Raw genomic sequence first — 55,332 nt, 5'->3', positions numbered from 1 at the left:
CCATTGACTTGCTTGTCATTCTCGATTGTAAAAATTCAGTCGGGGGACGGAAAAATGCCAGTACAATTTGGTAAACGAGCCAGCACCGCGTGTGTCGGTGGCGTGGTACTTCTTCTCGCCTCAAGCATTTTCCTTGGTGGCGCCGACGGCCCGATGGCGACATCAATGTGCGTACTCGGACTGCTGCTGCTGGCGGCGGTCGCCGCCTGGCTCAATCTTTCGGTACCGATGGAAACCTTGTTTCTGGGCGGTCTGCTCGGCGTTGCAGCCCTCTCCGGGCTGGCAGGCAATTGGGACATGGCACGTACGGAATGGCTGCAGCTGTGCGGCGCCGTGGCTATCTGGACGGCGGGGAGGACGCTGGGAACAGAACGTTACCTCGTCAAACTGTCCTGGTATGCCCTCATGGGCACGTTGATGGCGATAGGCTTGTTGGCGATCCTGGCATACGGGCTGGACGTCAGCGGCGGGTTGGGTGTCAGCCGTATGAAGTTCACTTTCGGCTCGCCCAACAGCTTTGCAGCCCTCATGGCGGTCGGGGCCATCCTCAGCGTTGGCCACATCAGCTATAAACTTACTCAGCACACGTCTCAGGAGATTTCACTGGTGTCTCGTTTCGGGCAACTGCCTGGCAAGACGATCCTGTCCATGTCCGCACTGGTGGTGTGCGGAGGCTGCGTGATGTTGTCCCTGTCTCGAGCAGGTTTCGTCCTGATGGTCCTCGCCTGCTTGTTTGTCGCGCTCGTTTCAATCCTTTCGGCACCAGATTTCAGACGCTACTGGAAGCGGCTCATCGTCGGCCACCCTTTCGCGAGCGCCGCGGGACTGTTGGCCGCCTGTTTCATGGTGGCACTGCTGCTCGGCGCAGAAACCCAGTTTGGGGCGCGGGCTTCCGATCTGCATGTTGACGCGATGGATCGCTGGGCAGCTTTTGGCGAATATTGGAGTGTCTGGCAGCAAAAGCCGCTCATCGGCCACGGCCTGGGCAGCTTCAATCACGTCAATGAGCGCCTGACGAACCTGGAGAATGCCCCATACCTGGTAACACTCGGAGCCGCACATAATGTTGGCCTGCAATGGCTGATTCAAACAGGACTCGTCGGCACCGCACTCATGGCTGCAATCTGGCTCGCCATGCATTTTCAGATCATCCGTGCACTGCGGAAACGTGCCGAAGGCGCGAACTTCGGTTTTATCGTTGCAGTGCTTGCTGTCTCCGTTTACTTCAGCATTCACAGCATGATCGACTTCCCGCTGGAACTGCCTGGCATTATGTGGATCTATAGTTTTGTCCTGGGGCTGGCTTGTGGCGTTGCCGCTTCAGAGATACGCAAATCTGAAGCAGAGCGGGTCCAGACGCAGAACCAGACCTGATCGCAAATGCTTCAGCTTTACAGAAGGTAAGGGGCGAAGTCTTGTCAGCATCATTTATTGCCGTCGCCAATCTCAAGGGCGGGGTAGGCAAATCAACGACAACTCTCATGCTCGCCGACGGCATGTCGTACTATTTCGGCGCCAATGTGCTTGTCGTCGATTTTGACCCTCAGGCGAACTCCAGCCAGATGATGCTCTCTGAGCGAGGCGTTCAGATGGCGTTCGACCAGGACAAGGGCGTCAACCAGCTGATGGATCAGTTTGCCGGCGGCCGACCACCAAACCTCGCCGACCTGATCCTGCCAAATGCGGTGAGCCTCGTTGAGCTGCGCAAGGACGAGGACAGGGATGACAGACGGGGCTGGATATCGACACTGCCGGCCCATCCAAGCCTTCGTTTCACAGAAATGGAGGTCGAAGAGCGTCTTTATTCGTCCGGTATGAAGCCGAGCCAATTGGCGTCCCGGCTGCGTGATCATCTGGCCGAAGCGCTGGAACCGGTCGAGAGCCTTTACGACCTGATCCTGATCGACACGCCGCCCTATCTCTCACCGCTTGCACGCTCTGCATTGATGCTCGCCGATTACTTTGTCACGCCAACCTTGGCCGACCCTGTTTCCATCTGGGGCACTAAGCAGTTTTCCGACTGGATTTCGGCCAATGTGTGCACGGACATCGCAGCCAAAAACTATGTGGTCGTGACGCGGTTCAAGAATACGAAATATGGGCGAGCCGCCGAGCAGGAACTGCGCGAGATCTACCTCGCCGACCGAAAGTTTGGCCCGACAATTCCTGAGTCTGTGCAGGTTCTGCAGGCGATGGACCGGGCTGACGTCGATAGCTACAACACAATGCGGGGCAAGTACGGCAGCCTTCGCAATGATGTGAAGCGGCTGTCGGAAAGTTTTGCGGCCTTCCTAGCCACCAGTAATGGCGCCAAGATGCCGGAACTGATCCGCAGCTAGCGGCCGGACACCCGGTCAGGCCGCATCATTACTGCGGGCGGGCAGGATTGCGACACTCACACTATGCAGTGACGAAATCGTCCACTCGCGCAAGGCCACGAAGGCAAGCCCCATATAGGCTGCGCAACCCGCGACCGCCGTTGCTATGATCAGCAATGGCACCGGCTGGCCCACCATGATCCGCGACACCGCATATACAGCCACCAGCGCCAGCAATGACAGGATTACTCCTGGCAAGACCGATTTCGCAACATTGACGTAGGACAGGCCCGTCATCTTCGCCAGCTTCCGCAGGAGCAGGCCGATATAGAGCACGGTCGACGGTAGCAGCGAGAAGGTCACCGCAACTGTGCCGAACTGAACAGTCGCCAGCAAGGCCGCCATCATCACAGTGATCTCCACCACGCGCGCCCGGAACAGGAACTTTGCCTGACCAACAGCAGCGAGTTGAGCTGTGCAAACAAGGTCGACCGTATGCATGATCTTGATCCAGCACATGATCTGCAGGACTGGCACCATCGGCATCCATTGCTCACCCAGCAGGAGCAAAGTCACCGGCTGTGCCAGAATACTCAGCGCGCCGAGAACCAGGATCATGATACTGACGGTGACAGCTACCAGCCGCGTCCAGAGTTCTGGCGGCAGGCGCTCTTCGCGAGACATCCGGCCAACGGCTTGCCAAGTCAGAACACGGAAGGTCTGTGCGAACAGGTCGAAAGCGGCGGTTGCCGTCCGGGCGCCCATTCTGAACAGGCCAACGGCGGTCGCACTCAGGAAGCCGCCCAGAACGATCGCAGCGCCATAGGCCGACACGAACGACATCGCTGTGGCGCCATACAGGCCGACCGAGAAGTCGATGATTGAACGGGCATGCTCACGATTAAGCGCGGGTACGGGAATTGAGCGAACCCTGAGGGTCAGCATCGCCGTCATAACGCATGCGGCACAATACCGGTTTGCGATAAGCGCCCAGACGCCACCACCGGTCAGCAACAGGAAGACGCCAAGCGCGAACCCGCAGACCTCGGATGTCAGCAGTGACGCATAGTAGTATTTTACGCTGCCCTTCCTGAGCAACACAGCCTCCTGCCAGCTCGCCAGCATCGCCAGCACGGGCATCAGCGCCGTTGCGGCAATCAGGGCGGCGAGAAGCTCGCCCCAACCCGCCAGGTTCACGACGCCCGCAACCAGCAGGATCGTGACGGCAAAGAAGACGGAAAACAGGATCTGCAGCCCAAACGCGGTGTGCCGCGTCGCATCGAAGTTCGGCTCTTTCAGAACATAATTGTAAATGCCGGAATACATCTGCATCACGGCAAAGTTCATCAGGATCGAAGCCAGGACGAAGACACCGAAAAGCTCAACTGTCAGGAAATGACCCGCGAGCAGCAGCAGGATCAGCGACATCGATTGCGAGACGGCGCGCACGACCACGCCGACGATCGCAAGCACGCCAACCTGACGCCGCGAATTATCCTGCGACTCGTCGCTCATATAGTCCCCAAAATTCCCAGCTGCGTCATTCCCCCACCGACGACAGCAAGTTTCATTCCCATTCCTAGCTGAAGACTGGTCGCAGTAAAATCATGACTGAGCATGTTCGGTAAAAAAGGCGCCAAGACGCTCTGCGCCGACCGCCCTGCCCGGCAACCACTATTGCGGCATGAACCAGTGCTCGCTTTAAACTCGCCGCCTGTCACTTCCGGAGCGTGCCGAAATGGCTCAGGCCGGCGGGGCTACTCGACGACGGCACACATGAAAAGCGTATGCGGGTTTAGCGGTGAGCTTAATTTCATGCCGATTCCGACAGCACATCGAACGTCGATCCCGATTTGTGGTGCGACTATTGCACCACCTCTGCAGCCTGAAGCATGGCCAAACGGGATTCGCAAAGTCTGTATTCGTGCGGATGATTGGCCTGGTCTGATGGCGGGATAAAAAGAGGGGACAAGGCAAGTTGGGCCCGATCCACCTGAGTGGGTCGGACATACGAAACAGTTCGGTGTCGTTGATCACCGATGCATGCGAAACCCGACAGAAGTCGACGCGGCATGTGTGACCAATCAGCAAACCCAACTCGCATTATCCTCAAAACAACAGGATCAGGCAGCAGGGCATGCGCTTTGCCAGAAGCAATTTGCAGTACCTGCCAGCCGGGGCCCGTCGAGAGATGGAGCCAAAAGGGGGACGTTAGCTATGATTGCGCTATTGGTAGCGGATGAAGGACAACCTGCGCGGCTGCGCACGGTGTGTCGAAAACTGGACACGAAGATTCCGGCAGAAGCCTGCTTCGAAATTCTGTTCGCAAGGCAGCGGAATTCCTACTGGCTGGACAGCAGTGCGCACAATACCAGGCAAGGACGCTATTCCTTCATGGGAGACGCGAACGGTCCGCTTTCGGAAGTCGTCAGCTACAACGTGACAACTGGCCATGTGCGAGCCTACTCCGAAACCGGCGCCTCTATCACCCAGGACAATATCTTCGACTTCCTGACCCGGCGCATGGCAGCGATCGAGTTTGCTGATCAATGCCCAGCACCGATTCCTTTCAAAGGCGGCTATGTCGGGTATCTCGGCTTTGAATCGAAGGACGAACCCGGCGCGGAGAATACGAAGTCATCATCGCAACCCGATGCGCAGTTTATCTTTGCTGACAGGCTCGTCGCCTTCGACCATCAAACAGGATCGGCCTGGATGGTTTGTGTCGTTGAGCCCGGAATGGAAGACGGTGCAAAAGCCTGGTTTGATTCAGTTGAGGCTTCTCTCAACAATAGCTACCTGGTCGCCAAGCCGAATTTCAGAGCCCTGGACGCAAGCCAGGCCGCAGCCGCTCAGAAGTGGACGCCCCAGCAGTCAGTGGCCGACATGATCGGCGCATTCGAGACAACACGCGACACGTTAGAGCGCGGGTCTCTGAAGGACGTCTGTATTGCAAGCCAGTGGACAACACCATTCCAGGGTCCCGCCCTGGGCGTGTATCAAAGTCTTCGAAAAAGCAACGCGGCGCCGTTTGGCGCTTTCCTGAAATTCCAGGAACTGAAAATCCTGTGCTGCTCGCCAGAGCGGATGGCGAGCATATCGAAAGATCGAAAAGTTCGCTGCGAACCGATGAAAGGGCAAGCGCCGCGCGGCGCATTGCCTGTCCATGATGAAGACATGAAACTGAAGCTAAGCAGCAATCAGCAGCTGCGCGCACGCAACCTGAAAGTTGCAGAGCTTGTCGGTAGCGATCTTCGCAACGTATGCCGCATGGGATCCATCAGAGCCGAAGCGCTGTGCGCCATCGAAAGCCTGGAGACGGGCCATCACATGGTCAGCAGGGTCTCGGCCGTCTTGAAGAAAGACGAGAATGCAGTGTCTGGCGTCAGAACCCTGTTTCCTGCAGGCTCAGTCATTGGCGCGCCAAGACCGGATGCTTCGAAAGCGATCGATTCCATAGAAGCCGGAGCGCGCGGTATTTTCGCTGGCTCGATCGGTTATTTCTCCCTGGATGGCTCTGCCGACTTCAATGTCGCCATGCGCACTGTCACCATCAATAATGGCCAGGCATCGACGGGGACGGCCGATTCCATCGTTGCGCTCGAAAATCCGGCGGCAGAGATCAAGGATATCATGTTTCGCGATGCAGCATTCCGAGACGAAATACTGGGCGGGACGCCGCTCGAATTCGAAACCGTTATCGCCGATGAACCCGTCAGTGTGTCGGCAGACTGAATGGGCACGAAGCACGTCAGGCGTTGAACGAAGACCTTCCTTAAAGGCACGGGATAGCCTGGTTAACGGCTCGAGCCCATAAAAAAGCGCCCGGAACGTAGTGTCCGGGCGCAACTTGTTTTGTCGGAACTAGTTTTTCAGTTCTGATATCAGACCGTCAATGTCACCATTGTTGCTGTCGAGAATGGCTTCGAACTGTGCGCGTTGCTCAATCGCGAACCAGACGTCCTGAACCTGGATGTCGACCACGCTCCAGTCGCCGTCTTCAATCACCCGCCAGCTAATCGTCTGCGGCATCTCACCTTCTGGCGTCACCTGCGTCGAAACGATGGCATCCCTATCGCCGCGTTCCGCAACATCAGTGACCTTCACCTCGCCGCCTGAAAACCCGCCGAGATGGGTCTTCAGCTGATTTTTGGCGTAAATTTCAAACGCCGCAACATAGTCGGCCTTTTGAGTATCCGTGAGGTCAGCCCAGGTGTTTCCGAGTGCAAATTGCGCCACCCGGTCCAGTGCGACCAGTTGCAAAATGCTGTCCGCTTCGGCGTCCGAGACCTCCTGGTCTTGAAGAGCATCGATTGTGCGGGCGCTCGCCTCATCAACGACTTTGACAGCGCCTGAATTATCTTCAGCCGCAAACGCTGCAGGTGCAACAACGCCGAGCGACATCGCGCCTGCCATCAGCGTGGCCGTAAGCTTTGCGATCGTCGATTTTTTCACTTCAGTCATTCTGTCTGTTCCTTGTGATTGACTGCCCAGCCTCCAAGAGCTGCAGGCTCAGGAGACGTTCTGACTCCCTCCGCCTGTCTGGCATGCGAATATACAAACGCAGGTCAATCGTAATAGTTGCAACGGCGACGACGAATATACCGAGGGACCGGCGCGGATGCGCTGACCTACTGAATGGTCAAATCTGATCTAGCGCCCCGCTTTTGCCTGCGCCCGGGACACAATGTAGTCCCTGATGGCCAGCGCCTCGTCGTCACTGAGGACGTCCGCGAAGCTCACCATTCCGCGTGGTTCGAGGATGCCTTCGCGCACCACAGCAAGCCAGGAGGCCTCACGGTCGAGCGCCACCGAATAGTCGAGGCTGACGACAACCGTGCCACCGGCATGGCAGTTGGAACAGAAACGGCCGTAAAGGGCCCCGCCCAAAGCAACCTTTTCCGGGTCTGTCTCATAGACTGGCGGATCAAGCACCCTGGACGGGTCGCTCTCCGGTGGTAGCTCAGCGTCTCCATCCAGCTTGAAAACCAGGAGGCGGCTACGGTTAGGGACGACCCCATAAAGCAGCCCAAGCACGCCGCCCCAGCCGGCCATCACGGCAACGTATTGTTCGTCGTCCAGTTCGTACGTAATCGGCGCCGCAATCGCGCCCGTCTGAATCGGGTAAGACCATAGCTGATCCCCCGTACGGGCGTCATAGGCTCTGAATTCGCTGGTCGAGGTTCCCTGAAAGACGAGACCGCCTCCGGTCGAAAGCAGACCGCCATTCCAAAGGACCGGGTAATCCACCCGCCACCGTTCCTCCTGGGCGACCGGATCCCATGCGACAAGCGCACCTGTACCGATCTTGCGATCCTTCACGGGCTGGTAGCTATCTTCAGCCGGCGTGTCGGCCGTCTCGCCGTCCACTACAACTCTGGTGAAAGTGTTTGCTTCATCGCTGGAGAGCGCCTCGGTGGTGACATTCGGCCCGACGGCGTTGTTCCACCCCAGAGGTGCCCGCGTCCATACGTCAGGGCTGGAATATGGCTGCGGAACATTCTGTGCCGGAATATACACCAGCCCTTCTTCCGGGCTGAAAGCCATTGGATGCCAATTGTGTCCGCCAAGCGCGCCTGGCGCAACGAAAGCCCGTCCCGAACGATAGCGGGCGCTGGGGTTTTCAATGGGGCGGCCCGTTTCAGGATCGATCCCCTTTGCCCAGTTCACCATCGTATAATTGTCAGCGGAGATGAACTCGCCTGTCTCGCGGTCCAGAACATAGAAAAATCCGTTCTTGGGCGCCTGCATCAGGACTTTCCGGCGCTCGCCATCGATCTCCAGGTCAGCCAGCATGATGTGCTGAGTGGCCGTGAAGTCCCAGGTTTCACCCGGTGTTGTCTGGAAGTGCCATACATATTCGCCCGTCTTCGCTTCGACTGCGACGATGGAGGAAAGGTAGAGATTGTCTCCGCCGCCGGGAGACCGGTACTGCTGGTTCCAGGGCGCGCCATTGCCAACCCCGAAGTAAAGCAGGCCGAGCGCGGGGTCATAGGCCATGGAGTCCCAGACTGTGCCCCCGCCTCCAAACTCCCACCAGTCACCGGTCCAGGTTTCAGTCGCTTTCTGGAGATATTCAGCTTGCTCACCATTCGCAGGGTTGTCCGGCACGGTATAGAACCGCCAGGCGAGCTCCCCGGTCTCAACGTCATGGGCAGAAACGTACCCGCGCACGGCGCCCATATCAGCGCCGCCATTGCCTATGATGACCAGCCCCTCAACAATTCGGGGCGCGCCGGTGATCGTGTACGGCCCGTCTGCGTCGATTGTGTCAACCGTCCAGACCGGTTCGCCTGTCTCTCGGTCGAGTGCGATGAGCCGTCCATCGAGAGAGCCGAAGTATAGCTTGTCGCCCCATGCCGCCATGCCGCGATTAACGACATCACAGCAGGGCTTCACGCCTGTGGCACCCGGCACATCAGGATCGTAATCCCAGAGCAATTCACCCGTGCGGGCGTCGTACGCCTTGACCTTGCTCCATGCCGTCGTGGTGTAGAGTTTGCCATCGATGACAAGGGGCGTGGCTTCCTGCCCGCGCGCGGTATCAAGGTCAGCATACCAGGCCAGTCCGAGGCTTGTCACAGTTTCCCTGTTGATGCTGTCGAGCGGACTGTAGCGCTGCTCATCATAGGTGCGGCCATGGCTCATCCAGGCGGAGTTGAAGTCTGCCGCATGTTCGAGAACAGCCTGGCTGATGTCACCGCGCTCGAACGCGCTTTGAGCGTTAACCGCAGCTTCTTCGCTGATGTTCGGCTCATTTGTGCCCGCCGGATCGCAGGCTGCGATCGCGACCATTGCAGCCAAGCAAAATGCAAAGCGAGTTTTCATTGATCTGCCCCAGTCTGTTTACCATCGCACCAATTGCTAAGAGCAAAATTGACCCGTTCGGACCATGACGTCAACATCATCCAATCGCTGAACCCGCAGCCCGCTTATCGCCCGGGCGACCGCTTCAGCGGGACTGAGTTTCGCAAACATCCACGGCCAGCCCTACACTGGTACCTCAGCAGAAAGAATAGATCGCAAGTATCAATCCGGCGCCCGTTCTCAACCGATCACGGAGCGAGCGCAGCACACTTCCGCAGACACTTTGCAAGGCACTTCTTCTGAATCTAGACTGCTTAAGCGCGCGATTCTATCGCACCAATTGCGAACGAGGCCGATCAGTGAGCACCAATTCTCAAGCTGACCCAGCTGGCAAACCAGCAAGAATTGCGGTGTGGGACCTGGCAATCCGGCTTTGGCACTGGCTGATCGCCGCGCTCATTCCGGCCATGTGGTATACCGCCGAAGAGCACATGTTCGGCCTGCACCGAACGCTTGGTATCGTGCTTGTTGGCCTTCTCGCTTTCCGTCTTGTCTGGGGCGTTATTGGCAGCAGGACGGCCCGGTTCACGGCTCTGATCCGCGCGCCGGCAGCTATTGCGGGTTATGCCATCTATCTCCTGCGGCCCGGCTATCGCCCAGGCGTGGGCCACAACCCTCTGGGCGCGCTCAGCGTTATCGCGCTTATGCTAGCGCTTGTCGCCCAAACGATATCCGGACTCTTCGCTGTCGATACGGATGGCCTGAACTCGGGACCGCTTTCTCGCTTTGTCAGCTTCGGCTTCGGCCGAGACGCTGCCGATTTCCATGAAGCGAGTTTCAATATTTTGCTGGCGCTTATCGCACTCCATCTGGCTGCGATTGCCTTCTACCTGCTGGCAAAGAAGACCAATCTGATAAGCCCGATGGTCACCGGCAAGGCGCGTGTAGACGGTGAGCCCAATACCTCACCCTCAGTGGTTTCATGGCTGGTCGCAGTCGCCATCGCAGGCGCGGTCGGCGCTTACCTGCTCCAGCTTTGACGCGCCGGGCAAGCGGGCCCACTATCCGCGCTGGATGAACTCCAGCGTATGGCCATCAGCATCATGGACAATCCCGATACGAACCGGTGACCCCTCAGCGACCGGCGTCGCCTCGCGCTCAACCTCCAGGCCGGCATCCCTGAACGCCTCAACCAGAGATACCGCGTCGCTAGTATAGAAGACAACACGGCCGGTCTTCAGTGGCCCATCGCTCTCAACAAGGCTTTGGTAAAGAACGATCTTCGTGCCGTCTGCATCAGCCGTGGCAAGGATCGCTTCCTCATAGGTGTCGGTGGATGTGGTCCGCACCACTGTCATTCCAAGGGCGCTTTTATAGAGCTCGACCGAAGCATTCAGGTCAGACACGCCGAGCACCGTCGCCGCCACTTTTTCGACCTTTGGGCCAGCCTCCTCGTGATGGTCCGCGAAAGCGGGCGCCCCCATCACGAAAGGCAGGACGCAAGCGACTAATGACGCACTAGTCTTCTTCACGAAATTTCTCATGGCACGCCTTGCAGGCCCCTCCCGTCTTGCCGAAAGCCGCCTGCACGACACTGGCCTCGCCGCCCTTGGCGGCTTCCAGATCGTTCAGCGCATCTTCGAATTGTTCGATATGGGCCTGAAACTCTTCAGGCTCTTCCCAGATGTTGGCTTTCGCTTCCATCTCGATTCCGAGATCCGGCCCCGTCCCCTCAGGGAACCAGGAATGCATATCGCGCCCATAACGGACGACAGAATCAATCGAGAAGTCGACCGTCGTGCTATTGGGCCGCCCGGCCCGCACTTCGTCATTAATGGCCTTGAAGGCCGCGCCCATATCCTGAAAACCCGCCTGACGCTGCTCGACCTGGCGCACCAGCGCCGGATCCGCCGTCGCGGCTGCGTCGCTGGAGGCGGTATCGCCGCCCTCTCCGCCACACGCCGAAACCATTCCAAGCACGCCAGCGATGAGCGCGGTGTATCCAACAAATTTCATATCTGCCTTACCTGATAAGAGTTGTTTGAGCTGACTAGGTCAGAATTTGGGAAATAGGGCTCGACGTGGCCATTGATCCGTCACCCCAGGTCTCGACAGCGACGCCCGTGACCTGTTGCATGGTCAGACCGGCCCGTGTGATCGGGTCCCCGTTTGCCGCAATGAGTTCGCCCGTCTTCACACGGCCACCCGCTTTACCGGCCGTCATCATGGGGATGCCCTGCACGGCGTGGATCTTGGCCCATGACGTGTCTGAGTGAGCGAACACCAGACAGTTATCGAGCAAGGTTCCATCCGCTTCCGGGATGGAGTCCAGTGTTTTCACAAAGGTCGCAAAAGCCTGCATGTTCTCAACGACGAACTTGCTGGTTTCGACCTGGATGCCCTCATCGGGGTCTGTGAACTCTTCATGCGTATAGAGGTGATGGCTCGACGCCTCTCCAGGCCGGTGCAGGCTGGAGGCGGAGTTCGAGAAGACCATATTGAAATTGCGCGTCTGATCACAAGCGAGTGACAGCGCCATCAACCGCGCCATCAGGTCGTGGTTCTTGTGGACATTCGAAAGGTTATAGTTGGATTCCGTCTCACCCGGATTGTCTGGCATCTGACACGCTGCCGGGATCACCGGCTCTTCAGTTTCCAGCTCCAACTGCTGCTCAACCTCGCGAACAGAGGTGAAGTACTGGTCGAGCCTGTGGCGGTCTTCCTTGCCAAGCTTGGACTCCAGATCCTTGCGCTGCTCTTCGACAGCAGACAGAACCGAAATCCGGCTCAGCGTCTTCGGGTCGGCCACAAACTCGCCATCCGTCTTTGTCGTCAGGCCACCCGCAAACACGCGCTCGTAAACAGCCAGTGGCGAGGTTTCCGGCGTATTGCGAACCTGCGCCGAGCGGTAACTATAAGCATCTGACGTATTGCCCGTCGCGGTCATGTCGAGCGTCTTGAAACGCGTGCGTCCTCCCAGCTTGTCGGCAATCAGCGTTTCGAAAGTCGGCCCCTCCATCTTCCCGAAATCCTGCGGCGCAATCCCCGACCGCAAGGAGAACGTTCCGCTCACGTGAACATGATTTGGCTTGCCATCCAGAATGGCGTCGAAGCCTGTCAGGAAATTGATATGCTGCTTGACCTCATCAAGCGGCATGGATTCTGACATCATCTTCAGCGTGCCGTCTTCCAGCTTTTCCGGCGTCCAGACACCCGGCGTAACGCCCAGCCCCCAGAACCAGGTTCCGAAGCGAAGCGGCGGCTTGTAGGCGCTCGATGCACCGACCGCGAGCGCGGACGGCACCATTGCTTCCAGCCAGGGCAGACCCACAGCTAGAGCACTGCCCCGGAACGCGCCCCTCAAGAGCGCTCGGCGCGAAAGCGGATTGCGGCGACCAATTGTCATGATCTTTTCTCCGTTTGAGACATTGTGCTGGCGCGCTCCTGATCGACGTCAGTTTCGACGCGCGGTTCGGCGACAGCGTAAAATTCGGGACTGAGCGCGATTTCGCGCAGCAGTGGCTTGATTTCGTATCCAGCCTTTTCGAAGCGTGAGCTGAGCCGGTTAACCCACGCGGTGTCCTGCGGGCGAGCCGCACGACCGGTCGCATATTTCTGCATCTTTTCGACGAGGCATGCCGTGGTCGCGGGATGCTCGCTGAGCACCTCGCCCAGACCGTCGACATTTTCAAATTCCGTTCCGTCGATAGCGCCGCTGACATCGATCACCTCGCCATTCTCGGTCATGCGAAGTCGGCCGGCGCCGTCAAAATTCTCCATCGCAAGACCGATCGGGTCGATGAACTCATGACAGCTTTTGCAGGCGTCATCGGTGCGATGCTGGGTCAGGCGGGCCTTGGCGGTCTTGAACTCCGGATTGTCAGTCTCTTGAACGACCGTGAAGTTCACCGCGGCAGGCGCCGGCGCCACCGACTGACAAAGCAGCTGTTCGCGGACCGCAATGCCTCGCAGCGTCGCGGAGCTGCGACCGGGGTGAGAATGCAACGCGGTGAACCCGATATGAGACAGAAGTCCGCCGCGCGGGTCATCGTCCTCAAACGTCACCTTTTCCCAGCCATCGACTGAACGAACCGGCAGTTGGTAAATCATGCCAAGTGGGCGCGTGACGAATGTTTCCTTGGCCGTAAAAAGGTCAGTGTAAGGTGCTTCACGCTCCAGCAGATGATAGTCGATAAACCTCAATACCTGCTCGCGGGCATCGTCGGCAACGGCCCGGTTGTAGGCGCGGTAGATCAGCTTGTCTTTTTCAAGCGTGTCGAAGCCATCCAGATGCATAAAGTCTTCAAAGAAGGAATTCACGCCTTCATGCGCGCGGTCAGAAGCGATCATTCGATCAACCTGCGCCTTCAGGCCCTTGCGGGTGTCCAGTTCGCCCTCAGTGGCTGCGCGAAGCAATTCTTCGTCCGGCGCAGAATTCCAGAGAAAATAGCTGAGCCGTGCGGCTTTGGCATGACCTGTCAGTTCAAGATTTCCAGACTTGTCCTCTTTCACCGAGTCGATGATGAACAGGAACTCTGGAGACGATAGCATGCCTTCGATCGCCAGACCGACGGCGTCGTGGAAATTGTCGAGCTTGTCGAATGCGGCTTTCGTAACAGCGGTCCAGTCCTCGACGTCACGATCACTCAGTTCGCGGCGGAAGAGCTTTTCACCGTACACCTCGACGATCTGCGTCGCGCAAGCCTCGTCGAACACATCGGCCGAGGCCGTGTCGCATGTCATCAGACCAGACCAATGGTCTTCAGAAACGACCTGCTCAGCCACCCGGCCCGCAAGGGCGTAATATTGCTCGTACCCCGACGAGCTGATTGACGCGACACTTGAACCGACAGCGGCCAGGCCATCAATGCGCACATCGGGCTCGAACCGACCGACGACAGCGATCTCAGGCGAGAACACATCAACGATCGTGTTGTGGTATTGCTGTCCGGTCATCCGGCGCATCTGCGGTGGCGGCGCGTCAAAACCGTCTGCGCCCATAGAAGTGCCGCCCGATAGGACAAGAGGCGCGGCAAAGTAAGCGCCCGCGCCAATAGCAAGGACGCCAGCGGCAATGGCTGCGATACGAATAGGTGACATACCTTAAAGGTCTTCCGTTTCTTGTTCGTCGTCTTCAACACCGTCTTCGGCAACGTCAGAGCCAAGACCCTTGCCTTCGAGCGGGCGTAATTCAGCGCCTTCAATTTCAATGACTTCGGCGTCGACGCCGTAATAGTCGGTCGTGTCCATCACGTAGAATTCCAGGTCTTCTTCCGGCGGATGGATCAGGAAGGCAGGCACAGCCTCGATTTTCATCGCTGTAGATATACCGGTGCACTTTCCGGTTTCGGGATCCCTGATCCCGTCCGCATGGCTCTCGAGCGCGCGCCAGGCTGAGGCGCAGGTATAGCCATTTGCCACCTGGAAAGCCCCGGACTTGTCGTGGAAATTGTGCCAGTAGGCATGATTGATGTCGTAATACCCGGCCAGGTCGCCAGAGGCGCTACCATCCTCATTCAGCTGAAGGTGAATGCGGGACTGCTTGATGTAATACTCTGCCGCCCGGCCCGTGAATCCGAACTTGAGGCGCAGGTCGAACGGCTCTGTGATCAGCTCCCCATCGACAATCTTGCCGGTGGTCGTGTTGTGCCAGAGCTTGTTTGACGTCACCGTGAGACTGGCATAGCCGATCCCGTGTTTTTCAGAATCGTAGGGCGTTGGCTCGTGACTGGAGTAGACGCCCACCTCGACATAGTCGTCATTCTGAAGGTCATCGACGTCGGTGATTTCCATAACGGTCGTCACTTCGCCATCGCGATACGCGCCGACATGGTAGTCTTCGAAAGCACCGCCTGCGAATTCCGCCGTGCGGCGATAGGAATCGATACAGCCCATGATACGCCAGAGCTCGTTATCGACACCCTGCACCCCGTCCGGAGATGTAAAGTCTGAGGTGCCACAACTTTCGGCGTCGTCGCCAACCGATGCGACACCATCAAGGTCTCGGCCATAAGCAATGCCGCTCTGAACCGTACGAAGCGGAGGATCGTCATACGCTTCGGGAACATTGCAGATCGATGTCCCCTGCTCCCTGTGGCGTTTCGCCGACAGCGCATAACCCATCTTGTAATAGGTGGACCGGTTTTCCGCCTTCAGCAGGAAGTCCTGCTTGGCCTTGGGCAGGTCCATGATGGCGACATCCCGCAAAGCGTAGGACAAGCCTTCCGGACAGTCCTGCGGGGTCTCGTAATTATTGTACCAGAAATAACTGAAGGCGAGACCGATCGTGCCTTTCGCTTCTGCGGTGGATTTGGTCAGCACAGCCTCGACCGGCTCGCCGGCAGACGCGGAAAGATCCGCCTCTTGCTGATTGCAAGCGGCCAACATCATCACGCAAGCGGCGACGCTCCCGAAATACAGCTTCATCATTCCTACCCTTCATCCGTCATGGCGACCCACGACGTGCAATAGCCGCCTGGATTGGCCAGCAGATTGTCGATTCCACAGACGCCGCACCCATCTCCGCCAGACTTGAAGAAGGTGCAGTTGGCGCAGGTTTTACCGGACACTTTGGACGCTTCGACATATTGCCGTCCGTCGCGTGCAGCCCTTTGCGAAGGGGTCAGATCGTTCGCGCCCGCGCAGCTCAGCGCTCCTGCACCAGACTGTCCGCAAGCGGCGACCAGCCCTGCGGACGCGCCGGCCGCAGCCAGCCCGATAATCACTCGGCGCCGATTGACCGGCTTGATTTCGTCACTTCGCATGATCTTGCCCGTTATCTCCCTACCCTTCACCCTAGACATCCAGCCGCGTCTGGTCAATGACAAACGCACCAGTTAATATGCGATCATTCTTGCGAGAGGAACAATTCAGGCAATTTACAGGGCGTCAACAGTCGGTAGATTGCCAACGGGCGTTTCTTTCGCACCAGTTGATAGCTGATTGAAACTCATGGAAAATCTCGCCGACGGCGCTTAATATAAGCCCACACACCACCTAGTGACGGCCAGTTTGGATTTGACAATGCTCACCCAAAACGCAAGCGATGCAGCCGAAAAACGAACATCGCCGAGCGACACGCGAATTCTTTTGGCGGCCAATGAGGTCTACAAGGACAACCCCGTCCTCCCGCTTCCGCTTTCATCTATTGCAGAACGGGCCAATGTCAGCCGGGCACTCATCTACTCTCATTACCCTGATCAATATGCACTGGTGTCGGCGCTGATCGCGTCGCACGTTTCGATGGTCTGGCCCGCATCGCTCGAAATATTGCGCGGCGATATTTCTTTCCACGACACGGCCGAAAAGCTGGCGGGGCTTCATTTTGAGCATTTCATCAAGCACGGACTCCTGCTCGCCAATGCGCCCCAGGACGACTTTCTGGTCGATCACCTACCATGGGAGTTTAGCGCGAAATTGCGATTCGGTCTGGTTCGACTGGCCTCAAAGGCGCGGCGCCAATACGGATTCTCGACGCGCGAGGCCATTTCCGCTGTGCTTTTGTTGGGCGTTATCCCTGAACAGGCAGCGCGCTTGGTGCGCAACCGGCAAATCAGCCCGGACGGGGGCCGCAGGGGACTGAAACGCGCCATCCGCGTCTCCACCCGCACCTTCAAATCGGAATAGCGATAGCCTTCAGGACGACCCGTACCCTTCCATCGCAGACTGGATTGTGATCGGTATACACAGACGTTCTGCCTCTTCTATCGGCAGCACGCCGCTGGAAACCAGCCCCCCTGCCCGCACAACGATAGCGGTAACGATCGACACCGCTGCAAAGGCGTCTTCCTGATCGATCTGCTTGTCGCTCACCACGGCCTCCACGTGCCGCTTTGAGGCGTGAGCGCGCATGTTCTTGCGCAGCTCGTCCACGCGGACACGCACATTGAAGTCGCGCAGCAGCTGCGGCAGCAACGGCCCACGCCGCGACACTTCGCGCAGATAATTCATCGAAGACAGCACGACTTTCGCGAGCCGGCTGCCACCACGCTCGACAGCATTCAGGCGAGAGGTCTCGAAGGCCTGCACCTCCTCGAAGGCAAGCTCCACAAGCAGATCTTCGCGCGTCGGGAAAATGTTGTGCGCTTGCGCCTCACTCATGGCCAGCTTCTTGGCGACCGCTTTCAGCGTAACGTGATGCAAACCCTCATCGAGAGTCATCTTACGCGCGCAATCCAGCATCAAACGCCTGCGCTCCTGAGCCGACATTCTGGATCTCTGGCGGCGATCTCGCCCGCCGCCTCCGCCGATCGTGACAATACCATCAGGGTCAGAAATGGAGGCAGGTTTCTCCACGCCTTCACCGCGGTGGCGCCCTTGCCAATAGCCTTTGGGCGGGCGTTCGATGTCCAACCGGTCGCAGATCTTTGCCAGGCCGTTCGGAGAGACCCCGAATTCCTCAGCAAGCACAGAGACAGGCTTCGACCAGACGAGGTCGAGCAGTTCAAGACGTTTAAGCTTGGTCGGCGCAGCCATGGTCCCTGTTTATATCTAAATGCTTTGAAAACAAGCGTCGGGAACCCCGCACCGCAATTGCATGATGTTCGCCTTCTAAGAGAATTTTGCCAACCCTCTGGTCCTTCAGTGACGAGCGCACTAGTGTTTGACCGAAGAGGCAGGGTTTTCGTCGCGTCTGAAAAGGCAAATCGGAAACTCGCCATCCCCGGCGTGAGGAGGCTGAATTCATGGCAGATATTAAAGTAAACGGCGAAACGGTCAGCGTGGATGCAGACGCGTCCACCCCGCTGCTCTGGGTTTTGCGAGAACATCTCGGCCTCACAGGAACCAAGTATGGCTGTGGCATCTCTCAGTGTGGCGCCTGCACCATCCACGTCGATGGACAGCCCGTCCGATCCTGCACCTACCCGGTCGGCGCGCTTTCTGGTGAAGAAGAAATCACCACGATTGAAGGCCTTTCAAAAGAGGGGAACCATCCGGTTCAGCAGGCCTGGGTCGAGATGGATATCCCGCAGTGCGGCTTCTGCCAGCCGGGCATGATCATGGCCGTAGCGGGTTTGCTGAACAGCAACCCGGAAGCCACCGACGAAGATATCGACCAACAAATCACCAATATCTGTCGGTGTGGGACCTTTGCGCGGGTGCGCAAGGGCATCCATCTCGCCAAGACCAAAAAAGCTTAGGCGGAGGAGAAAGACATGGCTGACACGATCAAACTCTCTCGCCGCAACTTCATCATCGGCACCGGTGCCGCCGGACTGACCATCGGTATTCTGGCCTCCTGCGCGCCGGGCAGCGACCCGTCCGATACTGACGCTGATGCGCCGCCAATGGCCGATGCCGATCCACTGCCTGAGGTCAACGCCTGGGTCCATATCAAGCCTGATGACACGGTGACCATCCGCATCGCCCGCTCTGAAATGGGTCAGGGCACGTTGACAGGCCTTGCTCAGCTCGTTGCTGAAGAGCTTGAATGCGACTGGGAAAAAGTCACGACAGAATATCCGACCCCAGGCGAAAACCTCGCTCGTGACCGGGTCTGGAAAGACTTCTCGACCGGCGGCTCTCGCGGTATCCGCGGCAGCCATGACTATGTTCGCGAAGGCGGGGCCGCCGCCCGGATGATGCTCATTCAGGCAGCCGCGACACGCTGGGATGTTCCGGTGGATGAATGCTCCGTCACCAAAGGCGTCATCACGCACGGCCCTTCAGGCGATACCCTCACCTACGGCGCCGTCGCAGAAGATGCGGGCAAGCTCACACCGCCAACCGAGATCACCCTTAAAGACCCATCCGAATGGACCATTGCCGGCCAGCCCAAACAGCGTCTCGATACCATCGACAAAACCACGGGTGCGCAAAAGTACGGGTCGGACATCCAGATGGACGGCATGCTCAACGCAGCCATCAAGCAGCCACCGAAGCGCGGCGCAACGCTCGCCTCTTTTGATGAGAGCGCGATCGCTGACATGCCCGGCGTGAAAAAAGTGGTCGAAATCGACGGTCAGTTCCCGGGCGTCGCCGTCGTGGCCGATTATTGGTGGCAGGCGAAAACCGCTCTTGATGCGCTGCCTATTGAGTGGGCGTCCGGAGAAGGCTCTGACTTCTCCAGCAGTGCCTTCGACACTGAGCTCGATGCTGCCCTCGACGCTGACGAAGCCTTCGTCGGCAACCAGGTTGGCGATGTAGAGCCCGCTTTTGAAAACGCAGCGCAGGTCATCGAAGCGCGATACAACGCCCCGCTTCAGAACCATGCTTGCATGGAGCCAATGAACGCGACCGCCGTCTGGACCGAAGAGAAATGCGAAGTCTGGTGCCCGACGCAGAACGGCGAGGCAGCGCTCGCCGCAGCCGCCGAAGCAGCCGAGCTGCCGATTGGCCAGTGCGATGTGTACAAATTGCTCTTAGGCGGCGGCTTCGGTCGACGCGGGATGAGCGACTACGTCACTCAGGTCGTGAAGATCGCCAAACAGATGCCGGGCACGCCGATCAAACTGCTCTGGACGCGTGAAGAAGACATGGAGCATGGCTTCTATCACCCCATCACGAAAGCCAAGTGCCAGGGCGCGCTTGATGCCGATGGCAATCTGACAGGTCTGAAAATCCGCCTGTCTGGCCAGTCGATTCTATCCGGTCTCATGCCGCAGGCGCTCCGCAACGGCATGGATGCCTACGTCTTCCAGGGACTACTGCCGATGGGCCAGTCAGTGGGGGCAGAAGACCAGACACTGAAGTACACCTTCCCGAATCTCCTGGTCGATCATGCCATGCGAAATCCACCCGTCAGACCCGGCTTCTGGCGCGGTGTGAACGCGAACCAGAACGCAATCTATCTCGAGTGCTTCATGGATGAGCTGGCGCATGCAGCCGGCCGCGACCCATTGGAGTTTCGCCTGGCACATACCCAGGACAGCCCCGAACTCGCTGCGGTCCTTCAGGCCGTCGCCGACAAATCTGGATGGGGCAATGATGATGGCTTGTCTCGCGGGCTCTGCGCGTTCTACTCGTTCGGCAGCTACACGGCCGCCTGCGCAGAAGTGACCGTCAGCGATGATGGCGACCTGAAAATCCACCGCATCGTCGCCGCGACGGATCCCGGACACGCCGTCAACCCGCAACAGATTGATGCGCAGGTCTCCGGCTCGTTCGTCTATGGCCTTTCGGCCGCGCTCTATGAAGAGATCACCTTCGAGGACGGCGAGGTTCAACAGAAGAACTTCAACACCTACCCATCGATGCGTATTGCAGCGATGCCGGAAGTCGAAACGATCGTCATGCCATCTGGCGGCTTCTGGGGCGGCGTCGGTGAACCGACAATCGCCGTTGCAGCGCCCGCCGTGCTGAACGCAATTTATGCGGCAACTGGCAAGCGCATTCGCCAACTACCGCTCAAGGACCAGTCGCTGAGGGACGCATGACAGAACGGGCAAGGGCCCGCGTGATCACCGGTCTGGTTGCAGGTCTGGCCCTTGCCGCCTGCTCTCAGTCGGCTGCGCCTGGCGCAGACAGTGGTGGCGCCTCAGGGTCTGATCTCAATTCTGATCTGAGCTCCGCCGCAGCCCTCGCGCTTAGCTGCACGGGCTGCCACTCAGATGCGGGCGAGGGCATCGCAGACATTGATGATTATACGAGTGACGCCATCAAAACGGCGCTTGATCGATACAAGCTGGAGGTTGACGGCACGACCGTAATGCACCGCCTGATCCGGGGGTACTCCGACGATCAGATCCAGGCCGTCAGCGATTATCTCGGCGCGGAGACATCCAAATGAGCACTCTCTTTGACCTCTCCCGCCGCCATCTTCTCGCAGGTCTCGCGGGCACGGCCGCCTTGCCTGCCCTGTCTCCGCAAGCCATCGCGCAGACCCGGGCTCGACTGGTCATCGTCGGCGGTGGGTTCGGTGGCGCGACAGCGGCCAAGTTCCTGAAGCACTTCCTTCCAGATGCGACGGTCACGCTCATCGAGCCAAATGAAACCTTCGTGGCATGCCCGTTCAGCAACCTCGTTATTGGTGGCCAGAGATCGATAAACCAGCAGACCTTCACATATGACGCACTGCGCGCCATCGGCGTTGACGTCGTCCACCAGACAGCGAGCGATATCGACACAGACGCGCACACAGTGACCCTCGCTGAGGGTGGCGGCACGGTGGGCTATGACAAACTCATCATGTCGCCTGGCGTCGACATCCGATGGGGCGCGCTTGAAGGCTATGATGAACGCGCCGCAGAAAAGATGCCCCATGCCTGGAAAGCCGGCGCGCAGACCACCCTCCTTCGCCAGCAGCTTGAAGCCATGGATGATGGCGGCCTGGTCGTCATGTCTGCCCCTCTGGCGCCGTTCCGCTGTCCGCCGGGGCCGTATGAGCGCGCCAGCTTGATCGCGCACTACCTCAAGACACAAAAGCCAGATTCCAAGCTTCTGATTCTCGATGCCAAGGACACCTTCTCAAAGAAGCCACTGTTTATGGATGCCTGGGCGAAGCTCTATCCAGATCATCTGGAATGGCGCGGCGCGGCAGACTTTGGCCGCGTCGTCTCTGTCGATCCTTCCACGATGACCGTCTCGACCGACTTTGAGGACATCACCGCCGACGTCGCCAATATCATTCCGCCACAGAAAGCAGGCGATATCGCCGACCGAGCGGGCGTGAGCGACGAGACGGGCTGGTGCCCAATCAACCCTCTGGACTTCTCATCCACCCTGCAGCCGGACATCCACGTCATCGGCGATGCCACAATCGCTGCGCCGATGCCGAAGTCGGCGTTTTCGGCCAATCTTCAGGCCAAATTCTGCGCCATGCAGATCGCCCGTCAGGTCGCCGGACTCGATGTCGAGCCCACCGTCCTTGCCAATACCTGCTACTCCTACATCGCTCCCGATCAGGCGATATCGATCACGGGCGTCTACTCCAACGCAGACGGTAAGCTGACCAGCATTGAAGGGGCGGGCGGGCTCTCCCCTGAAATCGCCGACGATAGCGTCCGCACGGCTGAAGCGGCACAAGCAGACGCCTGGTTCCAGACCATCACGCAAGAGGCATTCGGGTGAGGGTCGCCTTGTCGGTTTTGATCATGCTCGCATCATCTGCCTGCCAACCGGCAAATTCTTATCAGTTCGCAAGCGATGTACAGGTCAGCGGTGATGCCATTACAGCCCCTCTGGAGGGTAAATCTGGCGACCCGGATCGTGGCCGTGAGATATTCTCCAGCCGGGCGCTCGGCCATTGCGTCCTCTGTCATGCGATCGACGGCCTCGACGTTGATTTCCAGGGCGATGTCGGCCCGGCACTCACCAATCTTGGTGACCGTCTGACGGCTGAACAGATCCGGATGCGCATCGCAGGCGCACAGAATATTTGGCCAGAAACGGTTATGCCCTCATATTACAGGGTAGACGGGCTGAACCGCGTTGGCAGCGAATATAAGGGAAAGCCCGCCCTCAGCGCGCAACAGATCGAAGATCTCGTCGCTTATCTATCCAGCCTGAAGGCCTGAAATGGACACTGCACAGACCGATAAGTTCAATTTTTCACTCAGCCGAAGGCGCATGCTTGCGCTCGGCTCGGCAGGCCTTGTATGTGCGGCCTTTCCGCTATCGTCTGTCGCTGAAGCGGCAGATGCCGACAAGGCGATCAAAGACCTGTTTGGCGACGGCGAACTGCAAGAAGGCCGTGTGACAGTTGATCTGCCACCCATCGCCGAAAACGGTAATTCGGTTGCCATAAAGGTCACGGTCGATAGCCCGATGACCGAGACCGATTACGTCAAACGCATCGCCATACTCTCTCCGCGCAACCCAATCGCGGAAGTTGCAGAGTTTCAGCTGGGGCCGCGCGCCGGCAAAGCTGAAGTGGCGACCCGCATCCGCATGGCCGGCACGCAGACCATCCGCGCCGTCGCCGAGATGAGCGACGGCACACTCTGGATCGGTAAGGCCAGCACGGTCGTTACCCTAGCCGCCTGCATCATCGGGTAGGAGCCATCATGTCCATCCGCATATCAGCACCAGATACGGCCAGGAAGGGTGAGGTCATCGAACTCAAAGCCCTGATCCAGCATCCGATGGAAACGGGCTACCGCCGCAATAATCGCGGAGAGGTCATTGAGCGAGACATCATCAAGACATTCAAATGTACCTATGACGGCGAGACGATCTTTGAAGCGACGTTCCACCCGGGCATTGCTGCAAATCCGTTCCTGACCTTCTACACGCGCGCGACGACCTCGGGGACGCTGGAGTTTCGCTGGACCGACCAGAAAGGCGAGACCTGGTCCGAAACCCACGCTTTGACAGTCGAATGAGGCTGGCCTGGCTGGCCGTTGCGCTGGTCTTAGCCGCCTGTTCACAGGACACTCCGGCAGAGGAACCCCGCAGCACGCTCGACGCTGATGAGGTCGTGTCCGGCTACCAGTTTCTACAGGCAGACACGCAGGCTCTCCAGGACGATGATTTTGCCAATCCCGGCTTTCTCTGGGTCGACCAGGGCGAAGCGCTCTTCTCAAATGCACCGCCGCAATCAAAGGCCTGTAGCGCCTGTCACGGCGAAGAGGGTTCTGAACTAATTGGGGTCGCCGCGCATTATCCAGCCATGGACGAAAAGACAGGCTCGCTCGTAAACCTTGAAGGGCGCATAAATCTGTGCCGCACCCGTCACCAGGGTCTGGCGCCTCTGGACTATGAAAGCGAACAGCTCTTATCGCTCACCGCCTACGTCGCTCACCTATCGCATGGAGACCCCATAAAGGTTGATATCAGCGGCGGCGTCAGCGACTGGTATGAGCGCGGCGAGGACTACTTCTTCACCAAGCGGGGTCAGTACAATCTGGCCTGCAACCAATGCCACAATGATAATTGGGGAAAGCAGCTGCGCGGCGATACAATCAGTCAGGGCCATGGGACGGCCTTTCCAGGCTACCGGCTGGAATGGCAGACCTTTGGCTCTCTTCAAAGGCGTCTGCGAGATTGCGATGCAGGCGTGCGCGCCGAGCCGCTGGCGTACGGATCGGACGACTACCTCGCCGTCGAGCTCTACCTCGCCAAGCGAGCCGAAGGCCTACCCATCGAAGTTCCAGGCGTCAGACGATAATGAAACAAGACCTCTCCCTCAGCATTCGCATCAACCTTGGCCACGGCGGCCGTTTCGGTCCCGGGAAGGCCGCCCTGCTTGAGGCGATCGACGACACCGGGTCGATCTCGAAGGCCGCCAGCGCGCTCGGAATGTCCTACCCACGCGCCCTGAAGCTGATTGATGAAATGAACGGCGACTTCGCCGACCCCCTCGTGAAATCGACCCATGGCGGCACGGATCGCGGCGGCTCGGAAGTTACTGAAACGGGCCAGACCGTGCTCGCCCTTTACCATTCTGTAAACGAAACCTCTCTGGCCAGCTCCGTGTCCGCCCTCAAAAAGCTCATGGCGCTTGAGAGCGACAATTAGCACTGGCCTCGATCTAAACCGACGTTTACAACGGCTTTCATGGTGACAGCCCAGTCTCGATACCTTGAACATGCTGAAGACGTCCTCACCCAGTTTCTTGACTGGTCCGAGACGATAGGCGCAGCCCTGGTCATGATCACGGGTATTGAAGGTGGCAGCGTGAGGGATCTTGGCGCTCTCATGGCGGTGAACGCATCGGGCGACATTGCCGGATATATTTCCGGCGGCTGCATTGATGCGGATGTCGCGCTGCAGGCGCAGTCAGCGATCGCGGCAGGTGAACCGAAATCACTGCGCTATGGATCAGGCTCGCCTTTCACCGACCTGCCGCTGCCTTGCGGCGGCGCGATTGAGATTGTCATTGAGCCTAACCCGGATTCCACGGCGCTGCGTGCCTGCCGCGACCGCTTGCGGGCTCGTAAGCCGGCCACTCTCACCCTGGATGCCGCTGGCGAATTTACAGCTCGCTACCAACCAAAATTAAGAATGCGCATTGCCGGGCGTGGTGCCGATGCTTTGGCGCTGGCCCGGCTGGCGAAGGCGAGCGGCGTTGAGATCGACCTTCAGCTTCGCGATGGCGAAGACCTCGATCACGCCAAGGCATGCGGCTTCCACGATGCCATTGCACTAGACACACCGTCAGACCTTCCAGCCAATCACGACGACCCGTTCACAGCGTTTGTCCTGATGTTCCACGACAATGATTGGGAAGTGCCGCTGCTGCAGCAGGCGCTTTCGGGACCCGCTTTCTACGTCGGCGCCGTTGGCAGCATGAGGACTCAGCAGCGCCGGACCAGTGAGCTCCTGTCATCCGGAGTCCCTGAAAGCCTGGTTCGCCGTGTTCGCGGGCCCGTTGGTCTCATCGGAGGCATGCGGGACGCATCGATGCTGGCTGTGTCGACCTTCGCCGAGATCGTGGAGGCCTATCACGTCCAGAAGGCCAATGTGTTCGCCTCGACCGCCATTATCCTTCTGTCCGCAGGTCAGTCCGCCCGCTTCGAAGAGGGCGATAAGCTGATGACTGATCTGGAGGGAGCGCCGCTCATCCGTCACGCCGCGCGTCTTCTGGAAACCACTCCATGCGCGGCCCGTCTCGCCATTGTGGGGCCAGATCAGCTTGACCGGGCAGCCGAACTCAGACGTTTCGGCTGGGCAGTGATTGAGAACAAGGAAGCCAGGTCCGGTCAGGCGACGTCCCTGCGCGCTGGGATCGAGGCAGCGCAGCACATCCCCGGCGTACAATCTGCCATGATCCTGCTGGCCGACATGCCAGATGTTTCACCGCATCATCTGACCGCGCTGGCCGAAACGCATGCGTATGGAAAGAGCGCCGCCATGAGCGAATCGTCCGGTGTGTTGATGCCGCCGGCCATGTTCTCGGAAGACACGTTTTCGGCGCTCTGTGCCATTGGCGGTGACCAGGGCGCTCGGTCCGTCTTTGCATCGCTGAAGAACACCGTAACGCTGCCAATCACCCCGACTGAAGCGAGAGACATAGACACGCTGGCCGACCTGCATGACCGGATGGAGGCCAGATATGCCTGATGGCCTGACCCCGATATCCCCAGCGCCCCTGACAGATGCTTTTGGCCGGACCGTGTCGTATCTTCGCCTGTCTGTGACCGACCGATGCGACCTGCGCTGCGCGTATTGCATGGCAGAGCACATGACCTTCCTGCCGAAGAAGGACCTTCTGACGCTCGAAGAGCTTGAGACCGTGGCGGCTGCTTTCATCCGCCGCGGCGTCAGGAAAATCCGCGTGACCGGCGGCGAACCGCTTGTCCGAAAGGATATCGGTGATCTGTTCGACCGGCTCGGCACCTATCTCGGCGACGGCCTGGATGAACTGACCCTGACAACCAATGCGACGCTGCTCGAGCGCGATGCCGAACGTCTGGTCGATGCGGGCGTGCGCCGCGTCAACATATCACTCGATACGCTCGACCCGGACATGTTCCGCGAGATCACCCGCCGCGGGGACTTTGACAAGGTGATGCGAGGCATAGACGCCGCCGACAAGGCAGGCCTGAAGATCAAGATCAACACGGTCGGTCTGAAACACCAGAACGCCGCCGAGATTCCAAACATGGTCGAATGGGCTCATGATCGCGGCTTCGACATGACCTTGATTGAGGTCATGCCACTCGGCGATACAGGCGAAGACCGGGTGGACCAGTACATTCCCCTGTTCGAGATCCGCGACCGGCTGGACCAGTTCTGGACCCTTGAGGACGAAGCGGCGAGCGGGACGAGCGCTGGCCCGTCACGCTATGTTCGCATCAAGGAAACAGGCGGGAAACTTGGTTTCATTACGCCGCTCACCAACAATTTCTGCGCTGGATGCAATCGCGTACGGGTGACCTGCACCGGACGCATCTACATGTGCCTCGGACAGGACGACCACGTTGACCTGCGCAGCGCCTTGAGAGACAGCGACGATCCGCGCGCCGCCCTGGACGCGGCGCTGGACCGCGCGCTTCTGAAAAAGCCCGAAAAACACGATTTCAAAATTCGTGAACGCGCCGCATCTCCGGCCTTGCCACGCCATATGTCGGTGACAGGGGGCTGAGGATGGCAGAAATCCTCTATTTCGGGCGCCTCAGCGACGTGACGGGCACGCTGTCGGAGCATGTCAGCCTGCCGACATCGGTCCGCGATACGAGCGCCCTGCGCGCGTGGCTGGACGACCGGAAAACCCTGGACGGCGCCTTGCTCGAGCCCTCAGTCCGCCTCGCCATCAACAACGAAATTGTCGCCGATCCGCACCCTGTCGGAGACGCTGACGAAATTGCCTTCATGCCTCCGGTCGGAGGGGGATGACGATGATCAAAGTGACGGACGAGCCCATTAACGCCGCAGAAGCGCTCAAAGCCTTCGAGTCAGGCGTCGCGGGTGCAGGCGCGATTGTGAGCTTTACCGGACTCGTGCGTGACCAGGCATCGTCCGGCGATGTCGAAACGCTGCACCTGCAGGCCTACTCACCGATGACAGAAACCGGCATCGCAACAGCCCGAGAGGAGGCGCACGAACGCTGGCCGCTCATCGACAGCCACATCATCCACCGCATCGGTGACATGTTGCCCGGCGATGCCATCGTGTTCGTCGCGACTGCATCTGCTCACCGCCGCCCCGCCTTTGAGGCAGCCGACTACCTGATGGACTATCTGAAGACGGAGGCCGTCTTCTGGAAGAAGGAAACAACCCTGTCCGGCACGAAGTGGATTGAGCCCCGCGCCGAGGATTACAAGGATCGCGCCCGCTGGTCGGGCAGCTAAAGGAACACACCCATGCACGGCATCAATGAAAGCCTGAAATTCATCCCTGTACGCATCGCCGTCCTCGTCGTCAGCGACACGCGCACGCTCGAAAATGACACCTCCGGCGCAACCCTCGTTCAGCGCATCGAAGACGCAGGACATGTCCTGGCTGATCGCAAGATCCTGCGGGACGACCAAGCGTCCATCCGGTCGCAAGTCTCGGAATGGATCGCAGACCCCAACGTCGATGTTGTTATTTCAAGCGGCGGCACCGGCCTCACGGGCCGGGATGTGACGCCCGAAGCAGTCACACCTCTGTTTGAAAAAGTTATCGAAGGCTTCTCGGTCATTTTCCACCAGGTCAGCTTCCAGAGTGTCGGCCTTTCCACCTTGCAGTCCCGCGCTGTGGCCGGCCTTGCCAATGGCACCTTCATCTTTTGCCTTCCAGGTTCAACCGGCGCGGTAAAGGACGGTTGGGACAAGGTCATTTCCCTGCAACTCGATAGCCGCCACAAACCGTGCAATCTCGTTGAGATCATGCCGCGGCTCATGGAGCATATGGAGCACTCCCATTGAGCGGGCTGACCCATATCGGCCCTGACGGGCGCGCGCGCATGGTCGATGTCGGCGACAAAGCGGTCACTCAGCGCTCGGCGACTGCCCGGGGCCGCGTCGACATGGCGGCCGAAACGCTGAGTTTGGCCTTGGGCCGGGACACGAAAAAAGGTGACCCCATCGCGATCGCCGAACTAGCCGGCATTATGGCAGCCAAGAAGACGGCCGACCTCATTCCGCTTTGCCACCCTCTGCCGCTGACAAGCGTGAAAGTGGATATCGCCCCCGTGGATGGAGAAACGGCCTTGTCCGTGACCGCTCGCGCAAAAACGAGTGGCCAGACCGGCGTTGAAATGGAAGCCCTGACCGCGGTCTCTGCCGCCTGCCTCACGCTTTACGACATGTTGAAGGCCGTGGACAAAGCGATGGTGATCGGCGGGATCGAACTGGTCGAAAAGTCCGGTGGAAAATCCGGCGACTACCGAAAGGGCGAGTCTTGAACGATCTGACAAGCGTTGACGACGCGCTACGACTGCTCACCGAGCATGCGCCAGCGCCGGCTATCGAAAATGTAGAATTGGCGCAGGCGCACGGTCTTCGCCTAGCGACGGATGCGATCGCGCAAGTCTCCCGACCGCCCGCCGCCGTGTCCGCCATGGATGGATATGCCGTACGCCTCGAAGACGTCACGACCGCCGGGGCGACACTTACCGTCATCGGCGAGGCCCCCGCCGGGACCCCTTACAGCGCACATGTGGGCGCAGGCGAGGCGGTGCGTATCTTCACAGGCGGCGAAGTCCCCGAAGGTGCTGATCACATCATTATCCAGGAAGATGCCCGCCGTGATGGCGATGCTCTGATCTGCCAGGACGGCTATACAAGCCCCCAATACATCCGCGCGGCAGGTATCGACTTTGAAGCCGGCGCAACCCTGCTCACCGAAGGCACTCGCCTAGGCGCAGCCGAACTCTCACTCATTGCAGCCGGAAACCTCGCCACGCTTTCTGTATATCGTCGCCCCCGCGTTGGCATTCTCGCCAATGGAGATGAACTGCGACCTCCCGGGTCAGACCTCCAGCCGGGCGAGATCGTCAACTCAAACCCGATAGGACTGTCGGCGCTCATCGAAAGCTGGGGCGGGGAAGCCGTGGACCTTGGCGTCGCCCCTGATCGTCTCGATGCCATTTCAGACGCCATCAACCGCGCCAAAGACATCGATATCTTCTTGCCCGTTGGCGGCGCTTCTGTCGGAGACCATGATCTGATGCGCCCGGCATTCGCGGGTGCGGGCTTTCAATCCGTCTTCGAGAAAATTGCCGTCAGGCCCGGCAAACCGACCTGGTTCTCGCGCCGCGACGACGCCGTTACCCTTGGATTGCCCGGCAATCCGGCATCAGCTTTCGTCTGCGCCTGGCTTTTTCTGAAGCCACTCCTGACAGGGGAGCCGCACAGATTCACTCCGGCTCGCCTCTCTTGTGATCTAAGGTCCAACGGTCCGCGCACACACTTCATGAGAGCCGCCGCCAACATTGATGCTTCTGCTTGTGTCACTGTCAGCCCGGCATCAAGCCAGGACAGCTCACTCATCTCGCCTTTCATCAGCGGAAACGCGCTGTTGATGCGCAAACCAAATTCGCCCGCACAAATGGCGGGCGAACTCGTCGATATACTATTGATGAGGCCCATCGGCCTCTAGAGCAGCCAGATGCTTTAAGGCGCCTCATAGCCCGTCTGCGTCATCACATAGGCGATGACAGCTGTGCGATCGTCAGGGCGCTGCACGCCGGCAAAGCTCATATTGTTGCCGGGAAGGAAGTCGCGTGGGCGCGTGAGCCACTGGTCCAGCTTCTCGGGCGTCCATTCAAAGTCGGCTTCCTGAAGCGCCGTCGAATACTCGAAATCGCCAGATGTGCCGACTTCACGGCCGAATAGACCGTAAAGGTTCGGCCCCAGGACAACATCGCCGCCTTCGGTGAGCGTGTGGCAGGACTGACATTGAAAGAAAACACGCTTGCCACGGTCGAAATCCGCTGATGCATAAGGCTCTGGCAAGCCGGCAAACTCGGCACTTCCGGATGCCTCTGTCAGCTCGGCAGTTTCGGTTTCTGCGGGCGCGGACGCATCAGCATCGGACGTGTCCGTTTCGGCTGGCGGCGTCGGCGCGGCCTCTGCTGGCTCCTCGCCAGACCCGCCACACGCGGTAACCACACTCAGCCCCATGGCCAGCGCTATCGCTGCAATGCTCGTTCTCATTTTGCTTACTCCCGATTCGATGTTCGCTTGGCTGGGAACTTACTCCGCCATCGCCAATCAGCAAATGGAAACGGGCGACCCCCGCAAAAGTTCTCGTCACTGCGCAAAGCTATGACAGGTTGTGGGCGACGCAGAGCGGACGACGGTCAATGACTATACGGCCGCGGTTCAGGCCTACCCACCTTTTGGAGGGGATGTGTCATTGGCCGGAAGATCGTTGACGTCGCCAACGTCAAGGAGGGGGCTTGCTTCAATGGTTTCTGCGCCAAGTAGCGAGACCACACGCAGCAGAGCAGCAACGAGGCTCGCTTGCTCCCACTCTGCGAGTTTTGAGAATCGCGACCGGAAAGATGATTGGAGCAGGTCCGGGGCGCTTTGCAGCGTATTGTGGCCTTGCTCCGTGATATGCACCCAAACGCGCCGACGATCACTTTCGCCGCGGCGCCGTTCGATCAGCCCGCGTTCCTGTAGCTTGTCGAGCAGGATAGAAATCGTTGCCTGCTTCAGGTCGACGGCACGTGCCAGATCGCCCGTGAGCATTTCTCCGCGCGTTCGAAGAACCTGCAGGACGAGCAGCTGCGACGCGGTCAATCCGGTCTGATGTGCGACCGATCGTACGTTGACAGCCGTTGCCTTCATGATCCGGCGCAGCGCGACCAGCGCCGCTTCACTTTGCTCCGTCATCCCCTCGCTCCAGGTATCCGCATTCACCGCAGACAATCTAGCGGCTTCAAAACCTTCGGATAATTGGGGCATACAGTGAAATCCTTTGAGCGCAAATATGTTTTACAATCTAACTATCTATGGAACATATAAGCGTTTATGTGGGTTTCGTAAGTGTACCAAATGATCTTTTGCAGTACTGACGCTAGGGGTTGAACCCCCAAGCGAACCGATTAAATAGTTTGTCAAACAAATAATGGTCTCTGCAAAAGGCATCTAAACGAGCATATTATGAGCACCGACACAGTTGAAAGAGCAGGCGCTGCACATCAATCGAGCGCCGCCAACATCGAAATTTCCGCTCCTCGAAGCGAAGATGGCGCAGCTGTGCATGATCTTATCGCGGCCTGCCCGCCACTCGATACCAACTCGCTATACATGAACCTCATCCAGACGACGCACTTTTCCGATACGTGCGCGCTCGCGCGCGATGATGAAGATGTGATCGCCTGGGTGTCGGGACACATCCCCCCTTCCGAACCAGACGTCTTTTTTCTCTGGCAGGTCGCTGTCGGTGAGAAGGCTCGTGGCCAGCGCATCGCAAAGCGCCTCGTCGCTGACATTTTTTCAAGACCGGCTTGTTCGTCCGTCCGATATTTGAAGACGACGATCACGTCGGACAATGAGGCCTCCTGGGGCCTGTTCCGGAGTATCGCCAGATGGCTTGATGCTCCTCTTCAAGAGAGCGAGTTCTTTGATAAGGACCGTCACTTCAAGGGCCGTCACGACAGCGAAATTCTCGTGACCATCGGCCCATTCGAGCTGCCGGCCGACACCTGACACTTTTCCGGCCGCCGCTCAATTCACACCAGACCTCACAGGAGCCGAACGTATGGCGTTCACTGACATGACAGATATCCAAGACAACATTTTCGAACGACGGGAATCCAAAGTCCGCAGCTATTGCCGCAACTTTGATACGCTTTTCGTCAAAGCCTCAGGCTCGGAAATGACCGATGCTGAAGGCAAAACCTATATCGACTTCCTCGCCGGTTGTTCGACGCTGAACTACGGGCACAACGACCCGGACATGAAGCAGGCTCTTATTGAGCACATCACGCGCGATGGCGTGGCCCATGGCCTCGACATGTACACGGACGCGAAAGCCGAATGGCTGCAGGCGATGGAAGACAAGATCCTCAAGCCTCGCGGCATGACCGACTACAAGATCATGATGACTGGCCCGACCGGCACGAACGCCGTCGAAGCCGCCGTCAAGCTCGCCCGCAAAGTGACGGGCCGCAGCAATGTGATCGCCTTCACCAACGGCTTTCACGGCATGACGCTGGGCGCTCTGGCGCTGACCGGCAATGCCGGCAAGCGCGCCGGTGCCGGTCTTGGTGGCAGCGGCCTGCATGGCACGACCCACCTTCCATATGCAGGCGCTTTCGGCGACGATGTCGATACGCTCGACCAGATCGAGATGATGCTGGAAAACTCGTCTTCAGGTCTCGATGCCCCTGCCGCGTTCATTTTTGAACCGATCCAGGGCGAAGGCGGCCTCAACGCCGCTTCGAAAGAGTGGATGCAGGGCATTGCCCGCCTCGCCAAGAAGCATGGCGCACTGCTTATCGTTGACGATATCCAGTCCGGCTGTGGCCGCTCTGGCGACTATTTCGGCTTCGAGATTGCCGGCATCAAACCGGACATCATCACCCAGGCGAAATCGCTGTCGGGTATGGGTCTTCCTTTTGCCTGTGTCCTCCTCAAGAAGGAGCACGACATCTGGAAGCCGGCCGAGCACAACGGCACATTCCGCGGTAACAACCACGCCTTCGTGACGGCTCGCGTCACATTGGAGAAATTCTGGAGCGATGACAGCTTCCAGAAAGAGGTTCGCGAGAAATCAGAAATCCTGACCGAAGGCCTGCAAAAGATTGCTGACCTGATCCCCGGCGCCAAGCTGAAGGGTCGCGGCATGATGCAGGGCGTAGATGTGGGCACGGGAGACCTTGCGTCCGACATCTGCAGCCGGTCATTCGAAAAAGGCCTCATCATCGAAACTTCTGGCGCCGATGACGAAGTGGTCAAGGTGCTCGCACCTCTCACCACGCCCGTCGAAACCTTCCGCAAGGGCCTCAGCATCCTGCTTGAAGCCGCGTCGGAAGCCACATCCAGTGCCAAGATCGCAGCGGAGTAACCCACCATGATTGTACGCGACCTGAACGAAATCAAAGATACAGACCGCGCCGTCTCCGACGCGCAGTGGACCTCATATCGTCTTCTGCTCGCCGATGATGGCATGGGCTTCAGCTTCCACATCACCGTTCTCGAGGCTGGCTCAGAGCACACCTTTCATTACAAGAACCACTTCGAAAGTGTGTACTGCATGAAAGGCAAAGGCTCGATCACGGACCTCGCCACAGGCGAAACGCATGAGATCAAGCCGGGCGTCATGTATGGTCTGAATCTGCACGACAAACACGTCCTGCGTGCCGAAGAAGAGCTGCACATGGCCTGCTGCTTCAATCCGCCGGTCACCGGCAATGAAGTGCACCAGGCCGATGGCTCCTATGCCGCCCCTGCAGATCTTGAGACAGCAAGCTAGGCAATGCCTGGCCGCTGAGTGGGCCGGCCCGTTTCAGAACCGGCGGGCTGGCCAACACACTCACCAACAAGAAGAGACATTTTATGTCACATACCGTTGAAAAGATTGGCGGCACGTCAATCGCGAACACGCCCGTCATCCTCGACAACGTCCTGATTAATGGGCGCGAGGGCGATGAGCTCTACAACCGCATCTTCGTTGTCTCCGCCTATGCTGGCATGACGAACCTGCTGCTGGAGCACAAGAAGTCCGGCAAGCCAGGCGTTTACGCGCTATTTGCCAGCGCTGAGAACAAGTGGCAGTGGAGCGAAGCCCTGACGGAATTGTCAGAGGCCATGCGTGAAAAGAATGCCGAAGTCTTCGGAGATCATTCTGACCGCAAAGTGGCTGACAACTTCGTGCTTGAGCGTGTCGAAGGCGTCCGCAACTGCCTGATCGACCTTCACCGTCTCTGCTCATACGGCCAGTTCCGTCTCGATGAACACCTGCTGACGGTTCGCGAAATGCTCGCAGCCCTCGGTGAAGCGCATTCTGCGCACAACACGACGCTGCTGCTACGCCAGCGCGACATCAACGCCGTCTTCGTTGACCTGACCGGTTGGCGCGATGACGAAAAGCGCTCCCTTGATGAGCGCATCAATACCGCCCTCGACGGCATCGACTTTTCAAAAGAGCTGCCGATCGTCACGGGCTATGCGTCCTGCCTCGAAGGCATGGTGAAGCTTTATGACCGCGGCTACACCGAAGTGACCTTCTCGCGCATTGGCGCTCTGACCGGGGCGAAGGAAGCGATCATCCATAAGGAATTCCACCTCTCGTCTGCCGACCCCAAACTGGTTGGCGATGACAAGGTGCGCAAGATCGGCGAGACCAATTATGACGTCGCCGACCAACTCTCGAATATGGGCATGGAAGCCGTTCACCCGAAAGCCGCCAAGGGCCTTCGCCAGGCCGGCGTTCCGCTTCGTGTGAAGAACACGTTTGACCCGAATGATGCCGGCACGATCATCACCGATGGCTTTCGCCCGGCTGAACCACGCGCCGAGATCGTTACGGGCATTCCGAGCCTCTACTGCTTCGAACTGTTCGAGCAGGACATGGTTGGCGTGAAGGGGTATGATGCAGAAGCTCTGAAAGTCCTCACACGTCACAATATCTGGATTGTCACCAAGAACTCGAACGCCAACACGATCACGCACTATGTGAACTGTTCGCGGGACGCCCTGAAGAAGGCCGGCGAAGATCTGGAGGCACATTTCCCGAATGCGGAAGTGTCCATCCGCAAGGTCGCCATGGTGTCCGTCATCGGTTCAAACCTGGAACTCGATGGACTGACCGCCCGTGCAACGAAAGCCCTGTTTGACGCGAAGATTCGACTGCTTGGCCTTCATCACCTCACCCGCAATGTCGACCTTCAGGCCATCGTTGCCGAGGAAGACTATGACGAGGCTGTAAAGGTGCTGCATAGAGCGCTCGTGGAAGGCCACGTCTCCAGCGAACTGGAAGCTCCCAAGCCACGCGAAGCGGCTTAGGGGCTCACATCCATGATCATTGCCAGCTTTCTCGTAATTCTCGCCGCTTTCCTCATTGTCGGTCTCGCATCGGCGCGTAAGGCAACAGGCGAGAGAACCGATTATTACCTTGCCGGTCAGACTGTCTCGCCCTGGCTGACGGGGCTTTCGGCCGTCGCGACCAACAATTCCGGTTACCTGTTCATCGGTGTGATCGGTTACACCTACGCGACCGGTCTATCCGCGATCTGGCTGATGTTCGGCTGGATCATTGGCGACTATATCGGTTCGACATTCATTCACAGGAAGCTGCGCAACGCCACAGGCGTAACGAACGAGGCCTCATTCGCCTCCGTTCTGTCGCGCTGGCACGGCGAAGACTTTGCGACGTGGCGGCGGATTGCTGCCGTCGTCATGGTGCTATTCCTCGGAGCCTACGCCGCCGCACAAATATCGGCTGGCGGCAAAGCCCTGGAAGGCGTGCTCGACATCGACCCGCGTATCGGTGCCGCCACTGTGGCGGCGATGATCATCGCCTACTCGATCGCTGGCGGAATTCGCGCATCCATCTGGACCGACGCGGTTCAGTCAATCTCCATGCTCGTCGCCCTCATCATCCTGTGTGTCGTCGCATTCGCAGACAAGGGCGGTATAGGCGGCGCGTTTGCCTCGATGATGCCACTCGACGATGGCCGCTATATGAACCTCTGGCCGGAACAGAGCGAACTGGTTGGCACGGGCGGACTCGCCATCGTGTTCTTCGTCCTGGGTTGGCTGTTTGCAGGGTTTTCGGTCGTCGGCCAGCCGCACATCATGGTGCGTTTCATGGCGCTCGATGATGAGAAGAACATGCAGCGCACCCGCGTCTGGTATTACAGCTTCTTTATTCTTTTCTACATCCTCGCCGCCGGGCTCGGCCTGCTGTCGCGCCTGTTCCTTCCGGAACTCGGCGACACTGAACTTGCCCTGCCGCGCATGGCACTCGAACTCCTGCCTGACGTCTTTGTCGGCCTGATCCTTGCCGGTATTTTTGCCGCAACGATGTCCACGGCTGACTCGGTCGTGCTCTCATGCTCTGCCGCGATCACGCATGACCTGACACCTGCGCGTATGGAGCATCCCTACTTGCTGAAAGGCGCAACCGCCGCCGTCACCCTCGGCGCACTGGTGATCGCGCTGACAGGCACACAGAGCGTCTTCACGCTGGTTATTCTCGCCTGGTCAACACTCGCTGTCGCCTTTGCGCCGCTTCTGACGCTCTACGCGCTTGGTCGCAAGGTCAGCGAATTTGTGGCCATTGGCCTGATGGTGGGCGGCATCGCGATCGCGCTGATCTGGCGCTACGTCTTCGAATGGCATGGCGGCATCTATGAAGGCCTTCCAGGCATCGCCATCCCGCTGATCGTCGGCTGGTTCCTCTCGCGTCCCGCGACCAAGGCGGAGTTAAGCGACAGCCCACTGGAGTCGCCGGCCGAATAGACCGGCGACCTCACATCATCGATACAACGCCTTGGCGTGATGCATGATGTGATCATCCATGAACGTGGAAATGAAGTAGTAGGAGTGGTCGTACCCCGGCCTCATGCGGATCGCGAGACTTTGCCCCGCTTCCCGGCAGGCTTCCTCGAACAGGCGCGGCTTGAGCTGCTCGTCAAGAAACTGGTCGTCTTCGCCCTGATCGATCAGGATGGTCGTTTCTAGCTGGGTCTTTTTAACCAGCTCGCAGGCGTCGTAATCGGCCCACGCCGCCTTGTCTTTTCCAAGATACGTCGTGAATGCCTTTTCGCCCCATGGCACCTGGCTTGGTGCGACGATCGGCGAGAAAGCTGAGACACTTCGGAAATGGCCGGGATTGCGCAACGCTAGTGTCAGCGCGCCGTGGCCGCCCATCGAATGTCCGAAGATCGATTGCCGGCGCATGTCAGCCGCAAAATTCGACCGGATCACCGACGGCAGTTCCTCCATCACATACTGGTCCATCTTGTAGTGCTTGGCCCACGGGTCTTCAGTGGCCGTCAGGTAGAACCCGGCCCCTTGTCCCAGATCGTAGGCGTCATCATCAGCGACATCCTTGCCTCTTGGGCTTGTGTCCGGGGCAACAATCATCACGCCAAGCTCGGCCGCCTTCCTTTGAAGACCGCCCTTCTCCATCACATTGGACCAGTTGCAGGTGAGACCCGAGAGGTACCAGAGGACCGGGACAGGGTCGTCAGATGTCTGCGGAGGATCGAAGACAGCGAACCGCATCGTGCAGCCCAGCGTTTCGCTTTCATGGTCGTGAACGCTCAGGTCCCCGCCAAAGCTCGTCCATTCCGATACCGTCTCCAAGATAAAAACCTCGCTTCTGCGTTAATGTGAATAGGTCGAACCTAACACAGAGCGAGGCCTTTTCCAGAACAGACCGGGCCGATCTCTCTTATCTCTACGCGTTAGACGTCATCGCAGCGAAGACGACGATCACTCATTGCGAAGAATTTCGCATTCCTGCTGCACGGTCTCGGCCTGGTTTTCCGTTGTGCAGCGGCGAATACGGACGTCATAGGCTGTGGGGTTATCGCCCTGAGCCTGCTGGGCAGGCGTGCGATGAACCTCGACATTCTGGTCGATCTTGAACCCAATTCGATTGCCCACTTCGCAGTAGACATCCACGGCCTGCTCGACATCAGCAGCCCAGACTTTCATTGAAACCACGTTGGGACCAACCGCGCCGTCTGGCACTTCGTGTCCTTCGACAAGCTCCCCGCCGGCGACGATGGAAAAATGTTTGAAGTCGGACATGCTGGGACCTTTCGGGTTGGTTCAGGAAAACATAAGGGTGGACGCAAAGGATTAAAGTCGATGACTGCTTACACTCTCTTTGGCGCCGAGGTCAGCTACTACACGGGCAAGGCCCGCGCCTATCTCAGATGGCGCGGCGTTCCGTTTACCGAACAGGTTGCGACGCAGGAGGTTTATCGCGACATCATCCTGCCGAATGTTGGCTGGCCGGTAATCCCTGTCCTGGCGACACCAGACGGCGAGATCATTCAGGATACGGGCGACATCATTGGATATGTTGAAGCAAAGGAAAGCCGTGAGCCTTCTGTCTGGCCACAAACGCCTTTGCTGCGCTTCGTCAGCGAGTTGCTGCACCTCTATGGCGATGAGTGGCTCGTCATCCCCGCAATGCATTACCGCTGGTCGTACAATGAAGATTGGGCCTATGGCGAATTCGGTGCCCTGTCCGCGCCGCATCTGAGCCCTGAAGAGCAATACGAGCTCGGCAAGAAGAATGGCGCGCGTTTCAAGGGGGCGCTGCCGGTGCTTGGTGTCAACGATGCGACGATCCCGGGCATCGAAAAAAGCTACGAAGCCTTCCTCAATGACTTTTCAGATCATCTCGGCACGCATCCTTTCATCCTTGGACACCGCACAACACTCGCAGATTTTGCCTTCTTCGGTCCGCTCTATGCTCATCTCTACCGGGACCCGACATCAGGTGAGCTGATGAAGCGGATCGCGCCGCGCGTCGCAGACTGGGTCGAGCGTGTGGAAAATGGCGAACGCGGCGACGAAACAGAGCCGCATGCTGATACCGCGCACGCGACGCTCTTGCCGATCCTCACCCGCCAGATGCAGGAGCAATTGCCAGCGCTGCTGGCGACGGCGGAGTTCTACAAGGAGTGGGCCGCAAACGCCGAGGCTGGCCAGCGCGTTCCAAGGGTGCTCGGTGACATGATGATCGAGATTGAAGGATGCCGCGGGCCGGCGAAAGCCCGCAGCTTCCCGCTCTGGCGCCTTCAGGGTGCGCTCGATGTCTACCACGCCATGGATGAGGAGACCCGCACTCGCGCCGACGCCCTCCTGCAAACCATCGGCGGTCTCGACCTTATCGGCATGGACTATCCCCGCCTCAAACGGGAGAATTGTCAGCTCGTTCTGGCCTAGTCAGGCTCAAACGAGAAAGCAGCAACCTTGTTGCCGTCCGGGTCCAGAAGGTAAGCGCCATACGCATTGTTGGGCGCATTCTCCCGGCGTCCGGGCGGCCCATCGCAGCGGCCTCCACTCGCAAGTCCGCCGGCGTGAAAGGCATCAACCTGCGCCTTGGTCTCAGCAAAAAAGCTGATCGTACCGCCATTGGCCGACGTTGCCGGATGACCATTGAGGGGCGGTCCAACGACAAAGGCATTGCCATCGCGGCGATAAAACCTTCGCGGGCCGCGTTGCTCTGGCTCGATTCCGAGACCGCCGAGAGCTGCGTCATAGAATGAGGCAGCTCCCGCGGTATTATTCGTACCGACCACGATATGCGTGAACAGTGGCATCTATTCGCTTAGCCCCGGCACATGGCGCAGATCTTGTTGCCATCCGGGTCGCGCAGATAGGCCAGATACAGTTTCATGCCGCCGCCCTCGCGCCAGCCCGGCGGGTCTTCAATCGCCTTGCCGCCGGCTTCGAGACCAGCCTTATGCCAGGCGTCGGCCTGTTCCGGGTTCTCAGCCGCAAAGCCGATCGTACCGCCATTGGCAAACGTCGCCGCCTTGCCGTCGATTGGCTTGGTGACCAGAAACGTGCCGCCATTGTGCAAATAGATCAGCCGCCCCTTGGGGTCGGTGATCGCCTCGCGGCCACCCAGCGCCTTGAACAGCGCATCATAGAATGTCTTCGAGCGGTCAATGTCATCCGACCCGACCATTACGTGACTGAACATATCCTATCCTCCGATTATGATTGTCGGCAAACTGCACTCAGCATGATCTACCGACCAGTAGAAAATTGATTTCGTTGCGGATTTTTGAACGAGAAGCGCACGCGACTAATAAACCACCACGCTGCGAATGCTCTCGCCAGCATGCATCAGGTCGAAAGCATCATTGATCTGGTCGAGTTTCATGACGTGGGTGATCATCGGGTCGATCTGGATCTTGCCGTTCATGTACCACTCAACGATCTTCGGCACATCGGTGCGCCCCTTGGCGCCGCCAAAAGCCGTGCCGCGCCAGTTGCGGCCCGTCACCAGCTGGAATGGCCGGGTCGAGATTTCCTTGCCGGCCTCCGCCACGCCGATAATCACCGACGTGCCCCAGCCGCGATGGCAGCACTCCAGCGCCTGACGCATCACATCGGTATTGCCCGTACAGTCGAAGGAATAGTCCGCGCCGCCGTCGGTCAGCTCCACCAGGTGGGCCACCACTTCCTCGGTGTTCTTCGGATTGACGAAATGCGTCATGCCGAATTTCTCGCCCCATTCCTTCTTGGAGTCGTTGATGTCGACGCCAATGATCTTGTCGGCGCCTGCCATCTTCGCGCCTTGCAGCACGTTGAGGCCGATGCCGCCAAGGCCGAACACGACGACATTGTCGCCCACCTGAACCTTCGCCGTGTTCACCACAGCGCCAACACCGGTCGTCACGCCGCAGCCGACATAGCAGGCCTTATCGAACGGCGCGTCGTCGCGGATCTTCGCGACCGCAATCTCGGGCAGGACGGTGAAGTTCGAGAAGGTCGAGCAGCCCATGTAGTGATAGATCGGCTTGCCCTTATAGGAGAAGCGGCTCGTCCCGTCCGGCATCACACCCTTGCCCTGCGTCGCACGGATCGCGGTGCAGAGATTGGTCTTGCCGGAGAGACAGCTTTTGCACTGGCGGCATTCGGGCGTGTAGAGCGGGATGACATGGTCGCCCGGCTTCACGCTTGTCACGCCCTTGCCGACCTCGCGCACAATGCCGGCGCCCTCATGGCCGAGAATGCTCGGAAAGATGCCTTCTGAGTCCAGCCCGTCCAGCGTGTAGGCGTCGGTATGGCAAATGCCCGTCGCCATGATCTCGACCAGCACCTCGCCCTCTTTCGGCCCTTCCAGGTCTACCTCCACAATCTCAAGCGGTTTCTTGGCTTCAAAGGCGACGGCAGCTCGGGTTTTCATGGGTTTGTCCTGTAGTTGACTGCAATTTCGCGCACCATGCTGCGTTCGTCCTTTATGGGCAAGAGGCGCAACGCCTACGCCTGATTCCGGAGCTGCATGACTCTTTTGTAAGGCGCTTCATCGTCTCGAAACGGAACAGGTGCGCGGCTTGGCCGTTTCTATGACACCAATCCAGAAGGAGACACTGACATGAAGAATCTCATGATTACTGCCGCCGCGTCTGCCCTTATCTTCGGTGCAGCCGCGTGTTCGCAAAGCGAAAGCACGGAATATGGCGAAACGTCATATGACGAAACACAGACTGCAGAAATGACGGATGAAACCACCATGGACGACGAAGTCCTGATGGCGGAAACCGATACAGACATGAATGCCGACACCATGGACGCAGACATGGTCTATCTTACTTCGGCCGAACTGAGCGCCGGAGAGCTGATCGGCGCTGAAGTCATCGGATCAGATGGCGAAAAAGTCGCTGTTGTTGATGACTTTCTCCTGGCCGCTGATGGCAACGTAAAGTCGGTCATCTTCAAAGCAGGTGAACTTAACGACTTCATCGGTGATAAGGGCGCAATCTCTTATGACAGGCTTGACCTGACGATGGACGCCGACAACGAGCCACGCTTTACAGTCGCAATGACGGATGAAGCGATGGAAGAAATCACGGAATTCGAACAGAACGGCCTGAACGACTACCGTCTGGCTTCTGAAATCATCGGCACGAGCGCTGACTTCATCAATTCAGACGAGTCGATCCGTATTAACGACATCATCCTCACAGATGCCGGCAAGGCGAGCTATGCCATTGTTGGTGACCTGATGGGCGACGAACGTCAGATCGCATATAACAAGATCAATATCGAGCAGGGCGATGGTGGCTCTATCATCATCGACGCATCATATGATGACCTCGAAACGATGCCGATCTTCAAATACGAGCACGACGTCGAAGCTGATACCAGCAACGACCTCTACGATAACGATAATGAGCTTAATGCTGACCTTGGCGTCGACTCAGAAGACGAAGAAATGGACACCGAACAATAATTCGGCCTGAGACCATTTTGTAGAAATGACGCCTTGGCGTCTCGCCGGCCTCGCCCATCAGGGTGGGGCCGGTCTTTTTTGTACGGCTGAGCCCAGAAACATTCACCCATAAAAAATAAGCCCCGGCGAAGCAGCTCGCCGGGGCTAAATTCTTTGTTGCCGATGGCTGACGAGAACTAGCTGCGTCTGCTCGACTCCAGCTTGTCCGTCATACTCGAGATCTTGTTGATCAGAGCATCGGCCGAACCATTTGTACGATCCAGAAGCGCCAGGAATTGCGCCTGTTGTTCGATCGCAAGCCAGATCAGGTTGCCGTCAATATCAAGAGCAACGTCCACCACCTGGTATTTTCCGCCGCGGTTCAGGACACGCCAGCGCACATCCATGGTCTTGCCGTCTGCGCGCGCGATGCTGGTATCAACGATCGAATCATTCGCGGTGCGGTCCGTAGATCCTTCGATCACGACCTTGTTGCCGCGATAGGCATCCAGCTCGTTCTCGTACACGGCCAGCGCGTATGTGCGGAATGCGTCCTGATAACTCTTCAACTCCTCCGGCGTGAACCGGCGAGCATATTTGCCAATCACAAATTTCGACACGGCGTCAAAATCTGCAAACTGCTCCATGTAACCGCTGAAAAGTTCGGTACGCTCAACCTGGCTCAAGTCCGGATTGTTCAGCGAGTTCAGCACTTCATTCGCGTTCTGCTTCACGAAGCTCTCGGTCTTCGCGTCAGCGAGGGCGGGTGCGGCAACCGCCAGAAGGGCGGCTGTGGAAATCAGTATTTTACGGAGTTTCATTGATCCTGTTCCTGCTCGGTATTCTGCCCTGAATCCTCTTCATCAAACGAACCAAAAGCATCAAAATCAGGCAAATCTTTGTAGGGATCCTCCTCAATTTCGCCATTTCGGATCGCGGCGCGGCGCTGCTGCGTATAGTTACGGCGCAGCGCGATATACGGTTCTGGTTGCTCGCGCAGGGTCTCGATCGTTTCGATCAGACGTTCGCGTGCGGAGATTGCGCCAAGTACCGTGCGGCCGATCGCAATATCATCGTCAAGATCGGGGTCACCTTCAAACTCTGTCCAGGTCAATGGATCAAAAGCCCTGTCCGCGCCCATACCAACCGTGTCACGCAAATTGCTCGGCCCGAGGAAGGGCAGCATCAGATATGGCCCCTCATCAACACCCCAGACGCCCAGCGTCTGCCCAAAATCTTCCTCGTGGCGCGGCACGCCCAGGCTGCTGGCCACGTCGAAGATGCCTGCGATACCAATCGTCGAGTTGATCAGAAACCGGCCAAATGTTTCGCCCGAAGCGTCGATATTGCCTTGCAGCGCGGTATTCGTGAACACGACCGGTTGGCGGAGATTGGTCAGAAAATTATGGACGCCGTCGCGGAAAATGCCGGGCGTGACGTACCGATAGGCGCGCGCCACGGGCTCGATAGCCGCCTTGTCCACAGCTTCGTTGAATGAATAGACATTGCGGTTCCAGCCTTCCAGCGGATCGTAAACGCCTGAAGTGGATTCCGTGCGCTCTCCAGATGTGGCGCATGCCGTCAATGATAGCGCCGCAAGCGCGGCGGTTGCTGCAAACTTCATTTTTTGTTCCGTTTCTAGATGCCCGATATGTGTAAGCCAAAGAACGCTTTCAACTTACTTTCGCGTGAATAGAACTCATTCCAAATATGAGTGGATTCAAAGCAACACCTGCGACTCGGACGTCTTGCACGCCATATAAATAAATGTTTATATGATTATATGAAGACCAATCCTGGCATAATTGTAGACGCGCTGAGAGCTGCTGGCGAACCGACCCGGTTGCGCATTCTTGCGCTGTTGCGACATGGTGAACTCGCCGTGGGAGAACTTGTCGCCGTTCTCGGGCAGAGCCAGCCTAGGCTTTCACATCACCTGAAGACTTTGACGGCAGCCGGCCTTACGGAACGCTTGCCGGAAGGCGCCTGGGTCTTCTATCGCCTTCCTGCCAAAGGCTGGCCGAACACGTTGCTAGAAGGCCTGTTTGACCAGATTGACCTCTCCCAATGTGACTTTCCGGCAGATAGCGCTCGGCTGGACTCTGTTCGCGAGGCGCGTCGTTCAGCAGCAGATGATTTCTTCAGCTCTATTGCTCAGGACTGGGACAGGCTGAGATCGATGCACTATCCGGAAGACCTGATCGAAGCCGCAATCCTCAAAATCGCCGGACCGGGACCTTTCCAGCGGGTCGTCGATCTAGGCACCGGAACGGGCCGGATGCTTGCGCTGTTCGGCGACCGCGCGAAAGACGTTGAAGGGCTGGATCTGTCTCATCAGATGTTGCAACTGGCCCGAGCCAAGCTTGCCGAATCCGGCATTGGCCACGCCCGCCTGCGTCAAGGCGATGCCACCGCAACCCCATTTGAATCGTCCAGTGCCGATGTGGTGATCGTGCACCAGGTCCTTCACTATCTTGAAGATGCCGACCGCGTCCTGGCTGAAGCCAGCCGCATTCTCGTGCCCGGCGGACAGCTCATCATCGTCGATTTCGCCCAGCACGACCACGAATTTATGCGCGAGGATTTCGGCCATCGCCGCCTCGGCATTCGCGATGACAACATGAAAAGCTGGGCCGACCGCGCCGGACTTATTTTGGACAGCCCGGTTCGATTTGAGCCACCAAAGCAACTTGAAAAAGGCATCGCGGTCCAGATATGGCCCGCCACCAAGCCATCAGACCATAAGGAGGTCGCCGCATGAGCGATCTATCCATTGCAACCCGTCAGGCGAGCAGACGCCCGCACGTCTCGTTCGAATTCTTCCCACCAAAGAATGAGTCGATGGATGAACGTTTGTGGGAATGCGTCCGCCGGCTTGAGCCGATGCAGCCAGAGTTCGTTTCGGTGACCTATGGCGCTGGCGGGTCCACCCGTGAGCGGACGCAGGACACGGTCGCACGGATCGCGCAGCAAACCTCGCTCACGCCGGCCGCCCACCTGACATGCGTCAGCGCGACGCGCGAGGAAGTGCTGCAAAACGCTGAGGACTATTGGGAAGCGGGGGTCCGGCATATCGTGGCGCTGCGCGGCGATTCACCCGACGGGATGGGCCAGCCCTGGCGCCAGACAGAGGGCGGGTTCAAGAATGTGATTGAACTTGTCGAGAAACTGCGCGCCCACCGGCCCGATCTCGGCAAGGTGTTTGAGGTGTCGGTCGCCTGCTATCCGGAACCTCATCCAGACAGCCGGGGTTGGGATTTTGACCTCGCGCATTTGAAAGCCAAGCAGGACGCTGGCGCTGACCGGGCCATCACGCAATTCTTCTTCGAGCCGCAGATTTACTTCGAATTCCTGGACCGCGCCCGATCAGCGGGCATCACCATGCCGATCGTGCCGGGCATTATGCTCCAGCCGAATTTCAAAGGCCTGAAGAAGATTGCAGGACTTTGCCAGGCAACGCTGCCCGACTGGCTGCATCAGCTTTACGAAGGGCTGGATGATGACCCGACAACGCGAGACCTCATCACCGCCAATGTCGCTGCCGAACTGTGTCACAAACTCGCCGATGGCGGCGTCACGCAGTTTCATTTCTATACGCTGAACCGGGCAACCCTGGCACTGTCGACATGCCACCTGCTCGGCCTCAAGCCGGCAAAGGCAGAGGCGGCGTAAAAGAATGGGCGATCAAAAACTCTTTCGACTGGCCAGTGGCTCCGTAAGCGAACTTGTGGGCAGTGCAGCGACGTTAGAAAAGGCTCTCCAAACGGTTATGGAGAAACACCTGGATCAGTTTCTCGGGGTCACTTTCCTCGCCTCGGAATATGTGACCTCCCATGGTGGACGGATGGACACTCTAGGCATCGACGAAAATCGGTGTCCGGTCATTATTGAATATAAGCGAGATCGCAACGAGAACGTTATCAACCAAGGGCTTTTCTACTTAGACTGGCTAATGGACCATCGAGGTGACTTTGAGTTGTTGGTTCTGAAGACGCTAGGTCCAGATGCGGCGGCGAAGATCGAATGGTCGGCCCCTCGGCTGATATGCATTGCTGGTGATTTCACCAAGTACGACGCCCACGCCGTCAACCAGATGAGCCGCAATATCGAGCTTATTCGCTACCGGAAATTTGGCGAAGAACTGCTATTCTTGGATCAACTCACATCTGTTTCAAGTTCGTCAATTGGCACAGGCACAACACCGTCGACCCCTATCAAATACAAGACTGCGACTGAATACCTCGCGGACGCGCCCGACGACCTACAAAATTTGTACGCCGATCTCCGCATCTTCTTGCTGAGCATCGGAGACGACGTTCAAGAAAAAACGCTTCAGTTCTACATTGCTTTTAGGAGACTGAAGAACTTTGCCTGCGTTGAAGTGAAGCCCTCGCTCGGTGTAGTTCGCGCTTATCTGAAGGTTGATCCACGAGAGGTAGAACTGGCTGACGGATTTGTCCGAGACGTCCGAAACGTAGGGCATTTTGGGACCGGAGATCTAGAAATTACGATCTCAAGTCACGAGGATCTCGAACGAGCCAAGCCGTATATTTTGCAAAGCTACGAAGCCTCATGAGCGACCAGCCCATTCACATCACCCTTGTTACGCTTGGCGTCGACGACGTCCAGGCGTCGGCCGCTTTCTACGAAAAGCTCGGCCTGAAGCGATCCTCCGCGTCTCAGGAGGAGGTCGCCTTCTTCGACATGGGCGGGCTCGCCTTGGGACTGTTCGGACGCGAAAGCCTCGCCCTTGATGCAGGCGTGCCTGCAGGCGGGACTGGATTCAATAGCTTTTCGCTCGCCTGGAACCAGCCCGATGAAGCGTCGGTCGACGCGTCGCTTGATCGTGCGGTCAAAGCCGGAGGAAAGCTGGTGAAGGCCGCCGAAAAAGTTTTTTGGGGCGGCTATTCCGGCTATTTTGCAGACCTTGATGGCCACCTCTGGGAAGTCGCTCACAACCCATTCGCACCGCTGCGCGAAAACAGAAGCATGGAACTTCCCGAATGACCGACCGCCAGAAACGCATCGATACCCTAAAGTCCATTGCTAAAGAGCGCATCCTCGTCTTCGACGGCTCCTGGGGCGTGATGTTCCAGCGCAAAGGTCTCAGCGAAACGGACTTTCAGTCGGACAAATACACCCTGCCCGGCGAGCAGAAGGGCAATAATGACATTCTCTGCCTGACGCGCCCCGACATCGTGCGCGAGCTTCATGACGCCTATTACGAGGCCGGCGCAGACATTTCCGAAACCAACACTTTCTCGGCCACGACCATCGCGCAGGCCGACTATGATCTGGACGCCGAAACCGTGCGCCAGCTCAACCTGGAAGGCGCTCGCATCGGACGCGAGGCTGCTGATGCCTGGACAGCGAAGACGCCAGACAAGCCGCGCTTTCTCGCCGGCTCCATCGGCCCGCTCAACAAGATGCTGTCCATGTCTTCGGACGTGAATGACCCCGGCGCCCGCGAAGTGACCTTCGATCAGGTCTACCAGGCTTATCGCGAGCAGATTCAGGCCCTGAATGAAGGCGGCGTGGACCTCTATCTCATCGAGACGATTACCGACACGCTCAATTGCAAGGCCTGTATCAAGGCAATCATGGATCTTGAAGCGGAGGGCATGGAAAAGCTGCCGATCTGGATTTCCGGCACGATCACGGACCGCTCGGGCCGCACGCTGTCGGGCCAGACGGTCGAGGCGTTCTGGAACTCGGTGCGCCACGCCAAGCCATTTGCCATCGGCCTCAACTGCGCGCTCGGGGCCGATCTGATGCGTCCGCACATCGCCGAGCTCTCTCGCATCGCCAACACGCTTGTCGCCGCTTATCCCAATGCTGGCCTGCCCAATGAAATGGGCGAGTATGACGAGACCGCCGAAGAAACATCCGGCGCGGTCAATGCCTGGGCCAGAGACGGTATCGTCAACATCCTTGGCGGCTGCTGCGGCACCGGCCCGGAGCATATCGCAGCCATTGCAAAGTCCGTTGAAGGCCTGCAGCCACGCCAACCGGCCACACGCCGGCTCGCCATGCGGCTTTCGGGTCTGGAACCCTTCGAAGCGGCATGACCTTCGCCGATCTCGCGCCATTTCTGATCGCGAGCATCGCAATCGAGCTCACACCTGGACCCAACATGTTCTACATCGCCCTCCTCAGTGCACAGAATGGACGTCTCGCCGGGCTGGCCGCCAGTGCTGGAGTTGCGCTCGGCCTGTTGATCATCGGCCTGCTCGCTGCATTCGGCTTTTCCGCCATCATTGCGGAACACAGGCTGGCCTACGAAACGCTGCGCTGGGCTGGCGTTGCCTACCTCCTATGGCTGGCCTGGGACACCTGGCGCGACACTGCGCTTGAGGCTGCGCCCGCGCGCAGCGGCCCGATCATGAGCGAAAGTTTTACGCGCGGCCTCATCACAAACCTGCTCAATCCGAAGGCTTTCCTGTTTTACATCACCGTCCTCCCCTCCTTCATCCCGGACAAGGATAGCGGCCCCGCTGACGCAATCGTCCTTACGCTCAGCTACGTCGCTGTTGCGACTGTTGTTCATCTCGCAATTGTGGGCGGCGCTAGCTCGGTTACGGGTTATCTCGACAATTCGGAGAGACGCAGACGCACAGGCCAGCTCTTTGCTATCATGCTCGTCGGCGTCGCCGTATGGGTCGCCATCAAAACTGCGGTCTGAGGGGAACGACATGGGCAAGACGTATGACAAACTGAACGACAGGCTGATCGACTTCATCAGTGCGCAGAAGATGTTCTTCGTCGCCACTGCACCGCTTGCAGATGATGGCCACGTCAATGTCAGCCCGAAGGGCTATGACAGTTTCGTCGTCATCGATGAGGAGACGGTCGCCTGGCTCGACCTTGGCGGCTCTGGTATCGAGACGATGGCGCATCTGAAGGAAAATGGCCGGATCACCATCATGTTCTGCGCTTTCGAGGGCGCGGCCAATATCGTCCGCCTCTATGGCAAGGGCGAAGCGGTCCAGTTCGACGATCCGCGCTTTCCAGACCTGCTCAAGCTCTTCCCGGCCTTCGACAAGGCCCGCGCCATCGTGACCGTGAAGCTCGACCGCATCTCTGACAGCTGCGGCTGGGGTGTGCCCTTCTACGACTTCAAGGGCGAGCGAGAGCAACTCAGGCGTTATGCCGACAACCCACGCACCGATGGACGGACATGGGAACAACGCTGGCGCGAAGGCAATGCAACCAGCATAGACGGCCTGCCCGGTATCAAATCGGAGACATCATCATGAGTTCAGCCCTTAAATTCGGCCTCGGCGTTATTGCCGCAATCGTCGCCTACGCCCTTGTCCGCATGCTCGCATCGGCATTTGGCCTCGGTGCCCTTCCCGCCAGCATTTGTGCAGGCATCGGCGCAGCGATGACTTTCTTTCTCGTCGGACTGCCACTTGGCTATGTCCGCTTCAAAACTCCCGGAGATCCGGACTAAATGTCTGACACCGCACAAGTATCCACTGCCACATTCATCAATATCGGTGAGCGGACCAACGTTACCGGCTCGGCAAAATTCCGTAACCTCATCAAGGCCGGAGATTATCCGGCCGCCGTCGAGGTCGCGCGCCAACAGGTCGAGAATGGCGCGCAGATCATCGATGTGAACATGGACGAAGGCATGCTCGACGGTGCCGAGGCCATGACCACCTTCCTGAACCTGATTGCCGCCGAACCGGATATCGCCCGCGTGCCTGTCATGGTCGACAGCTCCAAATGGGATGTCATCGAGGCGGGCCTCAAATGCGTGCAGGGCAAGGCGGTGGTCAATTCCATCTCACTGAAAGAAGGCGAAGAGGCCTTCCTCGCGCAGGCCCGTAAGGTCATGTCCTATGGCGCGGCAACCGTCGTCATGGCGTTTGACGAAGTCGGCCAGGCCGACACCGCCGAGCGCAAATACGAAATTTGTGAGCGCGCCTACAAGCTGCTCACCGAAAAGGTCGGTTTCCCAGCGGAAGATATCATCTTCGACCCGAACATTTTCGCCGTCGCCACCGGCATTGACGAGCACAATAATTACGCCGTCGACTTCATCGAGGCGACGAAACGCATCCGCTCAAACCTGCCGGGCTGCCATGTCTCCGGCGGGCTTTCCAATGTCTCGTTCAGCTTCCGGGGCAATGAGCCTGTCCGCCGCGCCATGCACTCGGTCTTCCTCTACCACGCCATTCCAGCCGGCCTCGACATGGCGATCGTCAATGCCGGTCAGCTCGACATCTATGACGATATCGACCCAGGCCTGCGGGAGGCTGTCGAGGATGTGATCCTGAACCGCCGCGATGACGCCACTGAACGGCTGGTCGACATCGCCGAGGGCTACCGTGGCCAGAAGGGAAAGGTGCAGGAAAAGGATACCAGATGGCGCGAACTGCCTGTCGGCAAGCGGCTGGAACACGCCCTCGTCCACGGCATCACCGAATTCATCACCGAAGACACCGAGGAAGCCCGCCAATCCGTCGAACGCCCGCTGCATGTCATCGAAGGCCCGCTGATGGACGGCATGAATGTCGTCGGCGACCTCTTCGGCGCCGGCAAGATGTTCCTCCCCCAGGTCGTTAAATCGGCGCGCGTGATGAAGGCAGCCGTCGCCCACCTCACCCCCTTCATGGAGAAGGAAAAGGAAGAGCTCGGCACGGTCGACGAGTCGAACGGCAAGGTCGTCCTCGCCACGGTGAAGGGCGATGTCCACGATATCGGCAAGAACATTGTCGGCGTCGTGCTCGGCTGTAATGGCTATGACATTGTCGACCTTGGCGTCATGGTTCCCGCCGAGACCATTCTCGAGACCGCAATCAAGGAAAAAGCCGACATGATCGGCCTGTCCGGCCTCATTACGCCGTCGCTCGACGAGATGGTGTTCGTCGCCGCAGAGATGCAGCGCCAGGGCATCAACATGCCCCTCCTCATCGGCGGCGCGACGACGTCTCCGGCCCATACGGCGGTGAAGATCGAGCCAGCCATGAAGACCGCGCCCGTCATCCATGTCAGCGATGCGAGTCGGGCCGTCGGCGTTGTTTCGGCCCTGATGAATACCGACGACCGAGCCGCGCTCTGGGGCGCGACCAAGGCACGCTATGACCGGATCCGTGAGAGCCGCGCGGGCGGCCCGCCAACCCCGCGCCTGCCGATCGCCGAAGCGCGCGCCAAAGGCTTTACAGCCACAGAGGCCTCCGCCCCACCCCCGACCTTCACCGGCAAACGCGCCTTTACTGATTTCGATCTCGCAGACCTCGCCCGCTACATCGACTGGACCCCCTATTTTGCAAGCTGGGACCTTGCCGGGCGCTATCCGCAAATCCTTGAAGACAAGGTGATCGGCGAGGCCGCATCAGACCTTTGGCGCGACACACAGGCCATGATGCAGCGCCTCGTCGGCGAAGCCTGGCTGAGCCCCAAGGCCGTGGTCGGCTTCTGGGAAGCGCACCGCGACGGCGACGACATCAAACTCGAAACCGGCGAGACGCTGCACACGCTGCGCCAGCAGATGGTGAAGACCAATCAGCGGCCAAACCTTGCCCTCGCCGACTTGCTGGCTGAGTCCGGCGATCATATCGGCGCATTCTGCGTCACCTCCGGCCCCGAAGCCGACGCCATCGCCAAGGACTTCCAGTCCAAGGGCGACGATTATTCTGCCATCATGGTCCAGGCGCTCGCTGACCGGTTCGCCGAAGCCATGGCCGAATACATGCACGAGAAAGTCCGCAAGGAGCTTTGGGGCTATGATCCAGACGAGGCCTTCGACAATGATGATCTCGTCAAGGAAAAGTATCGCGGCATCCGCCCGGCCCCCGGCTATCCGGCCCAGCCCGACCACACAGAGAAAGAGCTGATCTTCAAGCTGCTCGACGCGGAAAAGGAAATCGGCGTGTCGCTGACAACCAGCTTCGCGATGAGCCCGGCGCCATCGGTCTCAGGCCTCTACTTTGCCCACCCTGAAAGCGCCTATTTCGCCGTCGGTCGCATCGAGCGCGACCAGGTCGCCGACTATGCCGCCCGCAAGGGCTGGGACCAGCGCACGGCCGAACGCTGGCTCGCCCCGATCCTCAATTACGACCCGTTCGCGGTTGAGGGAGAGGCGGCCTGACCCATGAAGATTGCAGCCTTTACGCTGGTCGTCCCTGACTATGACAAGGCGATCGATTTCTATGTCAGCGTATTAGGTTTCGCGCTACTCGAAGACACGAAGCTCAGCGACACCAAGCGCTGGGTGCGTGTCGCGCCCCCAGGCGCTGAAACAGCCATCCTTCTCGCGGAGCCGAAGAACGACGCCGAACGGGCCACCATCGGCAATCAGACCGGTGGCCGGGTCGGCTTCTTCCTGAACGTCGATGACTTCGAGGGGGCGTACGCATTGTACCTCAAATCTGGCGTCAGATTTCTGGAATCTCCGCGGTCTGAAACCTATGGAAAGGTCGTCGTTTTCCAGGACCCGTTCGGCAACAAGTGGGACCTGATCGAGCCTGCGCGTGACTGAAAAGGCGTCCCCCTACCCCGTTCTCGCCTGCGTCCTGATCGTACTCGGAACGGTGCTCGGCATCGCTGGTATAGACCTTGTGCTGCCTGCGGTTCCCACGCTGCACGAGCATCTGCCCGGCAGCGAGGAAACCGCGCAGCTCGTCATCGCGTCCTACGTTGCCGGTTCTGGGACAGGGCTCATCCTGTTCGGCGTGCTGGGCGAGCGTTTTGGTCGCCGCCGCTGTCTGGTTCTCGCCTTGCTGGCCTATGGCCTCCTGTCTGGGCTGGCGACCCTGTCGCCGGACATGTTGTCCCTGCTGGCCGTGCGGTTTGTTCAGGGCCTCGCCTCGGCCGCGCCAGCCGTGTTTGCGCCGGGGATCATCCGGGCGCTGTTTTCCGAGCAGGGCGCCACGCGCGCCATTGGTGCGCTCTCCAGTATTGAAAGCCTGACCCCGGCAGGCGCGCCAATCGCTGGGCTTTGGCTCGTCCAGCAAGGCGGCTGGAAGCTTCCTTTCTTTGTGACCGCAGCGCTCGCCATTGTTCTTTCCGTCGTCTTCATCGCATGGGGCGGCATTCTTCCACCGTCGAAGGACAGCGCACGCGGCAAGGGGTCCTATTGGCGTCTGATGGCCTCGCCCGTCTTCATGCGCTACGGCCTCAGTCAGGCCCTGGTCGTCGGCGGATTGCTGGTCTTCGTATTTGGCGCCCCGGCGGTTATCGTAAACTCGATGGGCGGCACGATGATGCACTTCATCACCATGCAGGTGGTCGGCATTTCCTGCTTCATCATCGCCTCCAACACGACCGGCAGCCTGGTCAAACGTTTCGGCCCCGAGCCGATGATCAGCTTCGGCACGGGCATGGCAGCGACCGGCGCGGTGCTTGTGTTGCTCTTTGCCCTGTTCGGAAACGGCGATCCGATCTGGCTAGCGCCGATTTTTGTTCTGGTGAATGCCGGCCTGGGCTTTCGCGGCCCGCCCGGCTTCCTGCGCGCCATCATGGCCGGTAAGGGCGATGATGACCGCGCCTCTTCAACCACGATCCTCGGCATATTTGCGGTCGCAGCCGGAGGAACCGCGCTGGTCTCTCCCTTCATCGACCAGGGCCTTCTGCCCCTGGCAATCGCCGGTGCAGGCCTGCAGCTTCTCGCTGTGCTCGCGCTCTTGGTCCTGCCTGAATATTCGAGAGAGGCCGAGCCCGTTCAAACCGTGTCGAAGAAGTCCACGAAGCCCGTGTCGAGGTGATAATACGCGCCGACAACCTTCACTTTTCCAGCCTTTTGCGGCTCAAGCAGCAGCGGGTCTGAATCCTCTCGCAAGCTACGCACGACGCGGCGGACATTCTGCTTCACAGCATTTTCTGTCTCGTCGCCCTCTGCGCCGCGCGCTTCCAGCACTGCCGGAATGATCGGTTCAACCATGCCGCCTATGGATCCCGGGAACCGTGCGTTCGAGTCCACCACCGACATTGCCGCCTTCACGGCACCGCAGCTCTCATGACCCATCACGACGACAAGCGGGACGCCCAGTTCGGCCACCGCATATTCGATTGACCCCATGGCGACCGTATCAACGGTGTTGCCAGCATTGCGAATGATGAAGAGCTCGCCGAGGCCGCGCCCGAAAAGAAGCTCAGGCGGCACGCGGCTGTCGGAGCAGGTGACATAAGCACAAAACGGCGCTTGTCCCTTGGCCAGCTCAAGCTTCCGCTCAGCACTGATGTCGGGATTGCTGATACGGCCCTCCAGAAAAGCCTGATTGCCTTCTTTCAGAAACGCCAGCGCACCGTCCGCATCCAGCGTGGTGCGACCATCTTTGGTGGGCGCTGGCGAAACGGCTGCGACCGTCTGTGCTGATGCCGCGGTCGCGCAGCCGGTCAGGGCAAGTCCTGCAGCCCCGCTTGATGCGAGAAGGCCGCGGCGGGAAAGGGTCTGGGTCATGTCGAGCTCCTTTTAGGGTTTGAAAGATTGGCCGGACGCCTGATCCGTGAGTGAGAGGGAGGAAATTCAGATCTGGCGTCCGGCAACTCGCGCCAGCCATTCAGGGGGCGTTGGCTGCGCGCAATTCACTCAGGCTCAAACCGGCGAGCGGGTGATTTGCCCTGCCGGCCAGCCTGCATCGGTCAGATGAACCCTCGCCATTCTGGTCTGAAGATCCTTCTTCATCTTGCGGAACATTTTCCGGCGGCGAAGGATTTTTCGGGTTCTGGTCACTTTGGTCTCCATTGTTAGTGATAGGAGACAGGTGGGTTGACCAATTGATAGTTCCAATTGAAAGTAATCGTGTTTTCGATAATCAAAAACTATCATGAGACCGACCCTCAGACAGCTTCAATATATCGTTGCGATCGCCGATAGCGGCCGCTTTCATGAGGCGGCCCGCCGGCTTCATGTTAGCCAGCCAAGCCTCTCGACTCAGCTTGCCGAGGCTGAGGCGACACTCGGTGTCACAATATTCGAGCGGGGCCGAAAAGGCGCGACAGTAACGCCAATCGGCGAGGACATCGTTCGCATGGCGCGCCGGATTCTGAACGATGTTGAAGAGCTGAAGACGCTGGCCCTCGGCGC

General features: G+C 58.7%; 61 protein-coding genes (2 of these 61 running past the window's edge). 40 read left to right on the top strand and 21 right to left on the bottom strand.

Annotated elements, in window-relative coordinates:
- Positions 1-1,374, top strand: partial view of an O-antigen ligase family protein gene (locus WNY37_RS04655; protein WP_342972298.1) — the 3' portion only. 30 nt of this gene lie to the left of the window's left edge; 1,374 of the gene's 1,404 nt are visible here — the last part of the coding sequence; its start codon lies off the left edge, out of view; its stop codon occupies positions 1,372-1,374.
- Between the two features lie 41 nt (positions 1,375-1,415).
- Complete coding sequence (locus WNY37_RS04650) at positions 1,416-2,339, top strand: ParA family protein (protein ID WP_342972297.1); 924 nt, start codon at positions 1,416-1,418, stop codon at positions 2,337-2,339.
- 15 nt (positions 2,340-2,354) lie between these two features.
- On the opposite strand, the gene WNY37_RS04645 is transcribed toward WNY37_RS04650, so the two are convergent.
- Entirely contained in the window at positions 2,355-3,833 is a 1,479-nt protein-coding gene (locus tag WNY37_RS04645) for an oligosaccharide flippase family protein (RefSeq protein WP_342972296.1), read from the bottom strand.
- Between the two features lie 702 nt (positions 3,834-4,535).
- Here WNY37_RS04645 and WNY37_RS04640 point away from each other — a divergent pair.
- The gene (locus tag WNY37_RS04640; protein ID WP_342972295.1) at positions 4,536-6,053 is read left to right on the top strand and encodes a chorismate-binding protein; all 1,518 of its coding nucleotides are present in this window, start codon (positions 4,536-4,538) and stop codon (positions 6,051-6,053) included.
- 129 nt (positions 6,054-6,182) lie between these two features.
- Here the strand turns inward: WNY37_RS04640 and WNY37_RS04635 are convergent, their stop codons facing one another.
- Together WNY37_RS04635 and WNY37_RS04630 are read right to left on the bottom strand one after the other, a co-directional pair.
- Positions 6,183-6,782 carry an ABC transporter substrate-binding protein gene (locus WNY37_RS04635; RefSeq protein ID WP_342972294.1) on the bottom strand — a complete coding sequence of 200 codons (600 nt, stop codon included), beginning with the start codon at positions 6,780-6,782 and terminating at the stop codon, positions 6,183-6,185.
- A 189-nt stretch (positions 6,783-6,971) separates the two neighbouring features.
- Entirely contained in the window at positions 6,972-9,146 is a 2,175-nt protein-coding gene (locus WNY37_RS04630) for a PQQ-dependent dehydrogenase, methanol/ethanol family (protein WP_342972293.1), read from the bottom strand.
- Between the two features lie 338 nt (positions 9,147-9,484).
- Here WNY37_RS04630 and WNY37_RS04625 point away from each other — a divergent pair, with 338 nt between their 5' ends.
- Positions 9,485-10,165, top strand: a complete 681-nt coding sequence (locus tag WNY37_RS04625; RefSeq protein WP_342972292.1) for a cytochrome b/b6 domain-containing protein — start codon at positions 9,485-9,487, stop codon at positions 10,163-10,165.
- Between the two features lie 21 nt (positions 10,166-10,186).
- On the opposite strand, the gene WNY37_RS04620 is transcribed toward WNY37_RS04625, so the two are convergent.
- From WNY37_RS04620 to WNY37_RS04595, 6 genes are read right to left on the bottom strand one after another with little or no spacing between them, the layout of a single operon-like run.
- Positions 10,187-10,657, bottom strand: coding sequence for a VOC family protein (locus WNY37_RS04620; protein ID WP_342972291.1), 471 nt, complete (start codon positions 10,655-10,657; stop codon positions 10,187-10,189).
- Positions 10,644-11,141: a cytochrome c gene (locus tag WNY37_RS04615; RefSeq protein ID WP_342972290.1), complete on the bottom strand. Its 498-nt coding sequence runs from the start codon at positions 11,139-11,141 to the stop codon at positions 10,644-10,646. The genes WNY37_RS04620 and WNY37_RS04615 overlap by 14 nt, the downstream gene beginning before the upstream one ends.
- Positions 11,142-11,175: 34 nt before the next feature.
- On the bottom strand, positions 11,176-12,531 hold the full coding sequence (locus WNY37_RS04610) for a DUF1552 domain-containing protein (protein ID WP_342972289.1): 1,356 nt from the start codon (positions 12,529-12,531) through the stop codon (positions 11,176-11,178).
- Positions 12,528-14,225: a DUF1800 family protein gene (locus tag WNY37_RS04605; protein ID WP_342972288.1), complete on the bottom strand. Its 1,698-nt coding sequence runs from the start codon at positions 14,223-14,225 to the stop codon at positions 12,528-12,530. Before WNY37_RS04605 ends, WNY37_RS04610 begins: the two co-directional genes overlap by 4 nt.
- A 3-nt stretch (positions 14,226-14,228) precedes the next feature.
- Positions 14,229-15,554, bottom strand: a complete 1,326-nt coding sequence (locus tag WNY37_RS04600; RefSeq protein ID WP_342972287.1) for a hypothetical protein — start codon at positions 15,552-15,554, stop codon at positions 14,229-14,231.
- 2 nt (positions 15,555-15,556) lie between these two features.
- A complete protein-coding gene (locus tag WNY37_RS04595) occupies positions 15,557-15,889 on the bottom strand; it encodes a hypothetical protein (RefSeq protein WP_342972286.1) in 333 nt (110 codons plus the stop codon).
- Between the two features lie 259 nt (positions 15,890-16,148).
- Here WNY37_RS04595 and WNY37_RS04590 point away from each other — a divergent pair, with 259 nt between their 5' ends.
- Positions 16,149-16,751: a TetR/AcrR family transcriptional regulator gene (locus tag WNY37_RS04590; RefSeq protein WP_342972285.1), complete on the top strand. Its 603-nt coding sequence runs from the start codon at positions 16,149-16,151 to the stop codon at positions 16,749-16,751.
- Between the two features lie 9 nt (positions 16,752-16,760).
- Here the strand turns inward: WNY37_RS04590 and WNY37_RS04585 are convergent, their stop codons facing one another.
- On the bottom strand, positions 16,761-17,600 hold the full coding sequence (locus WNY37_RS04585; RefSeq protein WP_342972284.1) for a TetR/AcrR family transcriptional regulator: 840 nt from the start codon (positions 17,598-17,600) through the stop codon (positions 16,761-16,763).
- 209 nt (positions 17,601-17,809) lie between these two features.
- On the opposite strand from WNY37_RS04585, the gene WNY37_RS04580 reads away from it, so the two are divergent.
- The 16 genes from WNY37_RS04580 to WNY37_RS04505 are packed head-to-tail and all read left to right on the top strand — an operon-like array spanning position 17,810 to position 30,029.
- The gene (locus WNY37_RS04580) at positions 17,810-18,265 is read left to right on the top strand and encodes a (2Fe-2S)-binding protein (RefSeq protein ID WP_342972283.1); all 456 of its coding nucleotides are present in this window, start codon (positions 17,810-17,812) and stop codon (positions 18,263-18,265) included.
- 15 nt (positions 18,266-18,280) lie between these two features.
- A complete protein-coding gene (locus WNY37_RS04575) occupies positions 18,281-20,500 on the top strand; it encodes a molybdopterin cofactor-binding domain-containing protein (RefSeq protein ID WP_342972282.1) in 2,220 nt (739 codons plus the stop codon).
- The gene (locus tag WNY37_RS04570) at positions 20,497-20,853 is read left to right on the top strand and encodes a hypothetical protein (protein ID WP_342972281.1); all 357 of its coding nucleotides are present in this window, start codon (positions 20,497-20,499) and stop codon (positions 20,851-20,853) included. Before WNY37_RS04575 ends, WNY37_RS04570 begins: the two co-directional genes overlap by 4 nt.
- Positions 20,850-22,133, top strand: a complete 1,284-nt coding sequence (locus WNY37_RS04565) for an NAD(P)/FAD-dependent oxidoreductase (RefSeq protein WP_342972280.1) — start codon at positions 20,850-20,852, stop codon at positions 22,131-22,133. The genes WNY37_RS04570 and WNY37_RS04565 overlap by 4 nt, the downstream gene beginning before the upstream one ends.
- A gap of 8 nt (positions 22,134-22,141) precedes the next feature.
- Positions 22,142-22,579, top strand: coding sequence for a sulfur oxidation c-type cytochrome SoxX (soxX, locus tag WNY37_RS04560; protein ID WP_342972279.1), 438 nt, complete (start codon positions 22,142-22,144; stop codon positions 22,577-22,579).
- A 1-nt stretch (position 22,580) separates the two neighbouring features.
- Complete coding sequence (locus WNY37_RS04555) at positions 22,581-23,060, top strand: SoxY-related AACIE arm protein (RefSeq protein ID WP_342972278.1); 480 nt, start codon at positions 22,581-22,583, stop codon at positions 23,058-23,060.
- Positions 23,061-23,068: 8 nt separating this feature from the next.
- Entirely contained in the window at positions 23,069-23,386 is a 318-nt protein-coding gene (gene soxZ, locus WNY37_RS04550) for a thiosulfate oxidation carrier complex protein SoxZ (protein WP_342972277.1), read from the top strand.
- Positions 23,383-24,171 (top strand): sulfur oxidation c-type cytochrome SoxA, encoded by a 789-nt coding sequence (soxA, locus tag WNY37_RS04545; protein ID WP_342972276.1) that lies wholly within the window; start codon positions 23,383-23,385, stop codon positions 24,169-24,171. Before soxZ ends, soxA begins: the two co-directional genes overlap by 4 nt.
- The gene (locus WNY37_RS04540) at positions 24,171-24,521 is read left to right on the top strand and encodes a LysR family transcriptional regulator (protein WP_342972275.1); all 351 of its coding nucleotides are present in this window, start codon (positions 24,171-24,173) and stop codon (positions 24,519-24,521) included. Before soxA ends, WNY37_RS04540 begins: the two co-directional genes overlap by 1 nt.
- Positions 24,522-24,560: 39 nt before the next feature.
- Positions 24,561-26,066 carry an NTP transferase domain-containing protein gene (locus WNY37_RS04535; protein ID WP_342972274.1) on the top strand — a complete coding sequence of 502 codons (1,506 nt, stop codon included), beginning with the start codon at positions 24,561-24,563 and terminating at the stop codon, positions 26,064-26,066.
- Entirely contained in the window at positions 26,059-27,090 is a 1,032-nt protein-coding gene (gene moaA, locus WNY37_RS04530) for a GTP 3',8-cyclase MoaA (RefSeq protein WP_342972273.1), read from the top strand. Before WNY37_RS04535 ends, moaA begins: the two co-directional genes overlap by 8 nt.
- Before the next feature lie 2 nt (positions 27,091-27,092).
- Positions 27,093-27,341, top strand: coding sequence for a MoaD/ThiS family protein (locus WNY37_RS04525; RefSeq protein ID WP_342972272.1), 249 nt, complete (start codon positions 27,093-27,095; stop codon positions 27,339-27,341).
- Complete coding sequence (locus WNY37_RS04520) at positions 27,338-27,796, top strand: molybdenum cofactor biosynthesis protein MoaE (RefSeq protein ID WP_342972271.1); 459 nt, start codon at positions 27,338-27,340, stop codon at positions 27,794-27,796. The genes WNY37_RS04525 and WNY37_RS04520 overlap by 4 nt, the downstream gene beginning before the upstream one ends.
- Positions 27,797-27,808: 12 nt before the next feature.
- A complete protein-coding gene (gene moaB, locus WNY37_RS04515) occupies positions 27,809-28,354 on the top strand; it encodes a molybdenum cofactor biosynthesis protein B (protein ID WP_342972270.1) in 546 nt (181 codons plus the stop codon).
- On the top strand, positions 28,351-28,833 hold the full coding sequence (moaC, locus tag WNY37_RS04510) for a cyclic pyranopterin monophosphate synthase MoaC (protein ID WP_342972269.1): 483 nt from the start codon (positions 28,351-28,353) through the stop codon (positions 28,831-28,833). Before moaB ends, moaC begins: the two co-directional genes overlap by 4 nt.
- Positions 28,830-30,029: a molybdopterin molybdotransferase MoeA gene (locus WNY37_RS04505; protein WP_342972268.1), complete on the top strand. Its 1,200-nt coding sequence runs from the start codon at positions 28,830-28,832 to the stop codon at positions 30,027-30,029. The genes moaC and WNY37_RS04505 overlap by 4 nt, the downstream gene beginning before the upstream one ends.
- Positions 30,030-30,043: 14 nt before the next feature.
- Here the strand turns inward: WNY37_RS04505 and WNY37_RS04500 are convergent, their stop codons facing one another.
- Positions 30,044-30,586, bottom strand: coding sequence for a c-type cytochrome (locus tag WNY37_RS04500; protein ID WP_342972267.1), 543 nt, complete (start codon positions 30,584-30,586; stop codon positions 30,044-30,046).
- A gap of 174 nt (positions 30,587-30,760) precedes the next feature.
- The gene (locus WNY37_RS04495) at positions 30,761-31,342 is read right to left on the bottom strand and encodes a MarR family winged helix-turn-helix transcriptional regulator (protein ID WP_342972266.1); all 582 of its coding nucleotides are present in this window, start codon (positions 31,340-31,342) and stop codon (positions 30,761-30,763) included.
- Positions 31,343-31,540: 198 nt separating this feature from the next.
- On the opposite strand from WNY37_RS04495, the gene ectA reads away from it, so the two are divergent.
- The 5 genes from ectA (at position 31,541) to WNY37_RS04470 (ending at position 36,847) form a co-directional block, all read left to right on the top strand.
- The gene (gene ectA, locus WNY37_RS04490) at positions 31,541-32,089 is read left to right on the top strand and encodes a diaminobutyrate acetyltransferase (protein WP_342972265.1); all 549 of its coding nucleotides are present in this window, start codon (positions 31,541-31,543) and stop codon (positions 32,087-32,089) included.
- A gap of 67 nt (positions 32,090-32,156) precedes the next feature.
- Positions 32,157-33,449 carry a diaminobutyrate--2-oxoglutarate transaminase gene (ectB, locus tag WNY37_RS04485; RefSeq protein ID WP_342972264.1) on the top strand — a complete coding sequence of 431 codons (1,293 nt, stop codon included), beginning with the start codon at positions 32,157-32,159 and terminating at the stop codon, positions 33,447-33,449.
- A 6-nt stretch (positions 33,450-33,455) separates the two neighbouring features.
- Entirely contained in the window at positions 33,456-33,857 is a 402-nt protein-coding gene (locus tag WNY37_RS04480; protein ID WP_342972263.1) for an ectoine synthase, read from the top strand.
- Between the two features lie 83 nt (positions 33,858-33,940).
- A complete protein-coding gene (locus WNY37_RS04475) occupies positions 33,941-35,389 on the top strand; it encodes an aspartate kinase (protein WP_342972262.1) in 1,449 nt (482 codons plus the stop codon).
- Positions 35,390-35,401: 12 nt separating this feature from the next.
- Positions 35,402-36,847: a sodium/proline symporter gene (locus tag WNY37_RS04470; RefSeq protein WP_342972261.1), complete on the top strand. Its 1,446-nt coding sequence runs from the start codon at positions 35,402-35,404 to the stop codon at positions 36,845-36,847.
- Between the two features lie 15 nt (positions 36,848-36,862).
- Here the strand turns inward: WNY37_RS04470 and fghA are convergent, their stop codons facing one another.
- Both fghA and WNY37_RS04460 read right to left on the bottom strand, forming a co-directional pair.
- Entirely contained in the window at positions 36,863-37,696 is an 834-nt protein-coding gene (gene fghA, locus WNY37_RS04465) for an S-formylglutathione hydrolase (protein ID WP_342972260.1), read from the bottom strand.
- Positions 37,697-37,825: 129 nt separating this feature from the next.
- Entirely contained in the window at positions 37,826-38,146 is a 321-nt protein-coding gene (locus tag WNY37_RS04460) for a hypothetical protein (protein ID WP_342972259.1), read from the bottom strand.
- Between the two features lie 60 nt (positions 38,147-38,206).
- Here WNY37_RS04460 and WNY37_RS04455 point away from each other — a divergent pair, with 60 nt between their 5' ends.
- Entirely contained in the window at positions 38,207-39,295 is a 1,089-nt protein-coding gene (locus tag WNY37_RS04455) for a glutathione S-transferase (protein WP_342972258.1), read from the top strand.
- Here WNY37_RS04455 and WNY37_RS04450 read toward each other — a convergent pair.
- From WNY37_RS04450 to WNY37_RS04440, 3 genes are all read right to left on the bottom strand, one after another.
- Positions 39,292-39,672 (bottom strand): VOC family protein, encoded by a 381-nt coding sequence (locus WNY37_RS04450; RefSeq protein WP_342972257.1) that lies wholly within the window; start codon positions 39,670-39,672, stop codon positions 39,292-39,294. The genes WNY37_RS04455 and WNY37_RS04450 overlap by 4 nt on opposite strands.
- A gap of 8 nt (positions 39,673-39,680) precedes the next feature.
- A complete protein-coding gene (locus WNY37_RS04445) occupies positions 39,681-40,058 on the bottom strand; it encodes a VOC family protein (protein ID WP_342972256.1) in 378 nt (125 codons plus the stop codon).
- A 105-nt stretch (positions 40,059-40,163) separates the two neighbouring features.
- Complete coding sequence (locus WNY37_RS04440) at positions 40,164-41,270, bottom strand: S-(hydroxymethyl)glutathione dehydrogenase/class III alcohol dehydrogenase (protein ID WP_342972255.1); 1,107 nt, start codon at positions 41,268-41,270, stop codon at positions 40,164-40,166.
- 189 nt (positions 41,271-41,459) lie between these two features.
- On the opposite strand from WNY37_RS04440, the gene WNY37_RS04435 reads away from it, so the two are divergent.
- Entirely contained in the window at positions 41,460-42,317 is an 858-nt protein-coding gene (locus WNY37_RS04435) for a PRC-barrel domain-containing protein (RefSeq protein WP_342972254.1), read from the top strand.
- A 176-nt stretch (positions 42,318-42,493) separates the two neighbouring features.
- Here the strand turns inward: WNY37_RS04435 and WNY37_RS04430 are convergent, their stop codons facing one another.
- Both WNY37_RS04430 and WNY37_RS04425 read right to left on the bottom strand, forming a co-directional pair.
- Complete coding sequence (locus WNY37_RS04430) at positions 42,494-43,117, bottom strand: ABC transporter substrate-binding protein (protein ID WP_342972253.1); 624 nt, start codon at positions 43,115-43,117, stop codon at positions 42,494-42,496.
- The gene (locus WNY37_RS04425) at positions 43,114-43,920 is read right to left on the bottom strand and encodes a VacJ family lipoprotein (protein WP_342972252.1); all 807 of its coding nucleotides are present in this window, start codon (positions 43,918-43,920) and stop codon (positions 43,114-43,116) included. Before WNY37_RS04425 ends, WNY37_RS04430 begins: the two co-directional genes overlap by 4 nt.
- 159 nt (positions 43,921-44,079) lie before the next feature.
- Between WNY37_RS04425 and WNY37_RS04420 the strand changes: the two genes are divergently transcribed.
- Genes WNY37_RS04420 through WNY37_RS04370 form a run of 11 tightly spaced genes read left to right on the top strand, consistent with a single transcriptional unit; the run spans position 44,080 to position 54,010 of the window.
- Positions 44,080-45,057: a metalloregulator ArsR/SmtB family transcription factor gene (locus WNY37_RS04420; protein ID WP_342972251.1), complete on the top strand. Its 978-nt coding sequence runs from the start codon at positions 44,080-44,082 to the stop codon at positions 45,055-45,057.
- Positions 45,054-45,968 (top strand): methylenetetrahydrofolate reductase [NAD(P)H], encoded by a 915-nt coding sequence (gene metF / locus WNY37_RS04415; RefSeq protein ID WP_342972250.1) that lies wholly within the window; start codon positions 45,054-45,056, stop codon positions 45,966-45,968. The genes WNY37_RS04420 and metF overlap by 4 nt, the downstream gene beginning before the upstream one ends.
- A 4-nt stretch (positions 45,969-45,972) precedes the next feature.
- Complete coding sequence (locus tag WNY37_RS04410; RefSeq protein WP_342972249.1) at positions 45,973-46,872, top strand: DUF5655 domain-containing protein; 900 nt, start codon at positions 45,973-45,975, stop codon at positions 46,870-46,872.
- Positions 46,869-47,303 (top strand): VOC family protein, encoded by a 435-nt coding sequence (locus tag WNY37_RS04405; protein WP_342972248.1) that lies wholly within the window; start codon positions 46,869-46,871, stop codon positions 47,301-47,303. Before WNY37_RS04410 ends, WNY37_RS04405 begins: the two co-directional genes overlap by 4 nt.
- Positions 47,300-48,364, top strand: a complete 1,065-nt coding sequence (locus WNY37_RS04400; protein ID WP_342972247.1) for a homocysteine S-methyltransferase family protein — start codon at positions 47,300-47,302, stop codon at positions 48,362-48,364. Before WNY37_RS04405 ends, WNY37_RS04400 begins: the two co-directional genes overlap by 4 nt.
- Entirely contained in the window at positions 48,361-48,978 is a 618-nt protein-coding gene (locus tag WNY37_RS04395) for a LysE family translocator (RefSeq protein ID WP_342972246.1), read from the top strand. The genes WNY37_RS04400 and WNY37_RS04395 overlap by 4 nt, the downstream gene beginning before the upstream one ends.
- 10 nt (positions 48,979-48,988) lie before the next feature.
- A complete protein-coding gene (locus tag WNY37_RS04390) occupies positions 48,989-49,552 on the top strand; it encodes a pyridoxamine 5'-phosphate oxidase family protein (protein WP_342972245.1) in 564 nt (187 codons plus the stop codon).
- Positions 49,549-49,749 carry a hypothetical protein gene (locus WNY37_RS04385; protein WP_342972244.1) on the top strand — a complete coding sequence of 67 codons (201 nt, stop codon included), beginning with the start codon at positions 49,549-49,551 and terminating at the stop codon, positions 49,747-49,749. Before WNY37_RS04390 ends, WNY37_RS04385 begins: the two co-directional genes overlap by 4 nt.
- Positions 49,750-52,395: a methionine synthase gene (gene metH / locus WNY37_RS04380; RefSeq protein ID WP_342972243.1), complete on the top strand. Its 2,646-nt coding sequence runs from the start codon at positions 49,750-49,752 to the stop codon at positions 52,393-52,395.
- Between the two features lie 3 nt (positions 52,396-52,398).
- Positions 52,399-52,785: a VOC family protein gene (locus WNY37_RS04375; protein WP_342972242.1), complete on the top strand. Its 387-nt coding sequence runs from the start codon at positions 52,399-52,401 to the stop codon at positions 52,783-52,785.
- Complete coding sequence (locus WNY37_RS04370; protein ID WP_342972241.1) at positions 52,778-54,010, top strand: MFS transporter; 1,233 nt, start codon at positions 52,778-52,780, stop codon at positions 54,008-54,010. Before WNY37_RS04375 ends, WNY37_RS04370 begins: the two co-directional genes overlap by 8 nt.
- Here the strand turns inward: WNY37_RS04370 and WNY37_RS04365 are convergent.
- On the bottom strand, positions 53,968-54,705 hold the full coding sequence (locus WNY37_RS04365; protein ID WP_342972240.1) for a carbonic anhydrase: 738 nt from the start codon (positions 54,703-54,705) through the stop codon (positions 53,968-53,970). The two genes, WNY37_RS04370 and WNY37_RS04365, sit on opposite strands and share 43 nt — an antisense overlap.
- A gap of 135 nt (positions 54,706-54,840) precedes the next feature.
- A complete protein-coding gene (locus tag WNY37_RS04360) occupies positions 54,841-54,978 on the bottom strand; it encodes a hypothetical protein (protein WP_342972239.1) in 138 nt (45 codons plus the stop codon).
- A gap of 94 nt (positions 54,979-55,072) precedes the next feature.
- Here WNY37_RS04360 and WNY37_RS04355 point away from each other — a divergent pair, with 94 nt between their 5' ends.
- A protein-coding gene (locus WNY37_RS04355; RefSeq protein ID WP_342972238.1) for a LysR substrate-binding domain-containing protein crosses the window boundary here: on the top strand, positions 55,073-55,332 show its 5' portion. The gene runs 652 nt beyond the window's last position; the window shows 260 of its 912 coding nt (coding positions 1-260); the start codon lies at positions 55,073-55,075; its stop codon lies off the right edge, out of view.

It is taken from the genome of Henriciella sp. AS95, from assembly GCF_038900055.1.
In the GTDB taxonomy this organism is placed as follows: Bacteria; Pseudomonadota; Alphaproteobacteria; order Caulobacterales; family Hyphomonadaceae; genus Henriciella.
Note: the sequence above shows the minus strand (reverse complement) of the source record. Positions and strands in the feature narration are given on the sequence as shown.

What these genes read in the sequence shown, in the direction of transcription:
- WNY37_RS04540 (WP_342972275.1), top strand. Translation starts at nt 24,171, where the DNA reads ATGAAACAAGACCTCTCCCTCAGCATTCGCATCAACCTTGGCCACGGC.
- WNY37_RS04410 (WP_342972249.1), top strand. Translation starts at nt 45,973, where the DNA reads ATGGGCGATCAAAAACTCTTTCGACTGGCCAGTGGCTCCGTAAGCGAA.
- WNY37_RS04455 (WP_342972258.1), top strand. Translation starts at nt 38,207, where the DNA reads ATGACTGCTTACACTCTCTTTGGCGCCGAGGTCAGCTACTACACGGGC.
- moaA (WP_342972273.1), top strand. Translation starts at nt 26,059, where the DNA reads ATGCCTGATGGCCTGACCCCGATATCCCCAGCGCCCCTGACAGATGCT.
- WNY37_RS04435 (WP_342972254.1), top strand. Translation starts at nt 41,460, where the DNA reads ATGAAGAATCTCATGATTACTGCCGCCGCGTCTGCCCTTATCTTCGGT.
- WNY37_RS04640 (WP_342972295.1), top strand. Translation starts at nt 4,536, where the DNA reads ATGATTGCGCTATTGGTAGCGGATGAAGGACAACCTGCGCGGCTGCGC.
- WNY37_RS04605 (WP_342972288.1), bottom strand. Translation starts at nt 14,225, where the DNA reads ATGTCACCTATTCGTATCGCAGCCATTGCCGCTGGCGTCCTTGCTATT.
- WNY37_RS04365 (WP_342972240.1), bottom strand. Translation starts at nt 54,705, where the DNA reads ATGACCCAGACCCTTTCCCGCCGCGGCCTTCTCGCATCAAGCGGGGCT.
- WNY37_RS04400 (WP_342972247.1), top strand. Translation starts at nt 47,300, where the DNA reads ATGACCGACCGCCAGAAACGCATCGATACCCTAAAGTCCATTGCTAAA.
- WNY37_RS04430 (WP_342972253.1), bottom strand. Translation starts at nt 43,117, where the DNA reads ATGAAACTCCGTAAAATACTGATTTCCACAGCCGCCCTTCTGGCGGTT.
- WNY37_RS04575 (WP_342972282.1), top strand. Translation starts at nt 18,281, where the DNA reads ATGGCTGACACGATCAAACTCTCTCGCCGCAACTTCATCATCGGCACC.
- metF (WP_342972250.1), top strand. Translation starts at nt 45,054, where the DNA reads ATGAGCGATCTATCCATTGCAACCCGTCAGGCGAGCAGACGCCCGCAC.
- WNY37_RS04420 (WP_342972251.1), top strand. Translation starts at nt 44,080, where the DNA reads ATGAAGACCAATCCTGGCATAATTGTAGACGCGCTGAGAGCTGCTGGC.
- WNY37_RS04395 (WP_342972246.1), top strand. Translation starts at nt 48,361, where the DNA reads ATGACCTTCGCCGATCTCGCGCCATTTCTGATCGCGAGCATCGCAATC.
- metH (WP_342972243.1), top strand. Translation starts at nt 49,750, where the DNA reads ATGTCTGACACCGCACAAGTATCCACTGCCACATTCATCAATATCGGT.
- WNY37_RS04450 (WP_342972257.1), bottom strand. Translation starts at nt 39,672, where the DNA reads ATGCCACTGTTCACGCATATCGTGGTCGGTACGAATAATACCGCGGGA.
- ectB (WP_342972264.1), top strand. Translation starts at nt 32,157, where the DNA reads ATGACAGATATCCAAGACAACATTTTCGAACGACGGGAATCCAAAGTC.
- WNY37_RS04590 (WP_342972285.1), top strand. Translation starts at nt 16,149, where the DNA reads ATGCTCACCCAAAACGCAAGCGATGCAGCCGAAAAACGAACATCGCCG.
- WNY37_RS04460 (WP_342972259.1), bottom strand. Translation starts at nt 38,146, where the DNA reads ATGTCCGACTTCAAACATTTTTCCATCGTCGCCGGCGGGGAGCTTGTC.
- WNY37_RS04585 (WP_342972284.1), bottom strand. Translation starts at nt 17,600, where the DNA reads ATGGCTGCGCCGACCAAGCTTAAACGTCTTGAACTGCTCGACCTCGTC.
- WNY37_RS04470 (WP_342972261.1), top strand. Translation starts at nt 35,402, where the DNA reads ATGATCATTGCCAGCTTTCTCGTAATTCTCGCCGCTTTCCTCATTGTC.
- WNY37_RS04495 (WP_342972266.1), bottom strand. Translation starts at nt 31,342, where the DNA reads ATGCCCCAATTATCCGAAGGTTTTGAAGCCGCTAGATTGTCTGCGGTG.
- WNY37_RS04580 (WP_342972283.1), top strand. Translation starts at nt 17,810, where the DNA reads ATGGCAGATATTAAAGTAAACGGCGAAACGGTCAGCGTGGATGCAGAC.
- soxA (WP_342972276.1), top strand. Translation starts at nt 23,383, where the DNA reads ATGAGGCTGGCCTGGCTGGCCGTTGCGCTGGTCTTAGCCGCCTGTTCA.
- WNY37_RS04570 (WP_342972281.1), top strand. Translation starts at nt 20,497, where the DNA reads ATGACAGAACGGGCAAGGGCCCGCGTGATCACCGGTCTGGTTGCAGGT.
- WNY37_RS04565 (WP_342972280.1), top strand. Translation starts at nt 20,850, where the DNA reads ATGAGCACTCTCTTTGACCTCTCCCGCCGCCATCTTCTCGCAGGTCTC.
- WNY37_RS04500 (WP_342972267.1), bottom strand. Translation starts at nt 30,586, where the DNA reads ATGAGAACGAGCATTGCAGCGATAGCGCTGGCCATGGGGCTGAGTGTG.
- ectA (WP_342972265.1), top strand. Translation starts at nt 31,541, where the DNA reads ATGAGCACCGACACAGTTGAAAGAGCAGGCGCTGCACATCAATCGAGC.
- WNY37_RS04595 (WP_342972286.1), bottom strand. Translation starts at nt 15,889, where the DNA reads ATGCGAAGTGACGAAATCAAGCCGGTCAATCGGCGCCGAGTGATTATC.
- WNY37_RS04600 (WP_342972287.1), bottom strand. Translation starts at nt 15,554, where the DNA reads ATGATGAAGCTGTATTTCGGGAGCGTCGCCGCTTGCGTGATGATGTTG.
- WNY37_RS04630 (WP_342972293.1), bottom strand. Translation starts at nt 9,146, where the DNA reads ATGAAAACTCGCTTTGCATTTTGCTTGGCTGCAATGGTCGCGATCGCA.
- soxZ (WP_342972277.1), top strand. Translation starts at nt 23,069, where the DNA reads ATGTCCATCCGCATATCAGCACCAGATACGGCCAGGAAGGGTGAGGTC.
- WNY37_RS04635 (WP_342972294.1), bottom strand. Translation starts at nt 6,782, where the DNA reads ATGACTGAAGTGAAAAAATCGACGATCGCAAAGCTTACGGCCACGCTG.
- WNY37_RS04615 (WP_342972290.1), bottom strand. Translation starts at nt 11,141, where the DNA reads ATGAAATTTGTTGGATACACCGCGCTCATCGCTGGCGTGCTTGGAATG.
- WNY37_RS04480 (WP_342972263.1), top strand. Translation starts at nt 33,456, where the DNA reads ATGATTGTACGCGACCTGAACGAAATCAAAGATACAGACCGCGCCGTC.
- WNY37_RS04405 (WP_342972248.1), top strand. Translation starts at nt 46,869, where the DNA reads ATGAGCGACCAGCCCATTCACATCACCCTTGTTACGCTTGGCGTCGAC.
- WNY37_RS04610 (WP_342972289.1), bottom strand. Translation starts at nt 12,531, where the DNA reads ATGACAATTGGTCGCCGCAATCCGCTTTCGCGCCGAGCGCTCTTGAGG.
- WNY37_RS04555 (WP_342972278.1), top strand. Translation starts at nt 22,581, where the DNA reads ATGGACACTGCACAGACCGATAAGTTCAATTTTTCACTCAGCCGAAGG.
- WNY37_RS04375 (WP_342972242.1), top strand. Translation starts at nt 52,399, where the DNA reads ATGAAGATTGCAGCCTTTACGCTGGTCGTCCCTGACTATGACAAGGCG.
- WNY37_RS04475 (WP_342972262.1), top strand. Translation starts at nt 33,941, where the DNA reads ATGTCACATACCGTTGAAAAGATTGGCGGCACGTCAATCGCGAACACG.
- WNY37_RS04520 (WP_342972271.1), top strand. Translation starts at nt 27,338, where the DNA reads ATGACGATGATCAAAGTGACGGACGAGCCCATTAACGCCGCAGAAGCG.
- WNY37_RS04385 (WP_342972244.1), top strand. Translation starts at nt 49,549, where the DNA reads ATGAGTTCAGCCCTTAAATTCGGCCTCGGCGTTATTGCCGCAATCGTC.
- WNY37_RS04525 (WP_342972272.1), top strand. Translation starts at nt 27,093, where the DNA reads ATGGCAGAAATCCTCTATTTCGGGCGCCTCAGCGACGTGACGGGCACG.
- moaB (WP_342972270.1), top strand. Translation starts at nt 27,809, where the DNA reads ATGCACGGCATCAATGAAAGCCTGAAATTCATCCCTGTACGCATCGCC.
- WNY37_RS04535 (WP_342972274.1), top strand. Translation starts at nt 24,561, where the DNA reads ATGGTGACAGCCCAGTCTCGATACCTTGAACATGCTGAAGACGTCCTC.
- WNY37_RS04390 (WP_342972245.1), top strand. Translation starts at nt 48,989, where the DNA reads ATGGGCAAGACGTATGACAAACTGAACGACAGGCTGATCGACTTCATC.
- WNY37_RS04425 (WP_342972252.1), bottom strand. Translation starts at nt 43,920, where the DNA reads ATGAAGTTTGCAGCAACCGCCGCGCTTGCGGCGCTATCATTGACGGCA.
- WNY37_RS04445 (WP_342972256.1), bottom strand. Translation starts at nt 40,058, where the DNA reads ATGTTCAGTCACGTAATGGTCGGGTCGGATGACATTGACCGCTCGAAG.
- WNY37_RS04645 (WP_342972296.1), bottom strand. Translation starts at nt 3,833, where the DNA reads ATGAGCGACGAGTCGCAGGATAATTCGCGGCGTCAGGTTGGCGTGCTT.
- WNY37_RS04440 (WP_342972255.1), bottom strand. Translation starts at nt 41,270, where the DNA reads ATGAAAACCCGAGCTGCCGTCGCCTTTGAAGCCAAGAAACCGCTTGAG.